The following is a 56745-nucleotide window of genomic DNA, read 5'->3' as shown; positions in this document are numbered from 1 at the left end:
TCGTGCTGATCGCGTTCGGCGAATTCAAGGACGATGCCGCGGCGCTGGGCGCGGATCGTCATGTCGCGCTGCCCGCGTTCGACCGGCGCAATTACGCGCCCGATGAAGAAGTGCGCGCGTTGACGGCATGCGTCGCGGCTTTCGCGCCGGCGCATATCTTCATGCCCGACAACGCAACCGGCGACGGCGATCTCGGCCGTCGCTACGCCGCGCGCGCCGATGCGTCGATCGCGACGCAGGTCGTCGAACTCGATGCGGCGCATGTCGCATCGTATGCACATGCGGGCCGCGCGCTCGCATCGCGTGCCTTGCCCGATGTGGTTTTGCTCGCAGCCAATGCCGTCGATGCGAAGCTGCCCTTCGTCGGCGCGGGCGAGGCGGTGAGTCCGGAAGGCATCGTGCCGGCATCGAAAGTAAGCGCTTATGTCGATCTCGGCATCGAGGAAATGGATGCCGCGCAGGTCGCGCTGGAAGAGGCGGACTTCATCGTGTCGGCGGGCAACGGCGTGTCCGACATCGCCGCGTTCGAAGCGCTCGCGGGCACGCTGGGCGCGGCGATCGGCGCGAGCCGTGTGGCCGTCGACGATGGCAAGTTCACGCGCGACAAGCAGATCGGCGCAACCGGCAAGACCGTCGAGGCGAGCGTATATATCGCGTTCGGCATTTCGGGCGCCGTGCAGCATTTGCAGGGCATCAAGGATTGTCGTCACGTGATCGCCGTGAATCTCGATGCGAGCGCGCCGATTGCCAAGCGCGCGAATCTCACGATCGTCGCGGACACGCAGGAAACGATCAAGGCGCTGAGCGATGCCGCCGCCGCCGCACGCGCCGCGCGTGCCAACGGCACATCGATCGTACAGACCGCGCACGTCGCCGAAGGAGTCGCAGCATGAAGATCGCCGTTCTGGTTTCCACCGGCCGCCATCCCGTAAGCGGCACGGCGCGCTATAGCCGCAACGATGCGGCGGCGCTTGCGATCGCCATCGACATCGCAAAAGCGCAGCGCGCGCAGCTCGACGTGCTGCACGCGGGCGATCCCGCGAATCCGGCGCTCGCCGAATATCTCGCGCTCGGCGCGCCGAAAGTCGAAGTGCTCAATACGCAAGGCGACGCGTGCGCGGCGCTTGCGGCAAGGCTCGCGGGTTACGACCTCGTGTTCACCGGAACGCGCGCCGAAGGCGCATTCGACAGCGGCACGCTGCCGTACAAGCTCGCGGATGCGCTGAACGTTCCGCTCGTCGGCGCGGCCGTCGATGTGAGCGTGACGAAGGAGGGCGTCGAGGTGCGGCAGTTCATGCCGAAGGGCTTGCGCCGCCGCGTGCGGGCGCCGCTGCCCGCGCTCGTCGCGGTGCATCCGCTCGCCAATGCGGCGCCGCGCTATGCGTACGCGCGCATGCGTGAAGGCCACGTCGCGCCGGTCGCGGCGAGCGCGCCTGTCGACCGGGAAAGCACGGCGTGGAGCATCGGCCCGATCACGGCGAAGCCGAAGAAACTGGCCGCGCCCGAGAAGCGCTCGGGCCACGCGCGGATGCTCGGCGCGACGACGACGGAAAGCCGCGGCGGCAGCGTCGTAATTGAAGGGAGTTCCGTCGAAAAAGCACAAGTGATTCTGGCGTATTTGCGCGAGCATCAACTCGTCGATTATTGATTTCCGGCCCGACCGGGCGACCCACATACGAAAGCAGCAGCCCGCGTTCAAAGGTGTTTGGCGGGGCACCAGACGTGACGCAAAACGGAGCACACGATGAAAGTTTCGGCAGACGTTCGCGCTTTGATCGAACGCCGCAAAAAGGGCCACACGCTCGAGGCGCCGTTCTATACGAGCGAAGAGATTCACGCGCTCGACCTCGACGCCATTTTCCGCAAGACCTGGATTCAGGTCGCCATCGAGCCGGACATTCCCGAACCGGGCGATTACACCACGGTCGAGATCGGCAACGATTCGATCCTGATCGTGCGCGACGACGACATGGAAATCCGCGCCTTCTATAACGTGTGCCGTCATCGCGGCGCGCGCCTGTGCAATCAGGAGAAGGGTTCGCTCGGCAATATCGTGTGCCCGTATCACAGCTGGACGTATAACCTTTCCGGCGATCTGATGTTCGCCGAGCACATGGGCGACCAGTTCGACCGCTGCAAGCACAGCCTCAAGAAAGTGCACGTGCAGAATCTGGCCGGCCTCATTTTCATCTGCCTCGCCGACGAGCCGCCCGCCGACTTCGCCGTGATGCGCGAAGCGATGGAGCCGTATCTCGCGCCGCATGGCCTCAAGGACTGCAAGATCGCGGCGAGCATCGACATCGTGGAGAAGGGCAACTGGAAGCTCACGATGGAGAACAATCGCGAGTGCTATCACTGCGTCGCGAACCATCCGGAGCTGACGATTTCGCTCTATGAGTATGGCTTCGGCTATCAGCGCTCGCCCGCCAACGAAGAAGGCATGGCGGCGTTCGAGAAGACCGTCGAAGAGCGCACGAAGCAATGGGAAGCGATGTGCCTGCCGTCCGCCGAAATCGAACGCCTCGCCGATCTCGTGACGGGCTTTCGCACGCAACGTCTGCCGCTCGACCGTGAAGGCGAATCGCAGACGCTCGACGCGAAGGTCGCATCGAAGAAGCTGCTCGGCGGTTTCGAGCGCGCGGACCTGGGCGGGCTGTCGTTCTGGACGCAGCCGAACTCATGGCATCACTTCATGAGCGATCACATCGTGACGTTCTGCGTGCTTCCGCTTGCTTCGGGCGAAACGCTCGTGCGCACGAAATGGCTCGTGCACAAGGATGCGCGCGAGGGCATCGATTACGACGTCGACAACCTCACGGCCGTGTGGCGCGCGACGAACGATCAGGACCGTACGCTCGTCGAGTATTCGCAACTCGGCGTCGCGAGCAACGCATACGAGCCGGGTCCGTATTCGCCCTTCACGGAAGGACTCGTCGAGAAGTTCTGCGAGTGGTACATCGGACGTCTTGCCGATTACGCCGACACGCCGGTACACGGCGTCGATGCGTCGCACGGCGAGAAAGTCGTTTCCTTCATGCGCTAAAGCAGTTGTAGCAGGAGCAGAACATGATGCGCGATCAGGCTACGTTCGAGCCGACCCGAAGCCGTGTGACCCAGCCAAAATTCTGGGGAACGCTGCCCATGCGCTGGGACTGCGACACGGACGAGACGCTCGTCTGCTGTCACGTTCGGCAGGAAACGCACGACGTCAAAAGCTTTTTCTTCAAGGCGCCCGGCGAACGCACGTTCGTGTTCGAGCCGGGGCAGTTCATCACGCTGGAACTCGATATCGACGGCGAGCAGATCAACCGCTGCTACACGATCTCGTCCGCGCCGACGCGCCCGCACACGATCTCCATCACGGTGAAGCGCGTGCCGGGCGGCAAGGTGTCGAACTGGCTGCACGATAACGTCGTCGCGGGCTCGACCGTGCGCGTGCTCGGGCCGTCGGGCGAATTCACGTGCGCGCGGCATCCGGCGCGCAAGTATCTCTTCTTGTCGGCGGGTTCGGGCGTTACGCCGCTCATGTCGATGAGCCGCGCGCATCACGAGCTTGGCGACGATGCCGACATCGTGTTCGTGCACAGCGCGCGCACGCCCGACGACATCATCTTCGCGCGCGAGCTCGATCTGATCGCGTCGAATCACAAGAACTTCCGTACGTCGTTCGTGTGCGAGCGTATCGGCGCGCGCACGAGCTGGCCGGGCGTGACGGGCTTTCTGAGCCTGCCGTTGCTGAAGCTTATCGCGCCGGACTTTCTCGACCGCGAAATCTTCACGTGCGGCCCCGCGCCGTACATGAAGGCGGTGCGCGATCTGCTCGACGAAGGCGGTTTCGATCGCAAGCATTATCACGAGGAAAGCTTCTCGTTCGGCGTCGTCGAGGAAGTCGCAGCGGAACTGACGACTGCGCATGTCGCCGATGCGCTCGCGACACAGACGGATTTCGTCGAAGCGCGTGAGGAAGCGATCGGTTTCGAACCGGCGCCGATCGAGCCGATCGAGCCGATCGTAGAGCCGGTGGCGGAACCGTTGATCGAAACGAAGTTCAAGGTGAACTTCGCGAAGAGCCGGCGCGATATCGAATGCGGTAGCGGCGAGCACGTTCTCGATGCCGCGAAGAAGGCGGGCGTGCGTTTGCCTTCGTCGTGCACGCAGGGCATGTGCGGCACCTGCAAGGTGAAGCTCGTATCGGGCGAAGTGAGCATGAAGCATGCGGGAGGCATTCGTCAGCGCGAGATCGATCAGGGCATGGTGCTGCTGTGCTGCAGCAAGCCTTTGAGTGATCTCGTCGTCGACAAATAAAGTCCTCGGGCGACCCGGATGGGATGAGTCGTTTCTTGACAACTGAGTGTCGGAAAAGTGCGTTACGGGCTAATTCTGGCTGGTGATTCTGTTCGCTAGACGGCGTGGGGCCGCTAAGGGGAAACCAAATGAAACCGATGAGAAGAATGCTCGTGCTTGGGGCGATGACCGCCGCTCTCGCCACGAGCTTTATGGCAAGCGCCGCAGATAAGCCGACGATCAAAATCGGTTACGTCGAGGGCTGGGACGATAGCGTGGCGACGTCGAATGTCGCTGCACGGGTTATCGAAAAGAAGCTGGGTTATCCGGTGCAGCTCGTGCCGGTTGCGGCTGGCGTGATGTGGCAGGGCGTGGCGCGCGGCGATCTGGATGCGACGCTCTCGGCGTGGCTGCCGGTCACGCATGGCGCGTACTGGAACAACTTCAAGGCGAAGGTCGTGAATCTCGGTCCGAACTTTCAGGACGCGAAGATCGGCCTGATCGTGCCGGAGAATGTCGACGTCAACAGCCTGTCGGATCTCGAAGCGAAGAAGACGGAATTCGATTCGCGCATCGTCGGCATCGACGCGGGCGCGGGCGTGATGCAGAAGACGAGCGAGGCGATCAAGGCCTACAACCTCGACTACAAGCTGCTGCCGAGTTCGGGTTCGGCGATGACGGCGGAACTGGCGCGTTCGGAGGCGGCCAACAAGCCGATCATCGTGACGGGCTGGAAGCCGCACTGGATGTTCGCGAAGTACAAGCTGAAGTTCCTCGAAGATCCGAAGAAGGTTTTTGGCGAGTCGGAGCACGTGGATAACGTGATCAATCCGGAGCTTGAGAAGAAGGCGCCGCAGGTGGTTGCGTTTTTGAAGAAGTTTCAGTGGAAGCCGGGCGAGATCGATAGTGTGATGCTTGCGACGCAGAATGGAGAGAAGCCGCAGGCGGCTGCGGATGCGTGGATCAGCGCGCATGGGGATCGGGTGGATAGCTGGACCAAGTGATCGGGTTTGAGCGTTGGGCAACGCTGAGCGCCGTGGGGAGGTTTCCTGCGGCGCTTTTTTTTTGTCGCTGGATCCCGATTTCTTAGTGGTCTATTAGCTCTGCCCCTGTGCGGGGCGGCAGTCACTTTCTTTGCTGCTGCAAAGAAAGTAACCAAAGAAACAGCTTCTCACCGCCCGCGGTCACACGCAGTTTGGCCACACTTGCCAGCCGGAAGTGGCACTCGCCTAAGTGTCGCCCTCAGAGGCCCAATCGGGCTTGGATCGCGCACGGTCTGACAAGCTAGAAGTTTTAGGGCGCTGGTTCAGCACCAAAGAGCTTCGGCACAGCGCTACGCGCTGCCGTCGGGTATGCGAGGGAAACCGAAGAAGAAGCCCACGCGCACCCGATTGACCCATCGGCCGCGAAGCGGGCCGGAGCTATTTGGTGCTGAACCAGTGTGTTATGCGGTGCGGTGAGTCAGACCGTGCGCGGTCCAAGTCTTTGTCTGCTTGTGGGGGCACTCGCTACTGCCGGGCCATTAGGCCAATCGTCTGTGCCGCGGCCGGTGTGAAGTGCTTAGGCTGGGGATAGCTGTTTCTTTGGTTACTTTCTTTGCAGCAGCAAAGAAAGTGACCCCCGCCCCGGGGAGGGGCAGAGCAAATAGACCGACGCGAAAACAGGATTCCACAAACACGCAAGCAAGCAAGCAAAACACAAAACCTATCGCAAAACCACAGTCCGTTCCCCATTGATAAACACGCGCCGCTCGATAAACGCCTTAACGGCCCGCGCCAGCGTAATGCACTCCACATCCCGCCCGGTAGCCAACAACCGCTCTGGCCCATAAGAGTGATCGACCCGCTCGACTTCCTGCTCGATGATCGGTCCTTCATCGAGATCATCGGTAACGAAATGCGCGGTCGCGCCAATCAACTTGACCCCGCGCGTATGCGCCTGATGATAAGGCTTCGCACCCTTGAACCCCGGCAAAAACGAATGATGGATATTGATCGCACGCCCAGCGAGCTTACGACTCGTCTCACCAGAAAGAATCTGCATATAACGCGCAAGCACCATCAACTCGGCGCCTGAAGTCTCGAACAGATCGAGCAAACGCGCTTCCTGCTGCGCCTTGGTATCGGCGGTGATCGGCAGATGATGAAACGGCAAGCCATGCTGCTCGGCAAGATGAGCGAGATCGGTATGATTCGACCCAATCCCGACGATATCCATCTTCAGCTCGCCCATGCGCCAGCGGAACAGCAAGTCAGCGAGACAGTGCTCCAGCTTCGACACCATGAGAAGCACCTTCGGCCGCACGGCGAGATCGTGCATCGCCCAGGTCATCGAGAAGCGTCCGGCGATCGGCTCGAATTCCTGTTTCAGCATTGCGAGATCGAGCGTCTCTTCGGGTCGCGCACCATGAAACACGCAACGCACGAAAAAGCGTTCCGACAGATCGTCGTCGAAGACCGTGAATTCATCGATATAGCCGTGATGCCGCTCCAGAAAACCGACGATGGCGGCCACCTGCCCCGCCGCGCTCGGGCACGAAACGGTAAGCACCAGTTGATCAAAGCGGGAATCGGCTGCCATGCGTGCTCCACATTCGAATGGTTGCAGCGCCACGAAATGCGGCGAGCGTACGCGCTAGTAGAGCAAACGCGAGCACATCCGGGATAGAAGCGAACCGCCGCGCAGATAGTACGAAAGCGTCAGCCGGCGATGTCGCATTCGTCGAGCAGCCACTCGCTGAACGCGCGCACGGCCGCAGTCGGCTCGCGCGGCGTGACGAGCACGTAGCCGCGATCGGTGACGAGCGGGGCATCGCAGAGCGCGACGAGCTGGCCCGTCGCGATGAGTTCATCGATGAGCGGCGCCCAGCCGAGCGCGACGCCCTGGCCCATAACCGCCGCGTGCGCGACGAGCGCATAGCTGTTGAACGTGAAGCCACCGTGCGTCGGCGGCGCGGCGAGGCCTTGCGCCTCGAACCAGGCGCTCCAAGATAGCCAGCGTTCTGGGAAGGTCGGTTCGAGATGCAGCAGCGGCAGTCCGAGCAGATCGGCAGGCGAAACAGGCGTGCTTCTGCCTGCGATCAGCGCGGGGCTGCACACCGGCATCACGCGCTCCGCAAAGAGCTTGACGGCGCTCTTCGTGCCCCAATCGGCCTGCGTATCGCCGAATACGATGACCACATCCGCATGATCGCCCGATGCGCTCGGCAGGCTCTGCGACGTGATGATCTTCACATCGACATCCGGCATCAGCGCCTTGAATTGCGGCAGGCGCGGCATCAGCCAGTAAGTGGCGAAGCCGAAGTCCGTCGAGAGCGTAAGCGTGCGCTGCGCGTGACGTGAGCGGATATCCGACGTGGCCGCGCGAATGAGATCGAGGCCCTGACGCACCGCATCGAACAAACGCGCGCCGTCTTCCGTGAGCGTGACGCCGCGATGCCCGCGCTCGAAGAGCGGCGCGCCGAGCGATTCTTCGAGCTGCACAACGCGCTGGCTCACGGCGGGTTGCGTCGAGCCGAGTTCGCGCGCCGCGGCCGTGAAGCTCGCGAGGCGCGCGGCGGATTCGAACATCGATAGCGCCTGCATCGGTGGCAGGCGGTCCGGCCGCGGCATAAGTGCTCCTTATATGCGCATAACGAAATGCCGTCTTCACAGTTGCAATCTGAACGGCAATAGTGACGCTGAACGCTCAATCAAAGATTCTATTCGAGGCACGCATTCATGCTTGAGACGAAACAAAATATCCTTGTGCTGATGGCCGATCAACTCACGCCCTTCGCGCTCTCCGCATACGGCAACCGTGTGACGAAGACGCCGCGCATCGATGCGCTCGCGCGAGAAGGCGTCGTGTTCGAATCCGCGTATTGCGCGAGCCCATTGTGCGCGCCATCGCGCTTCTCCCTGCTCGCGGGCAAGCTGCCATCGAACATTGGCGCATACGACAACGCCGCCGAATTTCCCTCCGAAACGCTGACCTTTGCGCATTATCTGCGCGCCGAGGGCTATCGCACGATTCTCTCGGGCAAGATGCATTTCTGCGGCGCGGATCAGTTGCACGGCTTCGAGGAGCGTCTCACGACCGATATCTATCCCGCCGATTTCGGCTGGACACCCGACTGGCAAAATCCCGATGCGCGCCCGACGTGGTATCACAACATGAGCTCCGTCATCGATGCGGGGCCGTGCGTGCGCACCAATCAGCTCGACTTCGACGATGAAGTGACGTTCACCACGCGTCAGAAGCTCTTCGATATCGCACGCGAGCGCAATGCAGGCAGGGACGCGCGGCCTTTCATGATGGTCGCGTCGCTCACGCATCCGCACGATCCGTATGCGATTCCGCGCAAGTACTGGGACATGTACGCCGACGAGGACATCGACATGCCTTCGTATCGCGATTCGCTCGATGCATGCGATCCGCATTCGAAGCGGCTGCGTCACGTGTACGAAGCGGACCGCACGCCACCGACCGAGCGGCAGATCCGCAACGCGCGTCGCGCATATTACGGCGCGGTGTCCTATGTCGACGATCAATTCGCGTCGATTCTCGAGGCGCTGGAGCAGGCCGGCCTCGCGGACGACACGATCATCGTCGTCACGTCGGATCACGGCGAGATGCTCGGCGAGCGCGGCCTCTGGTACAAGATGACGTTCTTCGAAGGCGGCTGCCGCGTGCCGCTGATCGTGCATGCGCCCAAGCAGTTCGGCGCGCGCCGCGTGCCCGACTCGGTCTCGCATCTCGACGTACTGCCGACGCTCGTCGAATTCGCACGTGGAGAAGCGCCGCAATCATGGCCCGACAACATCGACGGTCAGAGCCTCGTGCCGCATCTGCGCGCGACGGGCGGCCATGACGAAGCGATCGGCGAATATCTCGCGGAAGGCGCGATCGCGCCGGTCGTGATGATCCGGCGCGGACGCTTCAAGTTCATCCACACGAGCGTCGATCCCGACCAGCTTTTCGATGTGAAGGCGGACCCGTTCGAGCGCGAAAATCTCGTGGGCGATGAACGGCACGCCGCGCAAGTGGCCGAATTCCGCGCGGAAATCGCGCGCCGCTGGAATCTCGACGCGTTGCATCAGGACGTACTGAAGAGCCAGCGTCGCCGTCATTTCCATTTCGCGGCGACGACACGCGGCACGATTCAGTCATGGGACTGGCAGCCGCATGTCGATGCGAGCCAGCGCTATATGCGCAATCACATCGATCTCGACGATCTCGAAGCGATGGCGCGTTTTCCCGCCGTCGAGCACTGACGACGCGAGACGCGATTCCCACTTTCATCATCCCCATATCCGACAGGAACGCACCATGAAAAAGGGCTTCATTCATGCGCTCTTCGCCGCCGCGCTGGCGTGCGTGGCGTCTCATGCATTCGCCGCCGAGCCGCAGGCCTGCACGCAGGTGCGCATGGCGGGGCCCGGCTGGACCGACATCGACGCGACCAACGCGATGAGCGGCATCGTGCTCAAGGCGCTGGGCTATCGGCAGAACGTCGCGAACCTGTCGGTGCCGATCACGTATCAGGGCATGAAGAAAGGGCAGATCGATGTCTTTCTCGGCAACTGGATGCCCGCTCAGGCGCCGCTCGTGAAGCCGTTCTTCGAGGAGAAATCCATCGACGTGGTGCGCCCGAATCTATCCAACGCGAAGTTCACGCTCGCGGTGCCGGACTATGTGGCGGCGGCCGGCGTGCACTCGTTCGCGGACCTCGCGAAGAACGCCGACAAGTTCGATAACCGCATCTACGGCATCGAGCCGGGCGCGCCCGCGAATCAGAACATCAAGCACATGGTCGATGACAAGGCCTTCGGCCTCGGCGACTGGAAGCTGGTCGAGTCGAGCGAGACCGCGATGCTCACGCAAGTGGAGCGGGCCGTGCGCGACAAGAAGTGGATCGTGTTTCTCGCGTGGGAGCCGCACCTGATGAACACGAAGTTCAAGCTGGCCTATCTCGACGGCGGCGACAAATACTTCGGCCCGAACTACGGCGGCGCGACGGTCAATACCGTTGCGCGCAGCGGTTACGAGCAGCAATGCCCCAACGTGGGCCGGCTGTTCAGGCAGATGGCGTTCAACGTCGATCTGGAAAACGGCGTGATCACCGAGGTGCTGGAGAAGAAGACGAATGTCGATGCAGCCGCGACGGATGCGCTGAAGCGGCATCCGGAACTGCTGAAGTCGTGGCTCGACGGTGTGACCACGGCGAGCGGCGGAAACGGCCTCGCAGCCGTTCAGACCGCGCTCGGCGTGAAGTGAAGGAGAAGCGTCCGCCTAGATGTCGAAGTGGTCGAACGCGGCGCGGGTCGTGGGGGAAACGAAGTGGCGGATGACCCGCACATGCGACGCGTCGATGAGTTCGTTGTCGCGATAGATGTCGGCCATTTTGCCCAGACGATCGATGAGTATCTCGTGGACGATGGACGTGTCCTGTCCGAAGTCTTCGGGCTTCGCGACCACGAGCTTGTCGACTGCCCGCACGATGGTGAAGAAGGCGTCGGTGGAGCCCGGATAGACCGTGAGGAACGGGATGACGATGTTTTCGACATCGTGCGCATCGAGGCCGGGATACCAGAGCGACACGAGCCGGCGCCGGGCCGTTTGCAGCCACGGCCCTGCTATGTCTCGCTGGCTGTTGGTGAAGCTGGCGCGGTGGGACCGGTGCTCGGTGAGAACCTGATCGACATTGGCGAGCTCGCCGCCCGCCGCCATGATCGAGGTGAGATAGTGCAGGTCTTCGGCGCTTGGGATGTGGTCGTCGAACCGGACGTCATGTTTGCGAATGAAGGCGCGCCGCAGCATGAGCGTGCCCCCGCTGATGGTGTTCAGGCCGTCGAGGAGGCGCGCCTTGATGTTGCCGTCCCCGAGCGCGCAAAGCGCGATGCCGTCCGGAACATCGCCGAATATGCGCGCGTGCGACCCTGCCGCCGCGAGACGATCGTTTCCCCTGAAGGCGGCGACCTGAGTGGCCAGCCTGTGCGGGAGCGCTCTGTCGTCCGAATCCAGACGAGCGATGAAGTGGCCGCGCGCCGCGTCGAAACCGGCGTTCGACGCGGTGCTGATGCCCTGGTTCCGGTCGAAGCGGATGAGGCGAACGCGCCGGTCGTCGCCGGCGGCCTGGCGTGCGGCGGACAGGGTGTGATCGGCCGAACCATCGTCCACGACGATGAGCTCCCAGTCTTCGAGAGTCTGCTCCTGGATCGAGGCGATTGCTTCGCCGATGAAGGCTTCCGCATTGAACGCGGGAATGACGACAGTGACGAGAGGTGAAGACGGCGAGGCGGTTTTATGCGTCATGGTGCTTGCGAAGGCAGACAGGTCTGCGAACGAAATAAAGATGGCGTGTTCGGTCTTCGGCGGAATCGGTTGCCGAAGCGGCACGAGCGAGATGCAGCTTTTTTACAGATTCGGAAGTATGGAAGCCACGCCCCGCCATGCCTATCGGGCATGTCTTAATCGAAGTCGTTATATCGACGTGAAGCGTTGCATTGCATTGGTCGCAACTGGACAGATTTGCGTCGCAACGGGTCGAGCCGCGACATATATGGGGCCTTATTTTTAACAACGTCGACGCAAGCGTGTTTCTTCGCGTCCGATAGCGACTCGAAGTCAGCCATCCGCAGTTCCCGGCAAAGTCAGCCTGGCGCATTGTCCTCTCGCCGCGCGCGCGAGGCAGGGCATCGCTTTTTCCAACGCAATATCGATCAAGACGAGCAAAGGACGAGCACATGAGAAAAGGACATGCCGCGAAGATTGCAGGCCTCGCGTTCGCAGCGGGCACGGCGAGCGTGCCGATGGCGGCGCATGCGCAAAGCAGCGTGACGCTCTATGGCATTCTCGACGCGGGCGTCACCTGGGTGAGCAACACCGGCGGCTCGCACGTCGTCAAGTTCGACGACGGCATCTCCTACGGCAACCGCATCGGCTTTCGCGGCACGGAGGATCTGGGCGGCGGCTTGCAGGCGGTCTTCGTGCTGGAGTCGGGCTTTCATCTCGGCAATGGCCAGCTCGGATTCGGCGGCGCGGAGTTCGGCCGGCAGGCGTATGTCGGCCTGAAGAACCACTGGGGCACGGTGTCGCTCGGCAACCAGCTCGACATGACCGAAGAGTTCGTCTATCTCTACAACATCTCGGCGTGGGCGAGCGGCTACGCGATTCACCAGGGCGACTTCGACCGCATGAACGGCGACCGTCTGCCGAACTCGATCAAGTTCCTGTCGAACGACTTCGGCGGCTTCACGTTCGGCGGCATGTATTCGTTCGGCAATCAGGCGGGCAACTTCCATCGCAACAGCGCGTGGAGCGTGGGCGCGCACTATGCCGCGAACACCTTCAATGTCGGCGCGGCGTACACCCAGCTCAACAATCCGAACGGCATCTATGCGTTCGATCCCTACGCGATGATCGGCGCGCGCACGTTCCTCGGCCAGCCGACCGTCTCCGTCGATCCGACGACGGGCGCAGTCACCGATCTCTACAGCGCGAATCCGTTCCCCGTCGATAAGCAAGGCGCGTTCGCGGTGGGCGCGGCGTGGACCATCGGCAACCTGATGCTGTCGGGCAACTTCACGTACACGACCATCAAGGGTCTCGGTCAGACCTCGCACATGCAGGTGTACGAAGGCGGCGCGTCATATAGCTTCATGCCCGACCTGAGTCTCTACGGCGGCTATCAGCACACGCGCTTCGAAGGCAATCACTGGAATCAGGGCTCGCTCGGCCTGCACTATCTGCTCTCGAAGCGCACCGACCTCTACGTGTCCGGCGACTATCTGCGCGCGTCCGGTCCGATCGATGCGGTGATCGGCTACAGCTTCACGCCGTCGTCATCGAATACGCAGGCCGATGTGCGTGTCGGCATGCGGCACTCCTTCTAGGCCGCGGCGAGCCGCGCGGGCAGGACGGTGCGCAATGCGCTGCGGTCCTGCCTCGGGCTCGTGTGAAAGCGCGCGCGATACGTGCGCGAAAAGTGCGACGGCGATTCGAAGCCGCACGCGACGCAGACGGCGAGAATCGACATGTCGGTCTGCTGAAGCAGTTCGCGCGCACGCGTGAGGCGCAGGCCGAGATAGAAATGCGTCGGCGTGTCTTTCAATGACGAGCAGAAGAGCCGTTCGAGCTGACGCCGCGTGACGCCGATGGATTCGGCGAGCGCGTCGGGCGACAGCGGCTCTTCCATATGCTGTTCCATCAGCTCGATCACCTGGATCAGCTTGCGATTGTGGATGCCGTAGCGCGCCGCGATCTGCAGACGCTGATGATCCGAGCGCTGCCTGATGCGCCCCAGCACGAACTGCTCCGACACTTTCGCGGCGAGGCTCGCGCCGTGCTCGCGTGCGATCACGTCGAGCATCAGATCGATGGAGGCCGTGCCGCCCGCGCACGTGATCCTCCGGGTGTCGATTTCGAAGAGCTCCTGACTCGTCTCGATGGCCGGATAGCGTTCGCTGAACGCCGCCGCCGCTTCCCAATGCAGCGTCGCGCGCTTGCCCGCGAGCAGCCCCGCTTCGGCGAGGATGAAGCTGCCGGTATCGATGCCGCCGAGCGTCGCGCCCGCGCGATCGAGCCGCTTCAGCCAGTCGCCGATCGCGCGCGTGTAGCCCGAGAGCGGTTCGAATCCCGACACGACGAACACGGTGCGCGCGTCGCTGACCTGATCGAACGCGCATTCGGCATTGAGCGTGATGCCGTTGCTCGCGGCGACGGGCCCGCCATCGACCGTGAGGATATGCCAGCGATACAGGTCGCCCGCGAAGCGATTGGCGACTCGCAGCGGCTCGATCGCGGACATGAATCCGATCGACGAGAATTCGGGCAGCAGAAGGAAATGGAAGTCGTGGGGAGCGGACATCGGATCGATCGATAAGGCCGGGTCGATGAGCAAGCCGTCCACATTAACAAGCGCAAAAGGCGCGCGCAATCCGGCGCGCCCCGTAGGGCGGCCGGATTCGATACTGACATCGATGCGGGGTCAGGCGCTGGAGAGCGCGTTCGTGAGCGTCCGCGCGACGTTGGCGAGTTGCGGCTCGACGACGAGATCGGTGTGCCTGCCGTCGATCTGCATGACCTGCAGGCCGTGCTTCGCGACGCGCTGCCAGACCGGCAGCGGATCGCTGCGCGAGTTGTCGAGCAGGCTCGCGCGCACGTAGACGATCGGGCCGCCTTCGTAGCGGCGCGGCTTGTAGGTGGACATCGCGACGCGCATCGATTCGCGCACGCGCTGGAGCACGGGCGGCAGGCCGGCCGCTTCGGGCGCGGGCTTGTGCGCCTGCTTGCCCATGCGCATGCGCATGCGGTCGGTGATCACCGCCGCCTTGCCGCGCATGTAGCCAAGACGCTCGCTCGCTTCAAGCGCGCGCAATTCGCGCAGCCGGTCCACGACCACGGCCGCCTGATAGCGCGTCCATTGCGAGAAGGGCAGGCAGCGCGTGTGAACGTAAGTATCGAGCAGGCAAAGCATCTCGATCTTCTCGCCCGCCGCGACAAGCTGCTGCGCGATCTCGAACGCAACCAGACCGCCGAACGAATAGCCGACGAGCGCATACGGCCCGCTCGGCTGCACTTCGCGCATGCGCAGCACGTAGCCGCGCGCCATCGCCTCGACGCTGTGCTGCGGGGCTTCGTCGCCGTCGAGGCCGAGCGCCTGGAGGCCGTAGACAGGCCGTTCGTTTTGCAGCATGCCGGCGAGCGTCAGGCACTCCATCACCGAACCGGTGATGCTGTGCAGCATGAAGAGCGGACGCCCGCTGCCCGCGCGCATCTGCACGAGGGTCGAGTCTCCGGCGCGCGTGTCCGGATCGGCGGCGAGAACGGATGCGAGGCGCGCGATGGTCGGCGCGACGATCATCGTCGAAAGCGGCAGCGTGCGGCCGGTCGCGCGCTGCACGTCGGCGAGCATACGCGCGGCGAGCAGCGAATGGCCGCCCAGTTCGAAGAAATTGTCGTCGCGGCCGATCGGCGAGAAGCTGAAATGCTGCTCCCAGAGCGCGCACAGATACGCTTCGATAGCCTCGGCCGATTCGCCCGGCGCGGGCAGATCGCGCTTCACGCGCGTGAGCGACGGATGCTCGCGAATCTGATCGAGACACTCGGGATTGGCCAGCGACGACACGTTGCGCGCGGGCAGGCCGTTGACCGCATCGCGCGCGGCGGCTTCCGAAGGCTTGTTGTTGTGCGTGACGGGCAGGCCATCGACCTTCACGATCACGTCGGGCACGAGCGCGGCGGAACCCTGGCGCGTGAGTTCGCGGCGCACGCGTGCGGCGAGCGCCGCATTCAGTTGCTCGCCCGGCCGCAGCACGAGCAGGAGCACGATGCGCTGGCCTGCATCGCCCGCGTTGGCGCCGGTCTGGGCGACGACCATCGCATGACGGATTTCGTGAATCTCGCTCAGGATTCGATAGATCTCGCCCGGGCTCACGTTGATGCCGCGCACGTTGAGCACGCCGTCGCTGCGGCCGTGCAGGCGCGCGGAGCCTTCCGGCGAGAACTCGATCACGTCGCCGTGCGTCCACACGCCTTCGTTGGCGGCGAAATACGCCTTGTGAAAGCGCGAGCCGTCGTCGTCGCCGAAGAAACCGAGCGGCCGCGACGGAAACGGATTCGTGCAGACGAGCTCGCCCGGCATGATCGTGCTCGCGCCCTGATCGAACGCCTGCACGTCGAGGCCGAGGCTCTTGCACTGCGCCTCGCCCGCATAGACGGGCAGATTCGGGTTGCCGAGCACGAAGCAGCCGATGATGTCCGTGCCGCCCGAAATCGATTGCAACTGCAACTGCTTCACGTGGTCGTAGACCCACTGGAACTGCGAATCGTAGAGCACGGCGCCGGTCGACATCATGCCGCGCAGCGCGGACAGATCGAACTGCGCGGCGGGCTCGATGCCCGCATCCTCGCTCATCTTCAGATAGGCGGAACTCGTGCCGAAGACGGTCGCGCGCTCGCGGGCGACGAGGCGCCAGAGCGTATCGACGGCGGCGACGGGACCGTCGTAGGTAACGATCTCGACGCCCGACGCGAGCACCGACATCTGCCAGTTCCACATCATCCACGAGCAGCTCGTATGGAAGAAGAGCTTGTCGCCGGGACCGAAGTCGCTGTGCAGCCGATGCTCCTTCACGTGTTCGAGCAGCGTGCCGCCCGCGCCGTGCACGATGCATTTCGGCTTGCCCGTCGTGCCCGACGAAAACATGATGAAGAGCGGATGATTGAACGGGAAGCGCGTCCACGCGAAACGCATCGCGTCGCCGCTCACGATCAGCGCGTTCAAATCGTGATGACGCTGCGTCACCGTGCTCGGCAGTTCCGTATCGTCGAGGCAGACGATGTCCGTGAGCGTCGGAAGTTGCGCGGCCACCGCGGCGACGTGTCCCGAGAGCGAGCCGCCGGTATCGAACGGGCGCTGCATCGTGTGTGCGAACATCATCGTCGGGTCGAGCGGCGCGAAGCGATCGAGAATCGCCTGCACGCCGTTTTCCGGCGCGGCCGTCGAGAGCGTTGCGCCGAGCGCGGTCACGGCGAGCGCCGCGGTGATCGCCTCGCAGTCGTTGCGCATGATCGCGACCACACGGTCGCCGGGCTTGAGGCCGAGTTCGGAGAGCGCCTGCGCGAGGCGCACGACGCGCTCGCGCAACTCGCCGCGCGTGTACGTGACGCGGCGGCCATCGGCGAAACACGATGTGATGGCGGGGGCGTCATCGGGCGCAATGCGTTTGCCGAGCAGATTTTCTGCGTAATTCAGTTCGACGTTGGGGAAAAACCGTGCGGTTTCGCATTGATTGCCGATGCAGACCGGTTCATCCGATCCCGACCATTCGAGTCCGTGCGCCGATTCGAGAAAGCATTTCCAGAATTGCCGATATTCACGGGCTGAATAGACATGCAATGCCGAATAGTCGGCGAAATGCTCGCCGGTCGCTTTCTGGAAGGCCTCCGTGAAGGCCGTCATGCGCGATGCGGAAATCTGGTCGGCGGAAGGCGAGAAGAGCGGTTCGCGCGCGTACAGCCGCGCGCTCTCTCGGATGGCGTCTTGACGGTCCATTTTCCAGGCACCTTTGATTTGGAAGCGTGTAGTAAACAGCTGTGTTCGGCGGCGTCGCAGGAAACCTCTCCATTTCCTATGGCCGAGCCATCGCCGAGCCGAGCATAGCCCTTTGCCGGCACATTACCCGGTTAGAAATCCTTGCTATGTGCGACCAACCACAGAGACCGTGGCGTTTCGGCAAAGATTGCCCTTGCACAAGCGGGTCGGACGTGTTTTCCGATGCTCAATGGCGCGAATAAGCGCGTATTCATTCCAGACTCATCGTTTCAATGCGCGTTAACACTATGGTGTGAAATCGCCGGATATGAGCAGGCGCGTCGCGCGAACGAGCATTCGCCACGGCAATGTGCGGAGAGGTCGCAAGCGGTCAAGTCACGGTCGCAGGCGGGCGTTCGGGCGCCTTTATGCGGCGGTACTTTTGATGCACGCCGGCACTCGAACCGGCGCATCGATTCAACCCTCAATGGAAGGCTCGTCATGACACAACGCCTGATTTGCACTTTGCTGGTCGCCGCCGCGGGCGCGGCGTTCGCCGTCGCGCCGGTTGTGCGTGCGGAGGATGCGAGTTGCCGCACGGTGCGCTTCGTCGATATCGGCTGGACCGACATCACGTCGACGACGGCGCTCGCATCGGTCGTCTTCGAGGGACTCGGCTATGCGCCGCGGACCACGGTCGCATCGGTGCCGATTTCGCTCGCGGGCCTGAAGAGCAAGCAGATCGACGTGTCGCTTGGTTACTGGTGGCCGGTGCAGCAGAAGGCGGTCGAGCCGTTCCTCGAAGCGAAGAGCATCGAGAAGCTCGAACCGCCGAATCTGTCGGGCGCGAAGGCGACGCTCGCGGTGCCTTCGTATGCGTATGACGCGGGCATCAAGACGTTTGCGGATATCGCGAAACATCGCGATGAGCTGGGCGGGACGATCTACGGCATCGAGCCTGGCAGCAGCGCGAACGCGAAGATCCAGAAGATGATCGACACCAACCAGTTCGGACTTGGCGGATTCAAGCTGGTGCAGTCGAGCGAGGCGGGGATGCTGGTGACGGTCGAGCGCGCGATCCGCGAAAAGAAACCTGTTGTGTTTCTCGGCTGGGAGCCGCATCCGATGAACATTCAGATGAAGATCAACTATCTCTCTGGCGGCGATGAGGTGTTCGGGCCGAATTATGGCGAGGCACGGGTCTATACGCTGACGAATACGGATTTCCTGACGCGATGTCCTAATGCGGGGAAGTTCGTTTCCAATCTGCGCTTTACGACGGATCTGGAGAATCGGCTGATGCAGCCGGTCATGAATAAGGAACGGCCTGCTGAGGCGGCGAAGGCTTATCTCAAGAAGAATCCGCAGGTGTTGGATGCCTGGCTTGCAGGCGTCAAGACTGTTGATGGGAAGGATGGGTTGCCGGCGGTTCGGCAGTATTTGGGGTTTTGAAGGTTTGTTTTTGTTTTCGTCGGATCCCGTTTTCGCGTCGGTCTATTAGCACTGCCCCTCCCCGGGGCGGGGGTCACTTTCTTTGCTGCTGCAAAGAAAGTAACCAAAGAAAGCAGCTCGTTTAAGCCCGCGGTCACACGCAGTTTGGCCATGCTTGCCAGCCGCCCGTGGCACTCGCCTAAGTGTCGCCCTCGAAGGACCAATCGGGCTTGGCTCGCGCACGGTCTGACGAGCTAGAAGTTTTAGGGCGCTGGTTCAGCATCAAATAGCTTCGGCACAGCGCTACGCGCTGCCGTCGGGTATGCGAGGGAAACCGTCGAAGAAGCGCGCGCAAACCCGATTGACCCATCGGCCGCGTAGCGGGACGGAGCTATTTGGTGCTGAACCAGCGCGCTTGGGGATATGGCTTGTCAGACCGTGCGCGGTCCAAGCCCTTGTCTGCTTGTGGGGGCACTCGCTACTGCCGGGCCATTCAGCCAATCGCCTGTGCCGCGGCCGGTGTGAAGTGCTTAGGCTGGGGAAAGCTGTTTCTTTGGTTACTTTCTTTGCAGCAGCAAAGAAAGTGACTGCCGCCCCGCACAGGGGCAGAGCTAATAGACCGACACGAAATCAGGATTTCACAGAGAAAGAACAGGAAAACTAACCAAATCACAAAAGGAGCAAAAACCGTGAACTACGAAGTGATAGTGACATGCGCGGTAACCGGCGCCGGCGACACGACAGCCAAACACCCTGCAGTCCCGATAACACCGAAGCAAATCGCCGAAGCGGCAATTGAAGCGGCCCGCGCGGGCGCCACCGTCGCCCACTGCCACGTCCGCGACCCCAAAACCGGCCGAGGCAGCCGCGACCCCGCGCTATACAGGGAAGTAGTAGACCGCATCCGTTCGTCGGACACGGACGTCATCATCAACCTGACGGCAGGCATGGGCGGTGACCTCGAAATCGGCCCGGGCGAAGACCCGATGCGCTTCGGCAAGGGCACGGATCTCGTCGGTGGCCTGACGCGCCTCGCGCATGTCGAAGAGTTGCTGCCCGAAATCTGCACGCTCGACTGCGGCACGCTCAACTTCGGCGATGGCGACTACATCTACGTATCGACGCCCGCGCAATTGCGAGCCGGCGCAAAGCGCATCCAGGAGCTCGGCGTGAAGCCCGAACTGGAAATCTTCGACACGGGTCATCTGTGGTTCGCGAACCAGCTACTGAAAGAAGGCCTGCTCGATGACCCGCCGCTCTTTCAACTGTGCATGGGCATTCCGTGGGGCGCGCCGCCCGACACCGGCACGATGAAAGCGATGGTCGATAACCTGCCGCCCGGCGCGCACTGGGCTGGCTTCGGCATCGGCCGCATGCAGATGCCGATGGTCGCGCAGGCGATGCTGCTCGGCGGCCACGTGCGCGTCGGTCTCGAAGACAACCTGTGGCTCGATCGCGGCGTGCACGCGACCAACGGCTCGCTCGTGCAGCGCGCCGTCGAAATCATCGAACGTCTGGGCGCACGCGCGCTCACGCCCGCCGAAGGACGCAGGAAGCTCGGACTTCCCCCGCGCGGCGCGCGTCTGCTGGACAAACGCAGCGCCGAACAATTCGCCTGAATCCAAGAGAACCCAAAGGACACATCGACATGCAAGTCAAGCAATTCGCCGCGCTCGGCGCGGGTGTGATCGGCAGCGGCTGGGTGGCGCGCGCGCTCGGAGCAGGGCTCGACGTCACCGCGTGGGACCCGGCGCCCGGCGCCGAGGCGCAGCTTCGCGCGAACGTCGCGAATGCGTGGCCGGCGCTCGAACGCGCTGGCTTGGCCAAGGGCGCGTCGCCGGAGCGGCTGCGTGTGGTATCGACGGTCGAGGAATGCGTCGCCGATGCCGACTTCATCCAGGAAAGCGCGCCCGAACGCGAGGAACTGAAGCTCGCGCTGCACGAGCGCGTGAGTCGCGCAGCCAAGCCCGATGCGATCATCGCGTCATCGACTTCCGGGCTGCTGCCGAGCGAGTTTTACGCGCGTGCGGTGAATCCGCAGCGCTGCGTGGTCGGGCATCCGTTCAATCCGGTGTATCTGCTGCCGCTCGTCGAGGTGCTCGGCGGCGAAGCGACCTCGGGCGAGGCGATCGATGCGGCGATGAGCTTCTATGCATCCATCGGCATGCGGCCTTTGCGCGTGCGCAAGGAAGTGCCGGGCTTCATCGCGGACCGCCTGCTCGAAGCGCTCTGGCGCGAGGCACTGCATCTCGTGAACGACGGCGTTGCGACGACCGGCGAAATCGATGACGCCATCCGCTACGGCGCGGGCATCCGCTGGTCGTTCATGGGCACGTTCCTCACCTACACGCTGGCGGGCGGCGAGGCGGGCATGCGACACTTCATGCAGCAGTTCGGCCCCGCGCTCGAATTGCCGTGGACGAAACTCGTCGCGCCGACGCTGACCGACGAGCTCATCGACCGCGTGGTGGACGGCACGTCGCGGCAGACGAACGGACGCGGCATCAAGGAACTGGAGCGTTATCGCGACGACTGCATCGCAAGCGTGATCGAGGCGATTGCGCAGGCGAAAGCGCGTCACGGCATCGAAGACTAGAGGAACCACGATGATCTATCGCGATACGGTCAAGCCCGAATGGGTCGACTACAACGGCCATCTGCGCGACGCGTTCTACATGCTGATCTACAGCCTCGCGACCGACGCGTTCATGGACCGCATCGGTCTCGACGACGCGGGGCGCGCCGCGAGGCAGCGCACGCTGTACACGCTCGAAGCGCACATCAGCTATCTGCGCGAGATCAAGGAAGGCGCGGCGGTGCGCGTGGAAGCGCGGGTCGTCGCGCATGACAGGAAGCGCGTCCATCTCTACATGGAGATGTTCGAGGGCGATGCCGCCGAGCCGGTGTCGGCGTGCGAGCAGATGATGATGCACATCGATTCGAGCGGCGCGCCGAAATCCGCATCGTTCGATGAAGACATCGCCGCGCGCATCGCCGCCGAGCCGGTCATCGCGCTGAAGGACGCGCGTTACGCCGGCCGCGTGATCGGGTTGCCGGCGCGCGCTTCGTCGGCCACCGCGCCGGCCTGAGCGCGCCACGTTCGCAGCAACAGCGCGTTGGTCACCACGCTCACGCTGGAGAACGCCATCGCCGCGCCCGCGAACATCGGATCGAGCAGGCCGAACGCGGCGAGCGGAATGCCGATCAGGTTGTAGACGAACGCCCAGAAGAGGTTCTGCTGAATCTTGCGGTAGGTGCGCCGCGAGATGTCGATCGCATCGGCGACGAGCGCCGGATCGCCGCGCATCAGCGTGAGGCCGGCCGCTTCGATCGCCACATCGGTGCCGCTCGCCATCGCGATGCCGATGTCGGCGGCGGCGAGCGCGGGCGCGTCGTTGATGCCGTCGCCGGCCATCGCCACGATGCCCTTGCCCGACGCCTTCAGTTGCGTGACGACGCGCGCCTTGTCCTCGGGCAGCGTCTGCGCGAACACGAGATCCGATGGGATGCCCAGCGCGCGCGCGACGCTGCGCGCGCTGCCTTCGTTGTCGCCGGTGACGAGCGCGCTCTGCACGCCCATGCGCGCGAGGCGTTCGATCGCGGCGCGCGCGGTCGGCTTGATCGTGTCGCCGAAAGCCATCAATGCGAGCACGCCGCCATCGAGATCGATGAGCCAGGAAATCGTATTGCCCTGCGCTTCGAGTTCGCGCGCGCGTTCGGCGAGCGTCGGCGCAACGTCGAGCTTCAGTTCCGCGACCCAGCGCGCGCTGCCGATCGCGATGCGCCGCGCGCCGACTTTCGCCTCTACGCCGCGCCCGGCGATCGCGCGCGCAGCGCTCGCATCGAGACGCGGCGCCTCGTTGGCGGCGGCGGCGACAGCCTTCGCCAGCGGATGCTCGCTCATGCGCTGCACGGCGGCGGCGAGCCCGAGCGCTTCGGTCCGGTCCTGCCCGGGCGCAGCATCGAACGCGATCAGGCTGGGTTTGCCGACGGTCAGCGTGCCCGTCTTGTCGAACGCGACGAAGCGGATCGCATGTGCCTGTTCGAGCGCCTGCGCGTCCTTGATGAGAATGCCCTGGCGCGCCGCGACGCCGGTGCCGGCCATGATCGCGGTCGGCGTTGCGAGGCCGAGCGCGCACGGGCACGCGATCACGAGCACCGCGACCGCGTCGAGCAGCGCCGTTTCCGCGCTCGCGCCGTGCAGCAGCCAGCCAACGAGCGTGACGAGCGCGATCGCCAGAATCGCCGGCACGAAAACCGCCGACACGCGATCGACGAGCCGCTGGATCGGCGCCTTCTCCGCCTGCGCCGATTCGACGAGCCGGATGATGCGCGCAAGCGTCGTTTCCGCGCCGATCGCCGTGGTTTCGATCGCAATCACGCCTTCGCCGTTGATCGAGCCGCCGGTCGCGCGTGCGCCCGGTTCCTTCGCGACGGGCAGACTTTCGCCCGTGATCAGCGATTCGTCGATATGCGTGCGGCCCTCGCGCACGATGCCGTCGACCGGCACACGCTCGCCCGGCCGCACGATGGCGATATCGCCGACGCGCACATCGGCGAGCGCGACTTCCCGTTCGCGCGCCGGGTCGTCGCGGTCGCGCACGCGCGCCTTGTCCGGACGCAGCGCATTGAGCGCGCGGATCGCGTCGGTGGTCTGCCGCTTTGCGCGCGCTTCCAGCCACTTGCCGAAGCGCACCAGCGTGATGACGACCGCCGACGCCTCGAAGAACAGATGCTCGGTCATGCCGCCGTGCGCGAACATCTGATAGACGGACAAGCCCCAGGCCGCCGACGTGCCGAGCGCGACGAGCAGATCCATGTTGCCCGCGAAAGCCCGCACCGCGCGATAGCCGCCGACATAGAAACGCGCGCCGAAACCGAACTGCACGACGCTCGCGAGCGCGAGTTGCAGCCACGGATTCAGCGCGAGACCGAACATCGGCGCAAGCAGCGGCACGGTGAGCACGGCTGCGGCGAAGACCGCGGCGAGCTCGCGATCGAATGCGGGCTGCGCGGCGGCGGGCGCGGCTTCGGGCAAAATCGGCGCGGCTTCGTAGCCGGCTTTCGCGACGGCGGCGACGAGCTGATCGTCGGTCAGGGCGCCGTTCGCGTGCACGGTCGCCTTCTCGGTCGCGAGATTGACCGCCACGCTTTCGACGCCCGGCACGCGCCGGAGCACTTTCTCGACGCGCGCGACGCACGACGCGCACGTCATGCCGCTGACGGCCAATTCCGCGGTTCTCGGGCTCTCGGATGATGCTGTGGACATGGTGAAACGCTCCGGTCTGGCTGGGATCGCGAAAATCCCTCACGAGACGAGTATCGACCTTCCAATGATTGGAAGGTCAAGGGCGGAATGAACGGCGTCGTGCGATCGCGGAACCCATCGAAAATAATCGTATTCGAAGGACGAAACGCGCGTCATTCAGTGCTTTTAGGCAGCATCTAGGGCATTCTTCGACTTGCCGGAGCGCTTTTATACGCTTCGTCTTGCCTATAGTCAGCGGATAAGTTAAAACCCGAATTTCGAGATAATGCTCGTGGCGCGCCGCGCGGGGATTCGAAGCGGCATCGAGCCGTTCGCGAGCGTGCCGTGAATCGATCCCGGATCGAGTCGCGCGAGAACCCAAATCGAAAGAAGAACCGGATTTCCATTCGAATGAAGAACAACCGACGCTGGACTTTTCCGCTCAACCCCGCGATCTGGATGAGCGTGAGTCTCGCCGGCATGGCGGTCCTGGCTGGCTGCGCGACCAGGCAGCCGGAGGTGAAACCGACCACCACGGGCTGGGTGAAGAATCAGGTCGCCGACGCCTATACGTTCGGCTTTCCGCTCGTCGCTTCGGATATCGCCCGCGAACGTGCGAGCGGCCGCACCGGCCAGCCCGGCCAGCCGGGTCAGACGCCGCTCAACACCTTCCGTCATGCGAGCGCGCTGCCGCCTGCGGGCGCGGCGGGCTGGCCGAGCGTCGACACGCTCGAATCCACGGCATGGCTCGATGTCTCCGCCGATCCGGTGATCGTCTCGCTGCCCGCCGCGCCGCGCGGCCGCTATCTGGACGCCCGCGCATTCGATGCGTGGACCAACGCGCTCTATTCCAGCGCCGACACGACGCCGTATCCGAAAATGCAGCTGATCGCGTTCGTGCCCGCGGGCTGGACCGGCACGCTGCCCGCCAACGCGACGCGCGTCGAGACGCGCACGCGTTACGTGTGGCTTTCGGTGCGCGTGCGCGTGAACGGTCCGCGCGATGTGCCCGAGGCGCGCAAGCTCCAGACGGCGATGCACATCGACACGCAGACGCCCGCGAAAGGCTCGGCGGCCGATCCGACGCCCGCTGTCGCCGGCGCGTGGCCCGCGAACGGCGCGCGGCAGCCTGCGGTGCCGCCGCTGCCGTCCGCGCTGGCGACAGTCGCGCCGGGCGCGCAGGCCGAGGCGCTCGACGCGAATGCGTTCTTCGCGCGCCTTGCCCGCTCGCTCGACGACAACCCCGCCGCCACCGACGATGCCCACGCGATGAGCCAGCTCGCCGATCTCGGCGTGAAACCCGGCGAGCCGGTGCAGTTCAAGAAGACCGATGCGCCGCTGCTCGATTCCGGCCTCGCCGATGCGCGCGAGCGGCTCGCGACGGTGCCGCCGAACGCGATCACGAAGAACGGCTGGACCTGGTTCGGCGATGGCGTCGGCATCTACGGCACCGACTACACGCTGCGCGCGTACCTCGCACGCCGTCAGACCGCGACGAGCACGAAGGAAGGCGAAGTGAAGCCGGTGACGCGCGTGGACAGCGAAGGCCATGCGCTCAATGGCGCGAACGCGTACACGCTGCACTTCACGCCCGACCAGTTGCCGCCGGTGCGCGGCTTCTGGACGATCACCGCCTATACGAAGGACGGCGCACTCGCTGACGAAAAGCTGCCGCGCCTCTCGATCTCCGACCGCGACCGGCTGAAGAAGAATCGCGATGGCTCCATCGACGTGATCGTGTCGGCGAAGTCGCCGGGACGCGCACGCGACGCGAACTGGCTGCCCGCGCCCGATGGCGAATTCCAGCTCGCGATGCGTCTCTATGCGCCGAGGCCGCAAGCGAGCGACGGCTCATGGGCGCCGCCGCGCGTCCAGCGCCGGTGAGTCAGCCGCGCGAAAGCAACCGGACGGAAACATAAAGGCCGCGATTTTTTCGCGGCCTTTATGTTTTGATGCACGGTTTGGCGAACGTTTGCGGGCCGCCTCGTCGTATACTCGAACATCATCTTTCCGGGACGGCGAAGCTCGGGCGGTGCTCCTACGGACAGCTCGTCGCCGCGCATCGAATGTCAAGCATCACCAAGTCTTCTCTTGCTTCCGCCGGCCAAACCCTGCGCGGCGTCGTGCACGCGCGGCGCACGCGGCGCATCTTCATCGGCTTGCTGATCGCGCTACTCGTGATCGGCGCGCTCGGCTTCTTCGTCGCGCCGCCGGTCATCCGGCATATTGCCGAGCAGCAACTCGCGAAGCAGCTCGATCGCCCGGTCAGCATCCGGCGCATTTCGCTCAATCCCTACACGCTCGATTTCGAAGCCGATGGCGTGCATATCGGCGAAGCGCCCGCGAATCTCGCCAAGACGCCGGGCGCGTCGCCCGATTTCGTCGATGTGTCGCGGCTTGTCGTGCGCACCTCGTGGGCGTCGGTGTTGAAGCTCGCGCCGGTCGTCAACGAACTGAAAATCGATTCGCCGCGCATCAATGTCGTGCGCTTCGACGGCGAGCATTTCAATTTCTCCGATCTGATCGCGAAATTCTCGAAGCCTTCGCCGACGCCCTCGGACAAGCCCGCGCGCTTCTCGGTGTCGAACATCCGCCTCGAAAACGGCCAGATCACATTCGATGACAGGCTGCTGAAGGCGAAGCACGTGATCGACCGCTTCGCGCTCGGCATTCCGTTCATCGCGACCTTGCCCTCCGCCACCGATATCTTCATGACACCGCTGTTACAGGCGCGCATCGACGGCTCGCCGCTCGTCGTGAAAGGGCGCACGAAGCCGTTCTCGGAGTCGCGCGAATCGGAGATCGCGCTCACGCTCGACGGCCTCGACGTGCCGCAGATGGCGTCTTACGCGCCAGCCTCGGTGCCGGTCGCCGTGAAGAGCGGCAAGCTGTCGACGGACCTGAACGTGAACTTCGCGATCTCGGGCGATACCCCGACGATCCGCATCGAAGGCACCGCCGATCTCGCCGATCTCGCCGTCACCGACAAGTCGAACGCGCCGCTCGTCGCGGCCCGCGCGCTGCATGTGAAGATCGCGAACGCGGAGCCGTTGCGCGATATCTATCGCCTCGACGAAGTGACGCTGAGCAATCCCGACGTGCATCTCGCGCGCGATTCGTCGGGGCAGTTGAATGTGCAGAAACTGGCCGGTCCCGCGCCGAAGGCGTCCGCGGAACCGGCGCAGACACAAGCGCAAAAGGAAGCGCAGAAGGAAGCGCCGCCGCTCGATCTGACGATCCGGCATCTCGCGATAAACGACGGCAAGATCGCGCTCGACGACCAGTTGCTGAAGGAACGCGTGCAGGGCGCGCTGACCGGCCTCGCCGTGACGCTCGACGACTTCTCGACGCTTGCGAAGACGCCCGCGAAATACACGCTCAAGACCGCGTTCGACAAAGGCGGTGCGCTCGATGCATCGGGCAAGGTGACGCTCGCCGCGAAGACGGCGGACGCGAAGCTCGCGCTTAACGCGTTCGCGCTGCCGCCGCTGCAGCCGTATCTCGCGAACCTGATGGCCGCGCGGGTGACGAGCGGCACGCTCGGCGCGAACCTGCCGGTGTCGGTCGACTGGGGCAAGCCGGATGGCGGCGTGCAGGTCGGCGCGGGCGACGTGAAGCTCGACGCGCTCACGCTCGTGCCGAACGCGGGCGGCGGCGCGCCGATCAAACTCGCGTCGGCGGTGGCGAAGATCGACAAGGTCGATGTATCCGCGCGCAATGCCGCGCTCGACAGCGTGCAACTGAGCGGTCTCGCGCTCGATGCGACGCGCCGCAAGGACGGCGCCATCGATCTCGCCGCGCTCGCGGGGCCGCACGAGGCCGCGCCCGAGCAGACGGCGACTCACAAGATCCAGAAGGCGCAGGCGGCCGGCCCGGCGTGGCGCTATCGCATCGGCGAAATCTCGCTCGCCGATACGTCGGCGAATATCACCGACGAAACCACGGCGCAGCCGGTCAAGCTGCGCGTCGCGCCGCTCGCGGTGAACGTGAAGCAGTTCAGCGACGATCTGACCAGGCCGCTCGCCGTCGATGGCAAGCTCACGCTGAACGGAAAGGGCGCGCTCGCGATCGGCGGCAATGTCACGGTCACGCCGCTCAAGCTCGCGCTGCACGTGAAGGGCGATCAGGTCGATGCCTCCGCGTTCGAGCCGTATTTCGGCGACAAGCTCAACATCGAAGTGGCGAGCGCGTATCTGAGCGCGAACGGCGATGTCGCGATGTCGGGCAGCGGCAAGACGCTCGCGGCGTCGTATAAGGGCGATGTGTCGCTGTCGGACGTGCGTATGCTCGACAAGGCGACGTCCGATCGTTTCGCCGGCTGGAAGCTGCTCGGCCTGACCAACGTGAAGGTGAACTACAGCGAGCGCGGCACCGATGTCGACGCGGCGCGCGTGACCTTCGCGAAGTTCTACGGCCGCGTGCTGCTCGACGCGCAGGGCAAGCTGAACCTGAAGAGCGTGGTGGCGGGCGAGGGCGGACCGCAATCGGTGACGCGCGGCAGCACGAAGGAGCAGGGCGCGTCCGCGCCGGCGGCGGCGAGCGCAACCGCGACGGTGCCGGTGAAAACCGCGCCGAATTCCGGGCCGCCGGTCAATATGCGCTTCGGCCAGCTCGTGTTGCAGGACGGCCGCGTGACCTACACCGACAACTTCATCAAGCCGAACTACACGGCGAATCTCGTCGCGATCAACGGCACGATCGGTGCATTCGGCACGCATTCGACGACGCCCGCGCCCGTCGATGTCTCCGCAAAGCTGGCGGCGAACGGGCCGGTGTCGATCAAGGGGCAAATCAATCCGCTGATCGACAAGCCCGCGCTGGATCTGACGGCGAGCGCGCACGGCGTCGAGCTGACGAACCTCACGCCGTATTCGTCGAAGTACGCGGGCTATCCGATAACGAAAGGCAAGCTCAACGTCGATCTGCATTACATGCTGGCAGACAACAAGCTCACAGCGAACAACCACTTGTTCATCGATCAGTTGACGTTCGGCGATCACATCGACAATCCGACGGCGACCAAACTGCCGGTTCGGCTCGCGGTGTCGTTGCTGAAGAACTCGCGCGGCGAGATCGACGTGAACATTCCGATTTCGGGATCGCTCGACAATCCGGAGTTTTCGATCGGCGGGCTCGTGTGGCAGGCGATTGTGAATCTCGTGCAGAAGGCGGTGACCGCGCCGTTCACGCTGCTCGCGCACGCGTTCGGCGGCGGCGGCGGCGAGGATCTCAACTACATCGAGTTCGATGCGGGTTCGGCCACGTTGAACGATGCCGCGCAGAAGAAGCTCGATACGATTGCGAAGGCGCTGGTGGACAAGCCGTCGGTGCGGGTGGACGTGACGGGCCGCGTCGATCCGAAGACGGACGAGCCGGCGTTGCGCGCCGCGTGGCTCGACAACCAGGTGAAGCGTGCGAAGGTGCGCGACATGTCGGGCAACGGCGAGAACGTGGACTGGAACGCGATCAAGATATCCGATGCCGACTACGACAAGTATCTGACGAAGGTGTACAAGTCGGCGGATTTCAAGAAGCCGACCAACTTTATCGGCATGACGAAAGCCGTGCCCGATGGCGACATGAAGGCCGCGCTGACGAAAAACGCGCCGGTGGACGAGGGCTCGTTGCGCGATCTGGCGCAGCGTCGCGCGCAGGCGGTGCAGGAGTATTTCGACGGGAAGATCGACAGCCAGCGGATATTCGTCGTCGCGCCGAAGATGTCGGCGGACGATATCAAGGACAAGGGCGCGGGTTCGCGCGTGGAACTCGGGTTGAAGTGAGCGGCGTTGGCCGTCTGGACGATCTGGATGAACAAAGGAATGCAAACTAGCATGGGCGATACCGAAAATTCGAATGAAAACGGGAATCCGCCGATGGGAACACCTTATGAGAAGGACGTGGTGGCGTGGGCCTATGAACAGGCCGCGCTGCTGCGTGCAGGGAAGCTTGCGTCCATCGATATCGAGCATATCGCTGAGGAAATCGAGGACGTGGGCAAGAGTGAACAAAGGGAATTCGCGAGCAGGATGGCGATTTTGCTGGCGCATTTACTGAAGTGGCAGTTTCAGCCTGAGCGGCGAACCAATAGCTGGACGAATACTATCCTGGCTCAGCGCGGGGCAATCGAGCGACGGCTCAGAAAGACACCGAGTCTGAAGCCTATGCTCATCGACGAGGACTGGATCGCCGATATGTGGGGCGATGCGCGCGAACAGGCGGCGAATGAAACGCGTATCGGGTTCGCCGATTTTCCGGAAAGCTGTCCGTGGCCGATGTCGTCGATACTGGAGCAGGGATTTTTGCCCGAGTAGCACGCGACGCGCGCGCCATCCTCAATGCGCCCCCGAAGCCGCCCCGCCACCACCCCCCTTCGCCACCTTCGTAATCCAGATCAGCGGAATGATCAGAATGAAGATCACCGCCGAGATCAGAAAGATATCGTTGAGCCCCATCATCGCGGCTTGCGTATTGACGGTGAAATTGAACATGCCGCGTGCTTGCGCCTCGCTGACATCGAGTGTCGATCGCGATAGCCCGAGCGATTGCAGGAACGCCGGATTGTAGACATTCGCCTGCTCGGTGAGCCGCTCGTGATGCAGCGCGATGCGGTTATCCCACTCGTTGCCCGCGAGCGACGTGCCCACCGCGCCGCAAAACACCCGCGCGAAATTCGATAGCCCCGCCGCCGCCGGAATCTTCGACGGCGGCAGTCCCGACAGCACGATCGCCGTGAGCGGCACGAAGAACATCGCCATCGGGATGCCTTGCAGGAGCGTCGGCAGTACGAGATGCCACGTGTCGATCTCGATCACGTACTTCGAGCGCAGCCAGAACACGAACGCGAAGCCGACGAACGCCATCGTCGCGATGATGCGCGCGTCGCTGCGCGGCAAGACCTTGCCCATCACCGGCGCGAGGATCACGGCGAAGATGCCGAGCGGCGCAGTGACGAGCCCCGCGTCGATGGAGCGATAGTTCAGATACTGCTGCATCCATTGCGGCAGCAGCACGAGATTGCCGAAGAACACGCCGTACGCAACGGAAATCGCCACCGTCCCGCCGAAGAAGTTGCGCCCGGCGAAAAGCCGCAGATCGACGACCGGATTCGGGTCCGTCAGCTCCCACACGACGAAGAACGCGAACGCGATGACCGCGACGATCGCCAGCACGACGATCAGCGGCGACGAGAACCAGTCGAGGTCGCGTCCCTTGTCGAGCATGATCTGCAGCGACGCGACCCACGAGACGAGCAGCAAAAGACCGATCACGTCGATCGGCGCCTTGCGCGTCGGCGATTCGCGATCGCGGTAGATGAGCCACGTGACGCCCGCCGCGAAGATGCCCACCGGAATGTTGATGTAGAAGATCCACGACCAAGAATAGCTGTCGGTGATCCAGCCGCCGAGCGCGGGACCGGCGATCGGGCCGACGGTCGCGGTCATCGCCCAGAGCGAGAGCGCCATCGACGATTTCTCTTTCGGATACGAGCCGAGCAGGATCGCCTGCGACAGCGGAATCAGCGGCCCGGCGACCGCGCCCTGCAACACGCGCGCGAACAGCAGCACCGGCAGGTTCGGCGCGAGGCCGCACAGCCACGACGAAAGCACGAACATCAGAATCGCGCCGACGAACAGGTGCACCTGGCCGAGCCGCTGCGTGAGCCAGCCGGTCAGCGGAATGGAGACGGCGTTCGACGCCGCGAACACGGTGATGACCCACGTGCCCTCGTTGACGGACACGCCAAGATTGCCGGAGATCGTCGGGATCGCGACATTGGCGATCGACGAATCCAGCACGTTCATGAAGGTCGCGAGCGCCACCGCGAAAGTGGCGAGGACGAGCTTGCCGCCCTGGAGCGGCGGGGGCAGTGCTGGCGCAGTGGACGTCGGCGGTGTGCTCATGCAGCTCTTGGTCGATGGGTTCGAGACGCCAGTGTGCCTGCGTTGCAAAAAGGCTGCTTATCCGAATGGCCGATGGCCGGCGAATGGATCGATCCGAAACAGGTATCGACGTGTTGACACCTTATTGATCGTGCGAATAGCATGTCCGTATCTACACGTATCTACGTCTCATGAGGACGTCATGCCAAAGCAGATCCTAAAACGTTGGGGCAATAGTCTTGCTGTGCGCATTCCTGCCAACATTGCCAGCGAACTTTCATTGGAGGAGGGACAGGAAGTGCATGTGGACGTTGAGGATGGACACGTTGCGGTGCGGCCGCATCGGGCGATTCGGCGTTTTTCGCGCGAACGGCTGATTCAGCAATTTCGCGAGGGCACGCTCGAGCGGCACGAGGAGATCGATTTCGGCGATCCCGTCGGCGACGAGTGGGGCGGTCCGGGAGACCCGACGCGCGAGGGTTTCGAATGAAAGATGGAATTCCGGATGCGGGCGACGTGGTGAGATTGCACGTCGGCCCGGCGAGAGGCAATGAGCAGGACGGCTATCGCGCGGTGCTCGTGATCTCCGATATCGTGATGAACGACATCACAGGCCGCTTCACGGGGCTGCCGATCACGTCGACGATTCGCGGCTGGGAAACCGAAGTGCCCATCGCGAGTCTCAAGCGCCCGGGCGTCGCGCTCGTCGATCAGCTTCGCAGTTGGAGCCATCGCCACAGGGAACTCGCGTTCCGTGGGGAGACGGTCACCGAAGAAGAACTCGACGCTGCGAAATACGCGATTCGCGCCTTTCTGCAGCTATGAATGCAGGCGCGCGGCGAATACGCCGCCGCGCGCCCGCCGCTTCACTTCGTCGAAACATCGATATTCCCCAGATACTTCTTCGCGTACTTGTCGATGGTCCCATCCGCCTTGACCTTCTCGATCGCCGCGTTGAGCTTCGTCTTCAGCGCATCGTCGCCCTTGCGCACGCCGTAGGCGATGCCGCTGCCGAGAATCTTGTCGTCGCGAACCGGCGCGCCGACGAACGCGAAGCCTTCGCCATCCGGCTTCGACAGGAACCCGCTCTGTCCCGCCGGCGCGAGCACGAGCGTCCCGTCGAGACGGCCGGACTTTAGATCCGCATACACCTGATTCTGGTCCTGATACGGCACGACCTTCACGCCTTCGTTCTCCCAGTGCGCCTTCGCGAACGTCTCCTGAATCGAGCCCTGCAGCACGCCCACGCTCTTGCCCTTCAGCGATGCCGACGTCGGTTCCAGACCGCTGCCCTTCTTCGCGATCAGTTGCGTCGGCACGCGATACACGACCGTCGTGAAGTCGATCGCCTGGCGACGTTGCTCGGTCGCGTTCATCGCGGAGTTGATCGCGTCGAACTTGCGGCCCTGCAGCGCGGGAATCAGGCCGTCGAATGACGTCTCGACCCACTTGCACTGCATCTTCGCGGCGGCGCAGACAGCATTGCCGACGTCGATGTCGAGCCCTTGCAACTCGCCCGTCGACGATTTCGATTCGAACGGCGGATATTGCGCCTCCAGTCCGAAGCGCAGCGTATCGGCGGCGAGCGCCGCACCGCTCGCGAACGTGCATGCGAAGAACAAGGCGCTGGCGATGTGTTTGAGTTTCATCGTGTTGGTCTCCAGAAAAGTCGTCAGATCGAACAAAGGCGGCGCGCGCCTTCGACGAGCGTGTCGTCGTCCTTCGCGAACGAAAGACGGATCAGGTGGTTATCGGTGCCGTCGGTGTAGAACGCGGACAGCGGAATCGTCGCGACGCGCGCCTCGCGGATCAGGCGCAGCACGAAGTCGCTGTCGGATTCGTTCGAGATCGCGTCGTACCGCGCCAGCATGAAGAAACTGCCCGCGCTCGGCAACAGTTCGAAGCGCGAGCCCTTAAGCGACTCGGCGAGCAGATCGCGCTTGTGCTGGTAGAACGGCCCGAGATTCAGATAGCTCGATTCGTCCGCGAGCGCTTCGGCGAACGCCATCTGCATCGGCGTATCGGCGGAAAAGGTCATGAACTGGTGGATCTTGCGAATCTCGGCCGTCAGCGCGGCGGGCGCGAGACAGTAGCCGACGCGCCAGCCCGTCACGTGATACGACTTGCCGAACGACGACACGATCACGCTGCGTTCCGCCAGCTCGGGATAGCGCGCCATGCCGTGATGCGGCGCGTCATCGAACACGACGTGTTCATAGACTTCATCCGACAGCACGATGATTTTCGTGTCGCGCGTGAGTGCGGTCAGCCGTGCGATGTCGGCGTCCGTGAACGCGCTGCCGGTCGGATTGTGCGGCGTATTGACGAGAATCATGCGCGTCTTCGGCGTGATCGCGGCGGCGACTTCGTCCCAGTCGATGTGGAAATTCTCGGCCGAGAGCTTGATCGCGACGGGCGTGGCGCCCTGCAACTGCACGATCGGCGCATAGCTGTCGAAGGACGGCTCGAAGTAGATGACCTCGTCGCCGGGATGCACGAGCGCGCTGATCGTCGCGTACAGGCCTTCGCTCGCGCTCGCCACCACGGTGACTTCCGTGCCCGGATCGTACTGCGCGCCATACAGCTTGTGCGTCTTCACGGCGATCGCTTCGCGCAGCGCGAGCACGCCGGACATCGGCGAGTACTGGTTATGTCCTGCCCGCATGGCTCGCTCGACGCCTTCGATCAGCTTCGGATCGCAGGCGAAGTTCGGCGCGCCCTGCGACAGGTTGAGCGCGTGATGCTCCTCGGCCAACTGGCCGATGACGGTGAAAATGGTCGTGCCGACATTCGGCAGCTTCGACTCGGGAATGCAGGCGCTATGCACGGCAAGTGTCTCCGGAATTGCGGTTCGGCGATGATTGCCGTCGATTCAACCGCAGCAATAAAGCGCGGACAATCGAAACTTTGTCATACTAGCCATGCCTGCAGATCATGGCTACATGCCAAAAACCCGATGCCTCCGATGAAACCGCTGCCCTCGCTCGATGTGCTCAAAACCTTTCTGGTCGTCGCCCAGAAGCTGAACTTCACGCGCGCGGCCGAGGTGCTGAACGTGACACAGGGCGCGGTCAGCCGGCAGATCGCCGGACTGGAGGCGCATCTCGGCTACGCGCTTTTTGCGCGGCAGGCGCGCGGGCTCGCGCTGACGCATCACGGCGCGCTGCTCGTCGCGCCGTTGCAGCAGGCGTTCGCGCATATCGACGATGCGCTGGCGAAAGGCGGCGCGCAATCCGGCATTCTGCGCGTGAAGTGCCCGACCTGCGCGATGCGCTGGATCCTGCCGCGCGTCATCCGCTTGCAGAACGAGCGGCCCGAGCTGGTGGTGGAGGTGACGGCGTCGGTGTCGCACGGCGTCGAGTTCGGCGCGGAGCCGTTCGATGCGGCGATCGTCTTTGGCGCCGCGCCGTCGCTCAAGGGCGTGACGGCGGATCATCTCTTCGATGAAGTGCTGACGCCGGTTTGCGCGCCCGAATTGTGGAAGCCGAAGAAGCACGCCGCGCCCACGCCCGGCGATCTCGCCGGCAAGACGCTGCTGCATCCCACGCGCGACCGCCGCGACTGGCTTCTGTGGCTCGGCGCTTACGGCTACACGGGCCTGCCGTCGACGAAAGCGCAGCATTTCGACACGCTCGATCTGGCGATGTCGTCGGCGATGCAGGGTCTGGGCGTGACGATCGGCGATGTCTCGCTGATCGAGGAAGACTTGCGCGCGAAGCGCGTGATCGCGCCGTTCCCGCTGTGCGTGACGAGCGGGGCGGCGTATTACCTCGCGTATCCGGAGCGGCCCGCGCCGTCGCCCGCATTGCAGCAATTCGCGCAATGGCTGGGCGACGAGGCGGCGCACACGCGCAAGAGGCTGGAGGCCCGGACGCACGCGGCCCAGGCCTGAAGCGTCATCACATGCCGTGCTTGGTGACGACCGACGCCCACTGTCCGTTCTTCACCTGATACAGCGTCGACGATGCATTCTTCAGCGCGCCGTTGCTGTCGAACGCGATCGGTCCGGTGATGCCTTGGAACGAGTTCGACTTCAGGACCGGCCGGTACACGTTCGGATCGATGGAATTGGCCTTCTGCATCGCGTTGATCGCGGCCCACGCGGCGTCGTAGCCGAACGGCGCATACGAAAGAATCGCGACGCCGAAGCGCTTCTGGAACTTGTCGGCGAACGCCTTGCCTTCGGGCAGCTTGTCGAGCGGGCTGCCGTATTCCCACGCCTGCGCGCCCTCGGCAGCATCGCCCGCGAGCTTGAGGAAATCGGCGTCCATCACGCCGCCGCCGCCCACGAACTGCGCGTTCATGCCGAGCTGCTTCATCCGCTTGACGACCGCCGCCGCCTGCCGGTCGAGGCCGCCGAAGAAAATCAGATCCGCGTTGGTCGCCTTGATGCGCGTGAGCTGCGCGCTGAAATCGACGGTCTGGTTGTCGCTGTACTCGCGCGTGACGATCGTGCCGCCCTTCGCCTTCACCGCCTTCTCGAATTCGTCGGCCTCGCCCTGACCGAAGGCCGTGCGGTCGTCGATGATCGCGATGCGCTTCGCCTTCGTCGTCGTCACCGCGTAGACGCCGGCGTTGCCTGCGTTCTGCGCGTCGCTCGAAATCACCGTGAACATGTTCTCCAGGCCGCGCGTCGTGATGGTCGGATTGGTCGCGGCGGGGTCGATGGTCGGGATGCCGGCGCTGTTGTAGATCGGCGAGGCGGGCAGCGTCGTGCCCGAATTGAAGTGTCCGACGACGACCACCACGCCGTCATCGACGAGCTTCTGCGCCGCCTGCACGCCCACGCGCGGGTCGGCCTGATCGTCTTCCGCGCGGATCTCGAACTTCGCCGTCTTGCCGCCGATCGTGATCTTCTTCGCGTTGGCTTCGTCGAGCGCGAGCTGCACGCCGTTCTGGAGGTCCTTCCCGTAACCCGCGTTCGCGCCCGTCAGCGGCGCGGCAAAACCCACTTTCACCGTCAGTTCGTCTGCGCTCGCGGCGAAGGGCGCGGCGGCGAATGCAGCCGTGGCGCATGCCACGAGCCACGCCAGAGGTTTGGTACGGATGCGCATGGTTTTGCTCTCCTTTTTGATTTGGCAATCGAATGGGACATGACCGGTTCAGTGCCGGCAAGACGGACTTGCCCTCAAAGGCCGGCAATCCGGCGATGAAGACAGCCGCTTCGCGCGCGGCCCGGCACAGGCAGCGGACATGCGCAATGTAGAAAACCAATTTGGCCGCGTCTTGGTGTTAAGTCGCGCGTCCGATGCGGATTTCGGCATAGGCCCGATTCGCCTCGATCGCACGCCCGGAGCGGCTTGGCGCGTTTCGCCGCCGCATCGCGCGCGACGATTCCCGACGATGTCGAAGCCGCGTCTATCGCGACGATTGAGAATCCCTCGCTTGACAAAGTGCATATGCACTCATATTCTGCGGGACATGACTTCCAACTCTTCTCCTCTCGACTGCAACTGTTTCGCGATCCGTCAGGCGGCGCGTTATGTGTCGCAGATGTACGAGCGGCATCTGACCGCGGTCGGCATCACGGCGGCGCAGTTCACGATTCTCGCGGCGATCGGGCGCAAGCCCGGCGTGCAGATGGCCGAGCTCGCCGACTCGATGGTGATGGACCGTACCACGCTCGTGCGCGCGCTCAAGCCTTTGCAGCGTGACGGGCTGGTCGAAGCGGCGCAGGAATCGGCCAGCTCGCGCGCGGTCGGCTTGCGGCTGACGGCAACCGGCCGCGACACGCTCGTGAAGGCGTCGGCGCAATGGCGCGCCGCGCAGGCGGAATTCGAAGCGAAGTTCGGCGAGAAGCGCGCAAAGGCGCTGCGCCAATCGCTGTTCGAACTGACGACGATGGAGTGAGTGGCATAGCGCAGGCTCGCCGTGCGCGGGCCTTTTTCGTATCGATATCAGTGCATATGCACAGTTTGATGGAGCACACCATGCAGATCAAAGGAAAAGTCGTTCTCGTCACCGGCGCCAATCGCGGCCTCGGCAAGCAATTCGCGAAGTCGCTGCTCGAAGCGGGCGCGGCGAAGGTCTATGCCGCCGCTCGCGATCCGAAGAGCGTCGATATTCCCGGCGTCGAAGCGATCCGCCTCGATGTGACCAACGCCGCCGATATCGCGGAAGCCGCCGCGACCTATACCCACGTGCAGGTGATCGTCAACAACGCGGGCGTGACGACGCGCGGCCTGCTCGTCGATCCGGCGTCGACGCAAGGCATCCGCGACCTTCTGGAGATCAACACGTTCGGCCCGATCGCGCTCACGCAGGCGTTCGCGCCCGCGCTGAAGAAGAACGGCGGCGGCGCGGTCGTCAACATTCTTTCGGTGCTGAGCTGGGTCTCGTTGCCGGCGGGCGGCGCGTATCACATTTCGAAGGCGGCGGCGTGGGCTGCCACGAACGCATTGCGCGAGGAACTGCGCGAGCAGGGCACGCTCGTCGTGGCGGCGCACCCGGGCTATATCGATACCGACATGACCGCGCAGGTCACCGCGCCGAAGTCCACGCCGGAGCATGTGGTGAACGAAGTGCTCGCCGCGCTGGAAAAGAACCAGGAAGAAGTGCTCGTCGATGAAACCGGCCGCCAGGTCAAGCAATCGCTCTCGACCGACAAGCCCATCTATCTCACCGGCATTCCCCGTTAAGCGAGGCAAGGACATGTTCGTGCAAGACATCGTTTTGTGTCATCCGGTGCGCACGGCGATCGGCGGGTTCAACGGCGCGCTGAAGGACACGCCCGCCGTCGATCTCGGCGCGGCGGCCATCGCCGAAACGCTGCGGCGCGCAGGCAAGGCGCTCGATCCTGCGTCGATCGATTCGGTCGTGTTCGGCAATGTGATCCAGGCCGGCAACCGCATGAATCCGGCGCGGCAGGCGTCGGTTGGCGGCGGCGTGCCGGTTTCGGTGCCCGCGCTTGCCGTGAATCGCGTGTGCGGCTCAGGCGCGCAGGCCATCGCGACAGCCGCGACCGAAATCGCGGCGGGCGTCGCCAAGCTCGCGATCGCGGGCGGCATGGAGAACATGGATCGCGCGCCGTATCTGCTCGACGGCGGGCGGCGCGGCTATCGCATGGGCAATGCGCAGATATACGACAGCATGCTGCGCGACGGTCTCGTCGATGCCTTTTCGGGCGAGCATTCGGGCTGGCACACCGAAGATCTCGTGTCGAAGCTGGATATCACGCGTGAAGCGCAGGATCGCTGGGCCGAGCGTTCGCAGCAGTCCTTCGCGGCCGCGCAGCGGGACGGCCTCTTCGATGCGGAAATCGTCGGCGTCGATGTGAAGGCGGGCCGCGAAACGGTCGCGTTCGCGCGCGATGAGCAGCCGCGCCCGGACACGACGCTCGCGACGCTTGCGAAGCTGCGCCCGGCGTTTCGTCCCGACGGCACGATCACGGCGGGCAATGCGCCGGGGCTGAACAGCGGCGCATCCGCGATGATCGTGACGAGCCGCAAGGAAGCCGAGGCGCGCGGCATTGAACCGTTCGTGCGGCTCGCGGCGTTCGGCGTGGCGGCGGTCGAACCAGGCATGTTCGGGCTCGGGCCGGTGCCCGCCGTGCAACTGGCGTTGCAGCGCGCAGGCTGGAAGCTCGGCGATGTGGAGCGCTTCGAGATCAACGAAGCCTTCGCAGCGGTGCCGATCGCGGTGGCGAGGACGCTCGGCGTGCCGGAAGACATCGTCAACGTGGAGGGCGGCGCGATCGCGCACGGGCATCCGATCGGCGCGACCGGCGCGGTGCTCACGACGCGTCTCGCCCATGCGATGCGCCGCGACGGCGTGAAGCGCGCGATCGTCACACTGTGCATCGGCGGCGGGCAGGGCATCGCGCTCGCGCTGCAGACGATCGCGTAACGTGCGTCAGGGCTTCGCCGCCTTCTGCATCTCATCGAATCCCGCCGCGGCCTGCTGCACGTCCGGCGGGAAGTCGTCCATCTCCATCACCTGGCGCACTTCGATCATCTCCGTGTCCGATCCCGGACAACGCTTCGCCCATTCGATCGCTTCTTCGCGCGACTTCACCTGAAGCATCCAGTAGCCGCCGAGGACTTCCTTCGCTTCGGCGAACGGTCCGTCGGTGACGCGCGGCTTGCCGCCTTCGAACGTGACGCGCGCGCCCATCGACGGCGGATGCAGTCCGTCGAGCGCGAGCAGCACGCCGGCCTTCTGCAATTCCTCGTTGTACTTCATCATGGCGGCGACGGCGTCCGCGCTCGGCATCGTGCCAGGTTGCGCGCTTTCGTAGCCGCGCGGGATCATCAGCATCATGAATCGCATGTGGATCGCTCCTTCAAAAGAGTGTATTGGTGTCGGGCGTCATCGGCCCGCTCGCACATTACGACGAGCAACATCGCACGGGATCGACACATGCGTGTGAATTTCTGTCTTAAGCGTTTGTCCCTAGTCGATTGCTGTTGCCATCGCGCTCGTCCGATCAAATAATGTAATCCATTACATCTCGATCGCCGCGAGCGACGCCGCAATGTCAGATACGGTTCGTCCACGTGAGGAAGTATCGATTGCCGACGTCGCCGAGCGCGCGGGCGTGTCGGTCGCCACGGTATCGCGCGTGCTCAACGGGCACACGAACGTTCGCGAGGCGACGCGCGAAAAGGTCCGCGAGGCGGTCGCGGCGAGCGGCTATCGCATCAACGAGCTCGCGCGCAATCTGCGCACGGCGGAAAGCCGCCTGCTGCTCACAATGGTCCCTGACTTCGGCAATCCGTTCTACGCGGCGATCGTGCGCGGCATCGACAGCGTCGCGCGCCAGAACGGCTACTTCATGCTGTTGTGCGACACCGGCGCGGACCCGCTGCGCGAGCGAAGCTATTTCGATCTCCTGCGCGGCCGCCGCGCCGATGGCGCCATCTGCCTCGATCCCGCCGCGGTGCAAAAGGCGCTCGCCGAAGAAGCGTCGGCGCTGCCGTGGGTCGCGTGCTGCGAGTTCGATCCTGCCGCGGGCGTGCCGTATGTCGGCATCGACAACCATCTCGCCGCGGGCGATGTCGTGCGCTATCTGACGGCCAAGGGTCATCGGCGCATCGCGCTCATCAACTCGGGACAAGGCTATCTGTACGGACGTCAGCGGCTCGCGGGCTATCGCGATGCGCTGATCGACGCGGGCATCGAGCCGCGTGCGGAGTGGCTGATCGAACTCGATAGTCTCGACTACGACGCCGGCGAACGCGCGGCCGCGCAACTCGCCGCACTCGGCGATGCGAGACCGACCGCCGCTTTCGCCGTCTCCGACACGCTCGCCATCGGCGTGATGAACGGCTTTCGCGGCGCGGGCCTGGCGGTGCCGGACGATGTCGCGGTCGTCGGCTTCGACGATATCGCCGTCGCCGCGCATGTCGATCCGCCTTTGACCACCGTGTCGCAGCCGATGCAACTGCTCGGCGAAACCGCCGCCGATCTCCTGCTCCAGCGCCTGCGCGATCCGCGCGCCGTGGTGCCGGGCGTGCTGCTGCCGCATCGGCTGATTCGCCGAAGGAGCGCGTGACGATGAGCCTCGCCGTGCGCTTTCAGGGCATCGAAAAGCAGTTCGGGCCGGTGCGCGTGCTGCACGGCGTCACCTTCGATATCGCGCCGGGCCGCATCTACGGATTGCTCGGCGAGAACGGCGCGGGCAAGTCCACGTTGATGAAGATTCTCGCGGGCTACGAGCGCGCGAACGCGGGCGAGCTTTATATCGATGAGCGCCAGCGCGACTTCGCGAGCTCACGCGATGCCGAACATGCGGGCATCGTGCTGATTCACCAGGAACTGAACCTCGCGGACCATTTGAGCATCACGCAGAACATGTTCCTTGGGCACGAGCTGAAGAAAGGCTTCTTTCTCGACGAACCCGCGATGCGCGAAGCCGCTCGTGCACGACTGAGCGACGTCGGCCTGCACAAGAATCCGGATACGAAGGTGCGCGACCTGATCGTCGCGGAGAAGCAACTGGTCGAGATCGCGAAGGCGATGCTGCGCGACGCGCGGCTGCTCATCATGGACGAGCCGACCGCGACGCTGACGCCATCGGAAACACAGCGTCTGTTCGGCCTGATGGCGCGTCTGAAAGAGGCGGGCACGACCATCGTCTATATCTCGCACAAGCTCGACGAAGTGGAGCGCGTGACCGACGAAGTGATCGTGATGCGCGATGGCCGCTTCGTCGCGCGCGCGCCGACCGATGAACTCACGCGTCAGCAGATGGCGAACCTGATGGTCGGCCGCGAAGTCTCCGACATGTTTCCCGACAAGCCTTCGCTGGCCGCGGATGCGCCGGTCGCATTCGAGGTCGAAGGCGCGTCGGTGCCGGGCTGGGCGGAGGGCATCGGCTTCTCCGTGAAGAAGGGCGAAGTGTTCGGCTTCGCGGGGCTCGTCGGCGCGGGACGCACGGAATTGTTCGAGGCGCTCGTCGGCTTGCGGCCATTGAGCGCGGGACGCGTCGTGATCGACGGAAAAACCGTCAGCCTGAAAAATCCGCGCGAAGCGATGCGACAGGGCCTCACGTACCTGAGCGAGGACAGAAAAGGACGCGGACTGCACGTCGACATGGCGCTGAAAGACAACCTGACGATGATGACGCTGGAGCGCTATGCGCATCCGTTCATCGACATGCACGCCGAACGCGATGCATTGAAAAAAGCGGTGAACGATTTCGGCATTCGCACGGGCAACACGTCGATTCGCGCGCGCATGCTGTCGGGCGGCAATCAGCAGAAGCTCGCGCTCGCGAAGTTCCTGAATCCCGATCCGCGCGTGATCGTGCTCGACGAACCGACACGCGGCGTCGATGTCGGCGCGAAACGCGACATCTATTTTCTGATTCACCGGCTAGCCGCCGAGGGCCGCGCGGTGATCGTGATTTCATCCGAGCTGATCGAACTGATCGGCTTGTGTCATCGCGTCGCGGTGATGCGCGCGGGCGAGCTCGTCGCGACGCTCGGCATGGATCTTTTGACCGAAGAGAGGTTGATCGCGCATGCGACCGGCACACACTGAAGACATCGGAAGCGAGAGCCGCCTTTCCGCCGCCGCACGCTTTCTGTTCGGCGTCGGGCCGCTGATCGGGCTGATCGCGTTGTGCATCGGCGGCACGCTGCTCAATGGCGACTTCGCCACCCTCGACAACGCGATGAACGTGCTCACGCGCACGTCGTTCATCGGCATCATCGCGGTGGGCATGACCTTCGTGATCATCTCGGGCGGCATCGATCTGTCGGTCGGCTCGATGGCCGCGCTGATCGCGGGCAGCATGATCTACATGATGAACGCGCTCATGCAGGGCTTTCATGGACACGCGGTGCCGCCGCTTCTGATCATCGCGCTGGGCGTCGTGCTCGCGCTCGTGCTCGGCGCGCTGTTCGGCTTCGCGCACGGCGTGCTCGTGACGAAGGGGCGCATCGAGCCGTTCATCGTCACGCTGGGCACGCTCGGCATCTTTCGCGCGCTGCTCACGTGGCTCGCGGACGGCGGCGCGCTCACGCTCGACAACGCGCTCGTCGATCTGTACGGGCCGGTCTATTACGCGAGCCTCTTCGGCGTGCCGGTGCCGATCTGGATTTTTCTCATCGTCGCGGCGGGCGGCGCGCTCGTGCTCAATCGCACGGTGTACGGACGTCATGTGCAGGCGATCGGTTCGAGCGAGCAGGTCGCGCGTTATGCGGCCATTCGCGTGGATCGCGTGAAGATCGTCACGTATGTGCTGCTGGGCTTGTGCGTGGCCGTCGCGACGATTCTGTACGTGCCGCGCCTGGGCTCTGCCACGCCGACGACGGGCCTCCTGTGGGAACTCGAAGCGATCGCGTCCGTCGTGGTCGGCGGCACCGCGCTAAAAGGCGGCGAAGGGCGCGTGATCGGCACGGTCATCGGCGCGATCCTGCTTTCGGTCATCAACAACATCCTGAACCTGACGAGCATCATCAGCGTGTATCTGAATGCGGCGGTGCAGGGCGCCGTGATCATCCTCGTAGCAGTTTTGCAGCGCGGTCGTCGTTAATGCCTACAAATCCGGAGACATCGTCATGAATAAAATGCTTCGCGCGCTCGGCGCGCTCACGCTCGCGGCAAGCGCGTTCGCCGCTGCATCGTCGTCCGCTCATGCCGACGAAAAGGTCGTGCTCGGCGTCGCCATTCCGACCGCGGATCACGGCTTCACGGGCGGCATCGTGTGGTGGGCCAACGAGGCAAAGAAGGAACTGGAGAAGGCGCATCCGGACCTGAAGGTGATCGTGAAGACGGCCGGCACCGCGCCCGAGCAGGCGAACCAGTTGCAGGATCTCGTGACGGTCAACAAGATCAACGCGCTCGTGATCTTCCCGCAGGAATCGGCGTCGCTCACGCAGCCTGTCGCGCAGGTGAAGAAGAAGGGCGTGTACGTGACGGTGGTCGATCGCGGTCTCACCGATACCAGCGCGCAGGATGCCTATGTCGCCGGCGACAACACCGCGTTCGGCAAGATTCCCGCCGAGTATCTCGCGAAGACGATGAACGGCAAGGGCGATATCGTCGCGCTGCGCGGCATTCCCACGACCCTCGACAACGAGCGCTGGACCGCGTTCGAAGGCGTGATCAAGCAGCATCCGGACATGAAGATCCTCGATGCGAAGTACGCGAACTGGAACCGCGACGACGCCTTCAAAGTGATGCAGGACTATCTCACGCGCTTCAAGCACATCGACGCCGTCTGGGCCGCCGACGACGACATGATGGTCGGCGTGCTGAAGGCGATCGATCAGGCGAAGCGCACGGACATCAAGATCGTCTTCGGCGGCGCGGGATCGAAGGAAGCCGTGAAGCGCATCATGGATGGCGACAAGCGCGTGCAGGCCGACGTGTCGTACTCGCCGAAGTTCATCTACGACGCGATCAAGCTCACCGCCGAGGCGCGCCTGAAGGGCGACAAGCTGCCGCCGACGACGATCATCCCGTCGGTGCTCATCACGAAGGACAACGCCAAGCAGTTCTACTTCCCGAACTCGCCGTTCTGATGCGCGAAGGCCGTTCACCCGGCCTTCTTTCTCTTGGAGGCGAACGATGAAGACCATCAAGGGGCCGGCGATATTTCTCGCGCAGTTCATGGGCGATCGGCCGCCGTTCGATACGTTGCAGAACCTCGCGTCGTGGGCGGGCTCGCTCGGTTACGAGGGCGTACAGGTGCCCGCCGATCCGCGCCTGATCGATCTGGAACAAGCCGCATCGAGCGATGCCTATTGCGACGACATCCGCCGCACGGTGGACGATGCGGGCGTCGCGATCACCGAATTGTCCACGCATCTGCAAGGGCAGTTGATCGCGGTGCATCCCGCCTACGACACATTGTTCGATGGCTTCGCCGCGCCGCACGTGCGCGGCAATCCCGCGGCGCGCACGCAATGGGCGATATCGCAACTGAAGCTCGCGGCGGCCGCGTCGAAGCGTCTGGGCCTGAGCGCGCACGTGACGTTTTCGGGCGCGCTCGCGTGGCCGTATGTTTATCCGTGGCCGCAGCGTCCGGCGGGTCTGGTGGAAGCCGCATTCGACGAGCTCGCGAAACGCTGGCGTCCTATTCTCGACGAGTTCGATCGCGCGGGCATCGACGTGTGCTACGAACTGCATCCCGGCGAGGATCTCCACGATGGCGTCACGTTCGAGCGCTTTCTCGCGGCGGTGGACGATCATCCGCGGGCGAATATCCTGTTCGATCCGAGTCACTTCGTGCTGCAGCAACTCGATTACCTCGCGTTCATCGATATCTATCATCCGCGCATCAAGGCGTTTCACGTGAAGGACGCGGAGTTCCGGCCGAACGGGAAGCAGGGCGTGTACGGCGGCTATTCGGGATGGACAGATCGCGCGGGACGTTTTCGTTCCCTGGGCGATGGCCAGATCGACTTCAAGGCGATTTTCTCGAAGATGGCGCAATACGATTTTCCCGGCTGGGCCGTGCTCGAATGGGAGTGCGCGTTGAAGCATCCGGAAGACGGCGCGCGCGAAGGCGCGGTGTTCATCCGCGATCGAATCATTCGCGTGGCCGAGCGTGCGTTCGATGACTTCGCCGGCAGCGGCGCAAGCCGCGAGCAGATGCGCGACGTGCTCGGCATCGGCGACAAAGCGGGAGAGACGCGATGAACCGCGTGCGATTGGGGATGGTCGGCGGCGGCGAGGGCGCGTTCATCGGCGCGGTGCATCGCATGGCCGCGCGGCTCGATGATCGCTACGAACTGGTGGCGGGCGCGCTGTCGTCGGATGCGCGGCGTGCGGCTGCGAGCGCGGCGGCGATCGGGCTTACGCGCAGCTACGACGATTATCGCGAGATGGCGCGCATCGAGGCCGGGCGCTCGGACGGCATCGAGGCGGTGGCGATCGTCACGCCGAATCATCTGCATGCGCCGATCGCGACCGCGTTTCTCGAAGCCGGCATTCACGTGATCTGCGACAAGCCGCTCGCCGTGTCGCTCGATGAAGGCGAGGCGCTGGCGAAACTCGCGCGCGAGAAGGATCGCGTGTTCGCGGTGACTTATACGTACACGGGCTATCCGCTCGTGCGTCACGCGCGCGGGATGGTGCGGCGTGGGTTGCTCGGCGATATCCGCGTCGTGCAGGTCGAGTACGCGCAGGACTGGCTGTCGCTGCCCGTCGAGACGCAGGCGAACCGGCAGGCGGTGTGGCGCACCGATCCGGCGCTGGCCGGTCCGGCGGGCTGTCTCGGCGATATCGGCACGCACGCGTATCAGCTCGCGGAGTACGTGACGGGCATGAGGCCGGCGGAGTTGTCGGCGGACGTGACGACGTTCGTGCCGAATCGCCGTGTCGACGATCACGTGCAGGCGATGTTCCGCTATGCCGGCGGCGCGCGCGGGATGCTGTGGGCGAGCCAGGTCGCGGCGGGCGAGGAGAACGCGCTGCGCCTGCGTGTGTACGGCACGAAGGCGGGCATCGCATTCGATCAAGAGACGCCGAACGAGTTGTGGTTCACACCGATAGGCGGGGCGTCGGAACGGATCACGCGCGGCCGCGTGCAAAGCTCCGAAGCGCTGCACGCGACGCGCGTACCGGCCGGGCATCCGGAAGGTTATCTGGAAGCGTTCGCGCAGGTTTATACGGATGCGGCGGCGTGCATCGCGAGCGGAACTACGCAAGGGGATGACTGGCTCACGACTGTCGAGGACGGGGTCGCAGGATTGAGGTTCGTGGATGCGGTGTTGAGGAGCAGCGAGAGAAACGCCGAGTGGGTGACGCTTGCTTGATTCGGATGCTTTAGTCGATCACCCATTTTCCTCGAATCATCGCTTCCTCCAGCATGCCGAGTGTGAGCTGCCATCCGCCGAGCGTTTCTCGAGCCTCGAGGCTGAACGGTGACTTGAGTACTGTCCAGAAAAAGGCCGGCTTGCTCAACTGAATGAACGGGTAATAGTGGCCAAGCTCGAATTCGCTCATGTCGACGCCGAATATCGTTCCCCACTCATTGAGCAACGCTGAAATCTCCGGTGGATTCAAGTCGAGGTCGTGATACAGATCGGTCTCGGGTGCGAGGCTGTTTTGTCCCAGGAACGGCTTGCCCAGCTTCACTTCGATGAAGTCGACGAGCCGCTTCCACGCTTCCTGTCGAGCAGTCATTTATAGTCGATCCTCGGGTTTCACGATGCCGTTATAAGACTGAACTGATCGAAACAGAATGGTCGATACATCGGTGGCGAGAAGCACCCAGCCGACACCCGGAATCGCCCTTCCAACGAAGGCTCCCAGATTGCGAGTGAACTTGACGCGCAACGTAAAAAGACTTGAAAAGGACGTCACTGTCGGCAAGATTCTGTATTTGATGTCGAAGGGCAGCATCGTTCTGGAGACGATCGACGCAACTGACGTACCCTTGACCGCCAAATTGAATTTGCCACGTGTCGGAAGGAACGGCTGACCCAGCAGGATCATCGCGATGCTCGACAGATCGTCTATGCCGGTCTCTCTGTAGGTCTCGTCAATGGTGATAAGAAAGAATAGCTCGGCGGGTTCTAAATCCGTATGCACGCCGTATTGGTAACGGTTGCCCATGTTCGTCCGTAAATCATTCAAAAGTCGGACGATAATAGTTTGGTATACCTAAGCAATCAACGCTTGCGGTTTAGCAGTAAATCCACGTGCGATACGGCAAAAAAAACGCGACTCCCGCAAGAGCCGCGTTTCTCACCTCAGAGTCGGAATCGTTCCGGAATCACGCCCAGTTCGCGTGAAAACTCCCCGCCTTGTCCACGCGTTCGAACGTATGCGCGCCGAAGAAGTCCCGCTGCGCCTGCACGAGATTCGCGGGCAGCCGCTCCGAGCGATACGCATCGAAATAGGCAATCGCCGACGAGAACGCGGGCACCGGAATCCCCGCCTTCACCGCCGCGACGACCACATCGCGCAATGCGTCCTGATACTTCGCGGCGATATCGCTGAAATACGGATCGAGCAGCAGATTCGCGAGCTGCGCGTTCTTGTCATACGCATCCGTGATCTTCTGCAGGAAGCGCGCGCGGATGATGCAGCCCGCGCGGAAGATCTTGGCGATCTCGCCGTAATGCAGGTCCCACTTGTATTCTTCCGATGCCGCGCGCAACTGCGCGAACCCCTGCGCATACGACACGATCTTGCTGAGATACAACGCGCGCCGCACCGACTCGACGAACGCCGCGCGATCGCCGTCGAACTTGGGCGCGGGGCCGCTCAAGACCTTGCTCGCCGCCACGCGCTGATCCTTCAGCGACGACAGCACGCGCGCGAACACGGCTTCGGTAATCAGAGGCAGCGGCGCGCCGAGATCGAGCGCATTCTGGCTCGTCCACTTGCCCGTGCCTTTTTGCGCGGCGCGGTCGAGAATCACATCGACGAGATCCTTGCCGGTTTCATCGTCCTTCTTCGCGAAGATCTTCGACGTGATCTCGATTAGATAGCTGTCCAGCTCGCCCTGATTCCACTCGACATACACCTTGCCGAGTTCTTCGTTCGACAAACCGGCGACGCGCTTCAGCACGTCATAGCTCTCGGCGATCAGCTGCATGTCGCCGTACTCGATGCCGTTGTGCACCATCTTCACGAAATGGCCCGCGCCGTCCGGACCCATGTAGGCGACGCACGGCTCGCCATCCGGCGCCTTCGCCGCGATCTCTGTGAGGATCGGCGCGACGAGTTCGTAGGCTTCCTTCTGTCCGCCCGGCATGATCGACGGGCCTTTCAGCGCGCCTTCCTCGCCGCCCGACACGCCCGTGCCGATGAAATGCAGGCCCGACTTCGCGAGATCCTGATTGCGGCGGATGGTGTCGGTGAAATGCGTGTTGCCGCCGTCGATGAGAATGTCGCCCTTCTCCAGCAGCGGACGCAGCGAAGCGATGGTCTCGTCGGTGCCTGCGCCTGCCTTCACCATCATCAGAATGCGGCGCGGCTTTTCGAGCGACTCGACGAACTCTTCGAGCGTATAGGTCGGTACGAGCTTCTTGTCGGGATGTTCGGCAATCAGTTCGTCGGTTTTGGCGCGGCTGCGGTTGTAGACCGAAACGGCGTGACCGCGGCTCTCGATGTTCAAGGCCAGATTGCGGCCCATGACGGCGAGGCCCACCACGCCGATAGCTTGTTTGCTCATGCTTGATCTCCGGATGACCGAAGCGGACGCGGCTCGTGGCGCGGCTTCGGGATGAAAACGTGTCGATGGGAGCGGCGCTCGCGTGAGAGGTCGTCTCGGGTTCGATCGGCGGCTCGACGGGCCGTGCGGCGATCCAATCGTCTTGCGCGAGCGCAGACCGCCCCGAATTTACCACTTCGAGCCGCATCCGGCAGGGCGCGCGCCGGACGATCGAGCGCGTGGCGCCTCGCCGTCTTAGAATGAACGCCCGCAACGAGCACGCCGCGAAGGCCACTTGAAACATGCCGCCCTCCCGGCGCGCGCGCAGCCATCATTACTCCGTCTACGTGATCGAACTCGCCGGCACCGTCTGGAACGAAGCGCGCTTTCGCCGCGCGAATCCGGACTACGTGATCGGCATGCCGTTCGTCTACGTGGGCATGACGGGCATCGATCCCGACGTGCGCTTCGACAAGCACAAGGCGGGCATCCAGTCGAACCGCTACGTGCGCGATTTCGGGCTGCGGCTCTTGCCGCATCTGTACGAGATGTACAACCCGATGCCCTACGACGGCGCGCGCGAGATGGAAGTGGAACTGGCGATCGGCTTGCGCGAAGCGGGCTATGGCGTGTGGCAGGCGTGAAGCGGTGCATCTGACCAACAAGGAGCAAGACATGCGGATTCTGGTAGTGGGCGCGGGGGCCATCGGCGGATATTTCGGCGCGCGGTTGCTCGAAGCGGGCAGGGACGTGACCTTCCTCGTGCGCGAGCGGCGCGCCGAGCGGCTGCGGCAATGCGGCCTGAAAGTGAAGAGCCCGGAGGGCGATCTCGCGTTCGCCTGTCCGCCGATGGTGCTCGCGAAGGACATCGACCAGCCATACGATCTCGTGCTGCTGAGCTGCAAGGCCTACGACCTGCAAGGCGCGATCGATTCCTTCGCGCCCGCGGTCGGCCCCGGCACCGCGATCCTGCCGCTTCTGAACGGCATGGGCCATCTCGACGCGCTCGATGCGCGCTTCGATCCGGCGAACGTCCTGGGCGGCCAATGCGTGATCGCCGCGACGCTCGACGCCGAAGGCGAAATCCTGCATCTGAACAACATGCATTCGATGACCATCGGCGAACGCGGCGGCGGCCGTTCCGCGCGCATCGACGCGATCGCCGCGCAACTCGGCGGCGCGGGCTTCGATCTGAACGTGAGCGAGGACATCCTGCAATCGATGTGGGACAAGTGGGTGTTCCTCGCGACGCTCGCGACCGCCACGTGCCTGATGCGCGCGCCCATCGGCGATATTCTCGCGGCGCCGGGCGGCGAAGCGCTGCTCGTCCAGCTCTTCGACGAATGCGCGGGCATCGCCGCCGACAACGCGCACGCGCCGGGCGAGCCGGTCGTCGCGCGCGCCCGTGCGTTCTTCTCCGAGCGCGGCTCGCTGATGACCGCGTCGATGCTGCGCGATCTGGAGAACGGCGCGCCGATCGAGGCGGATCACATCGTCGGGGACTTGCTGGCGCGGCGGCGCACGGCGGTCGGCGGCGTGTCGGCGCTGGCGGTGGCCTATGCGCATCTGAAGGCCTACGAGGCACGCCGGACGCGCATGGCGCGCGCCTGAGCACCCCCTCCTCGTCATTCGAGCGCCGCCGGAAAGGCGGCGCTTTTTTGTGTCCTGGACAGCTCAAAAAATGACAATTTGGATTATTGACTGCCCAAATATTGACGTAGATTGAAGCTGACAGTCGAGGCGATCGGCGTCGATAAATCAGTCCGATTCGATTATCATTATTAAAAACCGGGTGTTTCGATCGCGCATCGTTTCAGCAATGTGCGCGGTGACGCTTTGCGTTTTAATTTGTGTTTCAAGGCTTACATAATAATGGTGATATATGTCGATCGGTAAAACAATGGGAAGAATCTTTCGAGAAAACGAAGAACTGGATAACCGGGATTTTAATTCGATTTCAAGGAGCGGCGCTGCATGTCAGGAAACCTTCAAATGAAAAGCAAAAGCTCGCCGGTGATTCCCTCGCTCATCTGCCCGGGGATGCCATTGAATGGCGCGCAGATCGGCGTGATCGTCCGTATCATCGATTCCGATGCCTCGGCCTATGTCAATTACCTCGTGCAAACGCGTGACGGCACGCAATACTGCGCCCAGATGGACGTCCGGCGGCGGCGCAACCGAGATGCGCTGATGCGCCTCGCGCTTGAATCGGGACGTTTCGTGATGCTGGTCGGCGGAATAAACAGTTATGTGAGAACAGCGGTCGTCGGTGCTTTCGGCCATGCGCTTGTCGAGGGCGGCGGCGATTCTCAGCCGAACGAAGCGCGCACGGATCGACCGTAATTATGTCGATGCCGCGTCGTGCGATAATCCCGGCGCGCGCGAATCAATATTCATAAATGAGAAAGGTTACACGTGCGACAGTTTGATAGCTCAGTCGATCTCAGCATCGTTCAAGGCGGCATTCCGCTAACGGGTGTCAGAGGCGGATTTCTCACCCGCATTATCGATTCAAATGATCTCGATAAAGTCAGCTTCGTCCTCAAAACAGGCGAGGGCGTCTTGTATTGTGGGCAGTTGAATATCGTCACTCACGAGAACAGAAACAAACTCCTGATGATGGCGCTGGATTACGGACTGCCTGTCGCGCTCTCCGGCGACGATTCCGGAACCATCACCGGACTCGCCGTTGCGCCGAGCGATTCGGCGATACCGTCCCTGAGTTGCTCGTTTCTGAAATTGCAGGACAGCCGCACGGGCATGGTGACGAGAATCGTCGACAAGGATCAGATCTCGGCGATCACCTATGTGCTCCAGACGAGCGATGGCTCGCGGTACTGCGCGCAGATGTGGCCCAACCGGGACAACTACGACAACCGGAACAGCCTTTTCATGATGGCGCTGCGCATGAACATACCGGTGACGATCACGGGCGGCGCCAATCAGGAGGTGACCGGGATCGCGATCGGATCGTAATATCCCTGCTCTGCGTCCGCTCGCTTTGGCACGCGGGCAAGCTTTCTGCTAATTTCATCGGCACGAAAGCGAGCAAGGACGACCTTATGAGCATGAATACCGAATACGCGAAGACCGCGCCGGGGCGCGCCGAAATCGATGCGCTGAGCGGCCCGATGGTCGTCGAATTCGGCACCGACTGGTGCGGCTTTTGTCGCGCCGCGCAGCCGCTGATCGCGCAGGCGTTCCAGGGTCACGGCGCGGTGAAGCACATGAAGATCGAAGACGGCAGCGGCCGCCCGCTCGGCCGCTCGTTTCGCGTGAAGCTCTGGCCGACGCTCGTCTTCATGCTCGGCGGCAAGGAAGTCGCGCGCCTCGTGCGCCCCGGCGACGTCTCCGAAATCCGCGACGCGCTCGCGCTCATCGACGAGCCGCTCGCGCGATAGCACCGCACCGAGGGTTACTCCCCGGTCGACGTCTTTCTCGAAACTTGTATGATGACCCGATGACCTTACGAGCCTCATCGAGTCGAATGTTCGAGAAGATTCCGCCGCGCGCGCTGTCCGACACGGTTGCGCAGCAATTGCAGAAGTTGATCGAGAAGGGCAGTTTCGCCGCGACCGGCAAGCTGCCGACCGAAGCCGTGCTCGCGCAGGAATTCGGCGTGAGCCGCACGGTGATCCGCGAAGCCATTTCGCGGCTGAAGAACGAAGGCATGGTCGAGCCGCGTCAGGGCAGCGGCGTGTTCATCGTGGAGCGGGCGGGCATCAGGCCGCTGCGCATCGATTACGCGCAGGCGATCGAGCCGGGCGCGGTCGTGCAGATTCTCGCGCTGCGCCGGGCGATCGAAGCCGAAGTCGCGTCCGAAGCCGCGCAGCGTCGCAGCGACGAACAACTCGCCGTCATCGAAGGCACGCTCGCGCGCATCGACGAAGCGGTGCGTGCGGGCAGGAATGGCGTCGAGGAAGACGTCGCGTTCCACCGCGAGATCGCGAACGCGACGGGCAACCCGTACTTCCTGAAAACCCTCACCTTTCTGAACCAGTATCTCGAAGCCGGCACGATCGTCACGCGCGGCAACGAGGCGCTGCGCGAGGATTTCATGCGGCAGGTGCGCGAAGAGCACGCGGCGATCGTCGAGGCGATCCGCCTGCGCGATCCCGCCGCCGCGCGCAACGCCGCGCAGACCCATCTCATCAACGCCGCGCGCCGTCTGGCGGAAGCCGGCATCTGCTAATTCATCGGGACGAGAAACGCTATGACGAGAAACGTGGGAGTCATCGGTCTGGGGGCAATGGGCATGGGCGTCGCGCGCTCGCTGTTGCGCGCGGGCTTCGCCGTTCACGCGTGCGATGTGAGAAAGCCCGTGCTCGATGCGTTCGCGGCCGAAGGCGGCATCGAGTGCGCATCGCCGGCGGAGTTGGGCGGCAAGTGCGACGTCGTGCTGACGGTCGTCGTCAACGCGGCGCAGACCGAAGCCGTGCTGTTCGGCGAGAACGGCGCGGTCGACGCGATGAAGCCTGGCAGCGTCGTGCTCGCGTGCGCGACGGTATCGCCGCAATTCGCCGCGGACCTCGGCAAACGCATCGGCGAAAAAGGCGTGCTGCTGCTCGACGCGCCCTTGTCCGGCGGCGCGGGCAAGGCCAATTCCGGCGAAATGACGATGATGACTTCCGGCCCCGCCGACGCCTACGCCGCGTGCGAGGACGTGCTCGACGCGATCGCGGGCAAGGTCTATCGCCTGGGCGACGCGCACGGCGCGGGCTCGAAGGTGAAGATCATCAATCAGCTTCTCGCGGGCGTGCATATCGCCGCGGCCGCCGAAGCGATGGCGCTCGGCCTGCGCGAGGGCGTCGATCCCGATGCGCTCTACGACGTCATCACGCACAGCGCCGGCAACTCGTGGATGTTCGAGAACCGCGTACCGCACATTCTGTCGGGCGATTACACGCCGCTGTCCGCCGTCGATATTTTCGTGAAGGATCTCGGCCTCGTGCTCGATACCGCGCGCACGTCGAAATTCCCGCTGCCGCTTTCGGCGGCGGCGCACCAGATGTTCATGATGGCGTCCACGGCGGGCCACGGCGGCGAGGACGATTCCGCGGTCATCAAGATCTTTCCGGGCATCGACATTCCGAAGGGAGCGAAGTAATGACGCAAGCGGCGCAGGCACTGCTCGGCTGTATCGCCGACGATTTCACCGGCGCGACCGATCTCGCCAACATGCTCGTGCGCGGCGGCATGCGCACGGTGCAGACCATCGGCATTCCCGAAGCGGGCGTGCGGATCGACGCGGACGCGATCGTCGTCGCGCTGAAGTCGCGCACGATTCCCGCCGACGACGCCGTGCGCCAGTCGCTCGATGCGCTCGAATGGCTGCGCGCGCAGGGTTGCCGCCAGTTCTTCTTCAAGTATTGCTCGACCTTCGATTCGACCGACCTCGGCAACATCGGCCCGGTCGCGGATGCGTTGCTCGATGCGCTGAAGGACGATTTCACGATCGCCTGCCCCGCGTTCCCGGAGAACGGCCGCACGATCTTTCGCGGCAATCTGTTTGTCGGCGATGTGCTGCTGAACGAGTCGGGCATGGAGAATCATCCGCTTACGCCGATGACCGATCCGAACCTCGTGCGCGTGTTGCAGCGTCAGACGAAATCGAAAGTCGGGCTGATTCGCTACGACACGATCGCGAAGGGCGCGGACGCGATCCGCGCGCGCATCGACGAGTTGAAGCAGGACGGCGTGCGCCTCGCGATCGCGGATGCCGTGTCCGACGCCGATCTCCACACGCTGGGCGCTGCATGCCGCGATCTCGCGCTGATTACGGGCGGCTCGGGCATCGCGCTCGGGCTTCCGGAGAACTTCCGCGCGGCGAATCTGCTTGCACACGCGGAACATGCCGCCGATCTGCCGAAGATCGAGGGCAAGTCGGTGGTGCTGGCGGGCAGCGCATCGAAGGCGACGAACGCGCAGGTTGCGCGCTGGCGCGAATCGAAGCCGGGATTCCGAGTCGATCCGCTGGCGCTTTCGCGTGGCGAGCCGGTGGTGCAGAACGCCGTCGAATTCGCGCGCAAACACGACGAGCCGGTGCTGATTTACGCGACTTCATCGCCCGATGAAGTGAAGGCGGTGCAGAAGGAACTGGGCGTCGAGAAAGCGGGACAACTGGTGGAAGATGCGCTCGCGTCGATCGCGCGTCAGTTGCGGGACGATGGCGTGCGCAAGTTTGTCGTCGCGGGTGGCGAGACGTCGGGTGCGGTGGTGCAGGCGCTCGACGTGCGTTCGTTGCGCATCGGTCCGCAGATCGATCCGGGCGTGCCGGCGACGCAGTCCATCGGCGCGAATGCTGATGAGTCGCTCGCTCTCGCGCTCAAGTCCGGCAATTTCGGCGCGACCGATTTCTTCGAGAAGGCGTTGAAGGCACTGTGATGGCGACGACCGAAAACTCGATTCGCGAAGAGATTTGCATCACGGGCAGGAGCCTGTACGAGCGTCGTTACACGGTGGGCAGCGCGGGCAACATCAGCGCGCGGCTCGATGACGGCTGGCTGATTACGCCGACGGATGCGTGCCTTGGCCGCCTCGATCCGAACGACATCGCGAAGGTGGATCTCGAGGGCAATCACGTGTCGGGCGGACGGCCATCGAAGACGCTGGCGCTGCATCGCCGTATCTACGAGAGCAATGCCGAAGCGCGTGGCGTGGTGCATACGCATTCGACGCATCTGGTCGCGCTGACGCTCGCGGGCGTCTGGAAAAACGACGATGTTTTGCCGCCGATCACGCCGTACTACGTGATGAAGGTTGGACATGTTCCGTTGATTGCGTATCGCCGACCGGGCGATGCGGCGGTGGCGGAGGAAGTGGCGGCGCTGGCGTCGAGCGTGCGCGCGGTGCTGCTGGAGCGACTCGGACCGGTGGTATGGGAGAAATCGGTGTCGCACGCGAGCTACGCGCTGGAGGAGCTGGAGGAAACGGCGCGGCTATACCTATCGACAATGCCGCGCCCCGAGCCGTTGCAGGAAGCGGCGATAGAAGATTTGAGAAACACGTTCGGCGCCCGCTGGTAAAGGCAAGAGCACCAAAAAGAAAACCCGACGGCAGCGCGAAGCGCGGTGCCGGATGAATGACTGCGAACCAGCGCGATAAAAGTCATAGCGCGTCAGACCGTGCGCGAGCCAAGCCCGGTAAGACTTGAGAGGGCGACACTTAGGCGAGTACCAAGGTCGGCTGGCAAGCATGGCAAACGTGCGTGTGACCGCGGGCGTGAGAGAGCTGTTTCTTTGGTTACTTTCTTTGCAGCAGTGTATGGACCGGAGACATGGGTAACACCTGTTCCAGGACATGGGTGACACTTCGGACGAATGGTTCG

At 63.8% G+C, this 56745-nt stretch carries 50 protein-coding genes (1 of these 50 only partly in view); 36 read left to right on the top strand and 14 right to left on the bottom strand.

The genetic code is table 11. The features are described 5' to 3' along the window. The 5 genes from QCE73_RS32975 to QCE73_RS32955 form a co-directional block, all read left to right on the top strand. On the top strand, positions 1 to 893 hold the 3' portion of the coding sequence (locus QCE73_RS32975) for an electron transfer flavoprotein subunit alpha/FixB family protein (RefSeq protein WP_309885170.1). The gene continues 268 nt to the left of window position 1, outside the view; only the last 893 of its 1161 coding nucleotides appear in the window; the start codon falls outside the window, past its left edge; its stop codon occupies positions 891 to 893. After that, the gene (locus QCE73_RS32970; protein ID WP_035502862.1) at positions 890 to 1648 is read left to right on the top strand and encodes a drug:proton antiporter; all 759 of its coding nucleotides are present in this window, start codon (positions 890 to 892) and stop codon (positions 1646 to 1648) included. Before QCE73_RS32975 ends, QCE73_RS32970 begins: the two co-directional genes overlap by 4 nt. Positions 1649 to 1744: 96 nt before the next feature. After that, positions 1745 to 3043, top strand: a complete 1299-nt coding sequence (locus tag QCE73_RS32965) for an SRPBCC family protein (protein WP_035502864.1) — start codon at positions 1745 to 1747, stop codon at positions 3041 to 3043. A 23-nt stretch (positions 3044 to 3066) separates the two neighbouring features. After that, positions 3067 to 4305 carry a hybrid-cluster NAD(P)-dependent oxidoreductase gene (locus tag QCE73_RS32960; protein ID WP_035502865.1) on the top strand — a complete coding sequence of 413 codons (1239 nt, stop codon included), beginning with the start codon at positions 3067 to 3069 and terminating at the stop codon, positions 4303 to 4305. A 128-nt stretch (positions 4306 to 4433) separates the two neighbouring features. Next, a complete protein-coding gene (locus tag QCE73_RS32955) occupies positions 4434 to 5288 on the top strand; it encodes a glycine betaine ABC transporter substrate-binding protein (RefSeq protein ID WP_035502867.1) in 855 nt (284 codons plus the stop codon). A 700-nt stretch (positions 5289 to 5988) separates the two neighbouring features. On the opposite strand, the gene purU is transcribed toward QCE73_RS32955, so the two are convergent. Further along, positions 5989 to 6864, bottom strand: a complete 876-nt coding sequence (purU, locus tag QCE73_RS32950) for a formyltetrahydrofolate deformylase (RefSeq protein ID WP_187605449.1) — start codon at positions 6862 to 6864, stop codon at positions 5989 to 5991. A gap of 119 nt (positions 6865 to 6983) precedes the next feature. Beyond that, entirely contained in the window at positions 6984 to 7895 is a 912-nt protein-coding gene (locus tag QCE73_RS32945) for a choline sulfate utilization transcriptional regulator (RefSeq protein ID WP_309885169.1), read from the bottom strand. A gap of 108 nt (positions 7896 to 8003) precedes the next feature. Here QCE73_RS32945 and betC point away from each other — a divergent pair, with 108 nt between their 5' ends. Together betC and QCE73_RS32935 are read left to right on the top strand one after the other, a co-directional pair. Next, positions 8004 to 9539, top strand: a complete 1536-nt coding sequence (gene betC, locus QCE73_RS32940) for a choline-sulfatase (RefSeq protein WP_309885168.1) — start codon at positions 8004 to 8006, stop codon at positions 9537 to 9539. A gap of 55 nt (positions 9540 to 9594) precedes the next feature. Continuing rightward, a complete protein-coding gene (locus QCE73_RS32935; protein WP_309885167.1) occupies positions 9595 to 10542 on the top strand; it encodes a choline ABC transporter substrate-binding protein in 948 nt (315 codons plus the stop codon). A 15-nt stretch (positions 10543 to 10557) separates the two neighbouring features. Here QCE73_RS32935 and QCE73_RS32930 read toward each other — a convergent pair whose 3' ends face one another. Next, positions 10558 to 11580, bottom strand: a complete 1023-nt coding sequence (locus QCE73_RS32930) for a glycosyltransferase family 2 protein (protein ID WP_309885166.1) — start codon at positions 11578 to 11580, stop codon at positions 10558 to 10560. Between the two features lie 431 nt (positions 11581 to 12011). Between QCE73_RS32930 and QCE73_RS32925 the strand changes: the two genes are divergently transcribed. After that, the gene (locus QCE73_RS32925; protein WP_309885165.1) at positions 12012 to 13160 is read left to right on the top strand and encodes a porin; all 1149 of its coding nucleotides are present in this window, start codon (positions 12012 to 12014) and stop codon (positions 13158 to 13160) included. Here the strand turns inward: QCE73_RS32925 and QCE73_RS32920 are convergent. Together QCE73_RS32920 and QCE73_RS32915 are read right to left on the bottom strand one after the other, a co-directional pair. Next, positions 13157 to 14134, bottom strand: coding sequence for a GlxA family transcriptional regulator (locus QCE73_RS32920; protein ID WP_035511431.1), 978 nt, complete (start codon positions 14132 to 14134; stop codon positions 13157 to 13159). The genes QCE73_RS32925 and QCE73_RS32920 overlap by 4 nt on opposite strands. A gap of 120 nt (positions 14135 to 14254) precedes the next feature. Further along, a complete protein-coding gene (locus QCE73_RS32915) occupies positions 14255 to 17323 on the bottom strand; it encodes an acetoacetate--CoA ligase (protein WP_309885164.1) in 3069 nt (1022 codons plus the stop codon). A gap of 480 nt (positions 17324 to 17803) precedes the next feature. Between QCE73_RS32915 and QCE73_RS32910 the strand changes: the two genes are divergently transcribed. The 4 genes from QCE73_RS32910 to QCE73_RS32895 all read left to right on the top strand — a co-directional run bounded on the left by QCE73_RS32910 (position 17804) and on the right by QCE73_RS32895 (position 21822). After that, a complete protein-coding gene (locus tag QCE73_RS32910) occupies positions 17804 to 18754 on the top strand; it encodes a choline ABC transporter substrate-binding protein (RefSeq protein WP_309885163.1) in 951 nt (316 codons plus the stop codon). A gap of 668 nt (positions 18755 to 19422) precedes the next feature. Then, positions 19423 to 20352, top strand: a complete 930-nt coding sequence (locus QCE73_RS32905) for a 3-keto-5-aminohexanoate cleavage protein (RefSeq protein ID WP_309885162.1) — start codon at positions 19423 to 19425, stop codon at positions 20350 to 20352. Between the two features lie 29 nt (positions 20353 to 20381). After that, positions 20382 to 21329 (top strand): L-carnitine dehydrogenase, encoded by a 948-nt coding sequence (locus QCE73_RS32900; RefSeq protein WP_309885161.1) that lies wholly within the window; start codon positions 20382 to 20384, stop codon positions 21327 to 21329. A 10-nt stretch (positions 21330 to 21339) separates the two neighbouring features. Further along, positions 21340 to 21822, top strand: coding sequence for a thioesterase family protein (locus QCE73_RS32895; RefSeq protein ID WP_309885160.1), 483 nt, complete (start codon positions 21340 to 21342; stop codon positions 21820 to 21822). Here the strand turns inward: QCE73_RS32895 and QCE73_RS32890 are convergent. Further along, a complete protein-coding gene (locus QCE73_RS32890; RefSeq protein WP_309885159.1) occupies positions 21762 to 24002 on the bottom strand; it encodes a heavy metal translocating P-type ATPase in 2241 nt (746 codons plus the stop codon). The two genes, QCE73_RS32895 and QCE73_RS32890, sit on opposite strands and share 61 nt — an antisense overlap. A gap of 390 nt (positions 24003 to 24392) precedes the next feature. Between QCE73_RS32890 and QCE73_RS32885 the strand changes: the two genes are divergently transcribed. The 3 genes from QCE73_RS32885 (at position 24393) to QCE73_RS32875 (ending at position 30292) form a co-directional block, all read left to right on the top strand. After that, positions 24393 to 25865 (top strand): DUF1214 domain-containing protein, encoded by a 1473-nt coding sequence (locus QCE73_RS32885; RefSeq protein WP_309885158.1) that lies wholly within the window; start codon positions 24393 to 24395, stop codon positions 25863 to 25865. Between the two features lie 182 nt (positions 25866 to 26047). Beyond that, positions 26048 to 29761, top strand: coding sequence for a DUF748 domain-containing protein (locus QCE73_RS32880; RefSeq protein WP_309885157.1), 3714 nt, complete (start codon positions 26048 to 26050; stop codon positions 29759 to 29761). A 93-nt stretch (positions 29762 to 29854) separates the two neighbouring features. Continuing rightward, positions 29855 to 30292, top strand: a complete 438-nt coding sequence (locus QCE73_RS32875; RefSeq protein WP_309885301.1) for a DUF29 domain-containing protein — start codon at positions 29855 to 29857, stop codon at positions 30290 to 30292. A gap of 21 nt (positions 30293 to 30313) precedes the next feature. Here the strand turns inward: QCE73_RS32875 and QCE73_RS32870 are convergent, their stop codons facing one another. Beyond that, positions 30314 to 31882, bottom strand: coding sequence for a DHA2 family efflux MFS transporter permease subunit (locus tag QCE73_RS32870; RefSeq protein WP_309885156.1), 1569 nt, complete (start codon positions 31880 to 31882; stop codon positions 30314 to 30316). Positions 31883 to 32063: 181 nt separating this feature from the next. Here QCE73_RS32870 and QCE73_RS32865 point away from each other — a divergent pair, with 181 nt between their 5' ends. Beyond that, positions 32064 to 32351 (top strand): AbrB/MazE/SpoVT family DNA-binding domain-containing protein, encoded by a 288-nt coding sequence (locus tag QCE73_RS32865; protein ID WP_309885155.1) that lies wholly within the window; start codon positions 32064 to 32066, stop codon positions 32349 to 32351. Further along, a complete protein-coding gene (locus QCE73_RS32860) occupies positions 32348 to 32686 on the top strand; it encodes a type II toxin-antitoxin system PemK/MazF family toxin (RefSeq protein WP_309885154.1) in 339 nt (112 codons plus the stop codon). Before QCE73_RS32865 ends, QCE73_RS32860 begins: the two co-directional genes overlap by 4 nt. 41 nt (positions 32687 to 32727) lie before the next feature. Here the strand turns inward: QCE73_RS32860 and QCE73_RS32855 are convergent, their stop codons facing one another. Together QCE73_RS32855 and QCE73_RS32850 are read right to left on the bottom strand one after the other, a co-directional pair. Beyond that, positions 32728 to 33510, bottom strand: coding sequence for an ABC transporter substrate-binding protein (locus tag QCE73_RS32855; RefSeq protein ID WP_309885152.1), 783 nt, complete (start codon positions 33508 to 33510; stop codon positions 32728 to 32730). Between the two features lie 23 nt (positions 33511 to 33533). Further along, positions 33534 to 34688 (bottom strand): methionine aminotransferase, encoded by a 1155-nt coding sequence (locus QCE73_RS32850; RefSeq protein ID WP_309885151.1) that lies wholly within the window; start codon positions 34686 to 34688, stop codon positions 33534 to 33536. 138 nt (positions 34689 to 34826) lie between these two features. Between QCE73_RS32850 and QCE73_RS32845 the strand changes: the two genes are divergently transcribed. Further along, entirely contained in the window at positions 34827 to 35753 is a 927-nt protein-coding gene (locus QCE73_RS32845) for a LysR substrate-binding domain-containing protein (RefSeq protein ID WP_309885150.1), read from the top strand. Positions 35754 to 35760: 7 nt separating this feature from the next. On the opposite strand, the gene QCE73_RS32840 is transcribed toward QCE73_RS32845, so the two are convergent. Then, entirely contained in the window at positions 35761 to 36915 is a 1155-nt protein-coding gene (locus tag QCE73_RS32840) for a branched-chain amino acid ABC transporter substrate-binding protein (RefSeq protein ID WP_035506943.1), read from the bottom strand. A 367-nt stretch (positions 36916 to 37282) separates the two neighbouring features. Here QCE73_RS32840 and QCE73_RS32835 point away from each other — a divergent pair, with 367 nt between their 5' ends. The 3 genes from QCE73_RS32835 to QCE73_RS32825 all read left to right on the top strand — a co-directional run bounded on the left by QCE73_RS32835 (position 37283) and on the right by QCE73_RS32825 (position 39706). Beyond that, positions 37283 to 37711 carry a MarR family winged helix-turn-helix transcriptional regulator gene (locus tag QCE73_RS32835; RefSeq protein WP_035506939.1) on the top strand — a complete coding sequence of 143 codons (429 nt, stop codon included), beginning with the start codon at positions 37283 to 37285 and terminating at the stop codon, positions 37709 to 37711. Positions 37712 to 37791: 80 nt separating this feature from the next. After that, positions 37792 to 38499 carry an SDR family oxidoreductase gene (locus QCE73_RS32830; RefSeq protein WP_309885149.1) on the top strand — a complete coding sequence of 236 codons (708 nt, stop codon included), beginning with the start codon at positions 37792 to 37794 and terminating at the stop codon, positions 38497 to 38499. 13 nt (positions 38500 to 38512) lie between these two features. Next, positions 38513 to 39706 carry a thiolase family protein gene (locus QCE73_RS32825; RefSeq protein WP_309885148.1) on the top strand — a complete coding sequence of 398 codons (1194 nt, stop codon included), beginning with the start codon at positions 38513 to 38515 and terminating at the stop codon, positions 39704 to 39706. Between the two features lie 6 nt (positions 39707 to 39712). On the opposite strand, the gene QCE73_RS32820 is transcribed toward QCE73_RS32825, so the two are convergent. Further along, complete coding sequence (locus QCE73_RS32820) at positions 39713 to 40129, bottom strand: YciI family protein (protein ID WP_238295562.1); 417 nt, start codon at positions 40127 to 40129, stop codon at positions 39713 to 39715. 205 nt (positions 40130 to 40334) lie between these two features. On the opposite strand from QCE73_RS32820, the gene QCE73_RS32815 reads away from it, so the two are divergent. From QCE73_RS32815 to QCE73_RS32790, 6 genes are read left to right on the top strand one after another with little or no spacing between them, the layout of a single operon-like run. Next, positions 40335 to 41354 (top strand): LacI family DNA-binding transcriptional regulator, encoded by a 1020-nt coding sequence (locus QCE73_RS32815; protein WP_035506932.1) that lies wholly within the window; start codon positions 40335 to 40337, stop codon positions 41352 to 41354. A gap of 2 nt (positions 41355 to 41356) precedes the next feature. Next, complete coding sequence (locus QCE73_RS32810; protein ID WP_309885147.1) at positions 41357 to 42844, top strand: sugar ABC transporter ATP-binding protein; 1488 nt, start codon at positions 41357 to 41359, stop codon at positions 42842 to 42844. Further along, positions 42825 to 43841 carry an ABC transporter permease gene (locus QCE73_RS32805; RefSeq protein WP_309885146.1) on the top strand — a complete coding sequence of 339 codons (1017 nt, stop codon included), beginning with the start codon at positions 42825 to 42827 and terminating at the stop codon, positions 43839 to 43841. Before QCE73_RS32810 ends, QCE73_RS32805 begins: the two co-directional genes overlap by 20 nt. 25 nt (positions 43842 to 43866) lie before the next feature. After that, entirely contained in the window at positions 43867 to 44832 is a 966-nt protein-coding gene (locus tag QCE73_RS32800; RefSeq protein WP_238295564.1) for a substrate-binding domain-containing protein, read from the top strand. 46 nt (positions 44833 to 44878) lie between these two features. Continuing rightward, entirely contained in the window at positions 44879 to 45952 is a 1074-nt protein-coding gene (locus QCE73_RS32795) for a sugar phosphate isomerase/epimerase family protein (RefSeq protein WP_309885144.1), read from the top strand. Then, positions 45949 to 47070 carry a Gfo/Idh/MocA family oxidoreductase gene (locus QCE73_RS32790; protein ID WP_309885143.1) on the top strand — a complete coding sequence of 374 codons (1122 nt, stop codon included), beginning with the start codon at positions 45949 to 45951 and terminating at the stop codon, positions 47068 to 47070. Before QCE73_RS32795 ends, QCE73_RS32790 begins: the two co-directional genes overlap by 4 nt. A 10-nt stretch (positions 47071 to 47080) precedes the next feature. Here the strand turns inward: QCE73_RS32790 and QCE73_RS32785 are convergent, their stop codons facing one another. From QCE73_RS32785 to gndA, 3 genes are all read right to left on the bottom strand, one after another. Further along, the gene (locus QCE73_RS32785; protein ID WP_309885142.1) at positions 47081 to 47440 is read right to left on the bottom strand and encodes a DUF1493 family protein; all 360 of its coding nucleotides are present in this window, start codon (positions 47438 to 47440) and stop codon (positions 47081 to 47083) included. Further along, positions 47441 to 47872 (bottom strand): STM2901 family protein, encoded by a 432-nt coding sequence (locus QCE73_RS32780; protein ID WP_309885141.1) that lies wholly within the window; start codon positions 47870 to 47872, stop codon positions 47441 to 47443. 160 nt (positions 47873 to 48032) lie between these two features. Next, on the bottom strand, positions 48033 to 49439 hold the full coding sequence (gndA, locus tag QCE73_RS32775; protein WP_035506916.1) for an NADP-dependent phosphogluconate dehydrogenase: 1407 nt from the start codon (positions 49437 to 49439) through the stop codon (positions 48033 to 48035). A 281-nt stretch (positions 49440 to 49720) separates the two neighbouring features. Between gndA and QCE73_RS32770 the strand changes: the two genes are divergently transcribed. The 9 genes from QCE73_RS32770 (at position 49721) to QCE73_RS32730 (ending at position 56443) form a co-directional block, all read left to right on the top strand. Further along, positions 49721 to 50062 (top strand): hypothetical protein, encoded by a 342-nt coding sequence (locus QCE73_RS32770; protein WP_309885140.1) that lies wholly within the window; start codon positions 49721 to 49723, stop codon positions 50060 to 50062. Positions 50063 to 50093: 31 nt separating this feature from the next. Beyond that, entirely contained in the window at positions 50094 to 51029 is a 936-nt protein-coding gene (panE, locus tag QCE73_RS32765) for a 2-dehydropantoate 2-reductase (RefSeq protein ID WP_309885139.1), read from the top strand. Positions 51030 to 51392: 363 nt separating this feature from the next. Further along, positions 51393 to 51761: a hypothetical protein gene (locus QCE73_RS32760; protein ID WP_309885138.1), complete on the top strand. Its 369-nt coding sequence runs from the start codon at positions 51393 to 51395 to the stop codon at positions 51759 to 51761. 72 nt (positions 51762 to 51833) lie between these two features. Next, positions 51834 to 52394, top strand: coding sequence for a hypothetical protein (locus tag QCE73_RS32755; protein WP_309885137.1), 561 nt, complete (start codon positions 51834 to 51836; stop codon positions 52392 to 52394). Between the two features lie 86 nt (positions 52395 to 52480). Next, a complete protein-coding gene (locus QCE73_RS32750; RefSeq protein WP_309885136.1) occupies positions 52481 to 52819 on the top strand; it encodes a thioredoxin family protein in 339 nt (112 codons plus the stop codon). An 86-nt stretch (positions 52820 to 52905) separates the two neighbouring features. After that, positions 52906 to 53610 (top strand): FadR/GntR family transcriptional regulator, encoded by a 705-nt coding sequence (locus QCE73_RS32745; RefSeq protein WP_309885135.1) that lies wholly within the window; start codon positions 52906 to 52908, stop codon positions 53608 to 53610. A 21-nt stretch (positions 53611 to 53631) separates the two neighbouring features. Continuing rightward, a complete protein-coding gene (ltnD, locus tag QCE73_RS32740; RefSeq protein WP_309885134.1) occupies positions 53632 to 54525 on the top strand; it encodes an L-threonate dehydrogenase in 894 nt (297 codons plus the stop codon). Continuing rightward, positions 54525 to 55802: a 3-oxo-tetronate kinase gene (otnK, locus tag QCE73_RS32735; RefSeq protein ID WP_309885133.1), complete on the top strand. Its 1278-nt coding sequence runs from the start codon at positions 54525 to 54527 to the stop codon at positions 55800 to 55802. Before ltnD ends, otnK begins: the two co-directional genes overlap by 1 nt. Beyond that, a complete protein-coding gene (locus QCE73_RS32730; RefSeq protein ID WP_309885132.1) occupies positions 55802 to 56443 on the top strand; it encodes an aldolase in 642 nt (213 codons plus the stop codon). The genes otnK and QCE73_RS32730 overlap by 1 nt, the downstream gene beginning before the upstream one ends. The last annotated feature ends 302 nt before the right edge of the window (positions 56444 to 56745 follow it).

The organism is Caballeronia sp. LZ029, from assembly GCF_031451275.1.
Lineage (GTDB): Bacteria > Pseudomonadota > Gammaproteobacteria > Burkholderiales > Burkholderiaceae > Caballeronia > Caballeronia jiangsuensis.
This window is presented reverse-complemented; position numbering and strand designations above follow the sequence as displayed.

What these genes read in the sequence shown, in the direction of transcription:
- QCE73_RS32745 (WP_309885135.1), top strand. Translation starts at nt 52,906, where the DNA reads ATGTTCGAGAAGATTCCGCCGCGCGCGCTGTCCGACACGGTTGCGCAG.
- QCE73_RS32730 (WP_309885132.1), top strand. Translation starts at nt 55,802, where the DNA reads ATGGCGACGACCGAAAACTCGATTCGCGAAGAGATTTGCATCACGGGC.
- QCE73_RS32965 (WP_035502864.1), top strand. Translation starts at nt 1,745, where the DNA reads ATGAAAGTTTCGGCAGACGTTCGCGCTTTGATCGAACGCCGCAAAAAG.
- QCE73_RS32825 (WP_309885148.1), top strand. Translation starts at nt 38,513, where the DNA reads ATGTTCGTGCAAGACATCGTTTTGTGTCATCCGGTGCGCACGGCGATC.
- QCE73_RS32800 (WP_238295564.1), top strand. Translation starts at nt 43,867, where the DNA reads ATGAATAAAATGCTTCGCGCGCTCGGCGCGCTCACGCTCGCGGCAAGC.
- QCE73_RS32860 (WP_309885154.1), top strand. Translation starts at nt 32,348, where the DNA reads ATGAAAGATGGAATTCCGGATGCGGGCGACGTGGTGAGATTGCACGTC.
- QCE73_RS32910 (WP_309885163.1), top strand. Translation starts at nt 17,804, where the DNA reads ATGACACAACGCCTGATTTGCACTTTGCTGGTCGCCGCCGCGGGCGCG.
- QCE73_RS32780 (WP_309885141.1), bottom strand. Translation starts at nt 47,872, where the DNA reads ATGGGCAACCGTTACCAATACGGCGTGCATACGGATTTAGAACCCGCC.
- QCE73_RS32815 (WP_035506932.1), top strand. Translation starts at nt 40,335, where the DNA reads ATGTCAGATACGGTTCGTCCACGTGAGGAAGTATCGATTGCCGACGTC.
- QCE73_RS32880 (WP_309885157.1), top strand. Translation starts at nt 26,048, where the DNA reads ATGTCAAGCATCACCAAGTCTTCTCTTGCTTCCGCCGGCCAAACCCTG.
- QCE73_RS32935 (WP_309885167.1), top strand. Translation starts at nt 9,595, where the DNA reads ATGAAAAAGGGCTTCATTCATGCGCTCTTCGCCGCCGCGCTGGCGTGC.
- QCE73_RS32925 (WP_309885165.1), top strand. Translation starts at nt 12,012, where the DNA reads ATGAGAAAAGGACATGCCGCGAAGATTGCAGGCCTCGCGTTCGCAGCG.
- QCE73_RS32840 (WP_035506943.1), bottom strand. Translation starts at nt 36,915, where the DNA reads ATGCGCATCCGTACCAAACCTCTGGCGTGGCTCGTGGCATGCGCCACG.
- QCE73_RS32945 (WP_309885169.1), bottom strand. Translation starts at nt 7,895, where the DNA reads ATGCCGCGGCCGGACCGCCTGCCACCGATGCAGGCGCTATCGATGTTC.
- QCE73_RS32760 (WP_309885138.1), top strand. Translation starts at nt 51,393, where the DNA reads ATGTCAGGAAACCTTCAAATGAAAAGCAAAAGCTCGCCGGTGATTCCC.
- QCE73_RS32835 (WP_035506939.1), top strand. Translation starts at nt 37,283, where the DNA reads ATGACTTCCAACTCTTCTCCTCTCGACTGCAACTGTTTCGCGATCCGT.
- QCE73_RS32845 (WP_309885150.1), top strand. Translation starts at nt 34,827, where the DNA reads ATGAAACCGCTGCCCTCGCTCGATGTGCTCAAAACCTTTCTGGTCGTC.
- purU (WP_187605449.1), bottom strand. Translation starts at nt 6,864, where the DNA reads ATGGCAGCCGATTCCCGCTTTGATCAACTGGTGCTTACCGTTTCGTGC.
- QCE73_RS32970 (WP_035502862.1), top strand. Translation starts at nt 890, where the DNA reads ATGAAGATCGCCGTTCTGGTTTCCACCGGCCGCCATCCCGTAAGCGGC.
- QCE73_RS32795 (WP_309885144.1), top strand. Translation starts at nt 44,879, where the DNA reads ATGAAGACCATCAAGGGGCCGGCGATATTTCTCGCGCAGTTCATGGGC.
- QCE73_RS32790 (WP_309885143.1), top strand. Translation starts at nt 45,949, where the DNA reads ATGAACCGCGTGCGATTGGGGATGGTCGGCGGCGGCGAGGGCGCGTTC.
- QCE73_RS32895 (WP_309885160.1), top strand. Translation starts at nt 21,340, where the DNA reads ATGATCTATCGCGATACGGTCAAGCCCGAATGGGTCGACTACAACGGC.
- QCE73_RS32805 (WP_309885146.1), top strand. Translation starts at nt 42,825, where the DNA reads ATGCGACCGGCACACACTGAAGACATCGGAAGCGAGAGCCGCCTTTCC.
- QCE73_RS32855 (WP_309885152.1), bottom strand. Translation starts at nt 33,510, where the DNA reads ATGAAACTCAAACACATCGCCAGCGCCTTGTTCTTCGCATGCACGTTC.
- QCE73_RS32820 (WP_238295562.1), bottom strand. Translation starts at nt 40,129, where the DNA reads ATGCGATTCATGATGCTGATGATCCCGCGCGGCTACGAAAGCGCGCAA.
- betC (WP_309885168.1), top strand. Translation starts at nt 8,004, where the DNA reads ATGCTTGAGACGAAACAAAATATCCTTGTGCTGATGGCCGATCAACTC.
- QCE73_RS32920 (WP_035511431.1), bottom strand. Translation starts at nt 14,134, where the DNA reads ATGTCCGCTCCCCACGACTTCCATTTCCTTCTGCTGCCCGAATTCTCG.
- QCE73_RS32960 (WP_035502865.1), top strand. Translation starts at nt 3,067, where the DNA reads ATGATGCGCGATCAGGCTACGTTCGAGCCGACCCGAAGCCGTGTGACC.
- QCE73_RS32770 (WP_309885140.1), top strand. Translation starts at nt 49,721, where the DNA reads ATGCCGCCCTCCCGGCGCGCGCGCAGCCATCATTACTCCGTCTACGTG.
- QCE73_RS32750 (WP_309885136.1), top strand. Translation starts at nt 52,481, where the DNA reads ATGAGCATGAATACCGAATACGCGAAGACCGCGCCGGGGCGCGCCGAA.
- QCE73_RS32785 (WP_309885142.1), bottom strand. Translation starts at nt 47,440, where the DNA reads ATGACTGCTCGACAGGAAGCGTGGAAGCGGCTCGTCGACTTCATCGAA.
- QCE73_RS32830 (WP_309885149.1), top strand. Translation starts at nt 37,792, where the DNA reads ATGCAGATCAAAGGAAAAGTCGTTCTCGTCACCGGCGCCAATCGCGGC.
- QCE73_RS32875 (WP_309885301.1), top strand. Translation starts at nt 29,855, where the DNA reads ATGGGAACACCTTATGAGAAGGACGTGGTGGCGTGGGCCTATGAACAG.
- QCE73_RS32885 (WP_309885158.1), top strand. Translation starts at nt 24,393, where the DNA reads ATGAAGAACAACCGACGCTGGACTTTTCCGCTCAACCCCGCGATCTGG.
- QCE73_RS32930 (WP_309885166.1), bottom strand. Translation starts at nt 11,580, where the DNA reads ATGACGCATAAAACCGCCTCGCCGTCTTCACCTCTCGTCACTGTCGTC.
- ltnD (WP_309885134.1), top strand. Translation starts at nt 53,632, where the DNA reads ATGACGAGAAACGTGGGAGTCATCGGTCTGGGGGCAATGGGCATGGGC.
- QCE73_RS32955 (WP_035502867.1), top strand. Translation starts at nt 4,434, where the DNA reads ATGAAACCGATGAGAAGAATGCTCGTGCTTGGGGCGATGACCGCCGCT.
- QCE73_RS32865 (WP_309885155.1), top strand. Translation starts at nt 32,064, where the DNA reads ATGCCAAAGCAGATCCTAAAACGTTGGGGCAATAGTCTTGCTGTGCGC.
- QCE73_RS32810 (WP_309885147.1), top strand. Translation starts at nt 41,357, where the DNA reads ATGAGCCTCGCCGTGCGCTTTCAGGGCATCGAAAAGCAGTTCGGGCCG.
- otnK (WP_309885133.1), top strand. Translation starts at nt 54,525, where the DNA reads ATGACGCAAGCGGCGCAGGCACTGCTCGGCTGTATCGCCGACGATTTC.
- QCE73_RS32900 (WP_309885161.1), top strand. Translation starts at nt 20,382, where the DNA reads ATGCAAGTCAAGCAATTCGCCGCGCTCGGCGCGGGTGTGATCGGCAGC.
- panE (WP_309885139.1), top strand. Translation starts at nt 50,094, where the DNA reads ATGCGGATTCTGGTAGTGGGCGCGGGGGCCATCGGCGGATATTTCGGC.
- QCE73_RS32915 (WP_309885164.1), bottom strand. Translation starts at nt 17,323, where the DNA reads ATGGACCGTCAAGACGCCATCCGAGAGAGCGCGCGGCTGTACGCGCGC.
- QCE73_RS32890 (WP_309885159.1), bottom strand. Translation starts at nt 24,002, where the DNA reads ATGTCCACAGCATCATCCGAGAGCCCGAGAACCGCGGAATTGGCCGTC.
- QCE73_RS32870 (WP_309885156.1), bottom strand. Translation starts at nt 31,882, where the DNA reads ATGAGCACACCGCCGACGTCCACTGCGCCAGCACTGCCCCCGCCGCTC.
- gndA (WP_035506916.1), bottom strand. Translation starts at nt 49,439, where the DNA reads ATGAGCAAACAAGCTATCGGCGTGGTGGGCCTCGCCGTCATGGGCCGC.